Source organism: Geobacillus sp. YF-1 (assembly GCF_052692335.1).
Map to the genome: position 1 here is coordinate 1,024,893 of NZ_CP199850.1, position 55,740 is coordinate 1,080,632.

Below are 55,740 nucleotides of genomic sequence, written 5' to 3' on the forward strand. Positions count from 1 at the left end.
CGACAGTTTGTCCTGCCTTCAGTTTCAAGCTTGTTTTCATGCGCCCCTCTCCTTTCGTTCTTTACGTCGATTGTACCACATTTTTTCTGAATATTGATGAAAAAGTTTTGAAAGGAAGATGATTGTTCTAAATGTGACATACAAATTAGGGTTGACATTCTAAATGTGATATATTATTATAAAGTCAACAATGAAATTTATCATCACAAAGGGGTTTTGGGGATGGGCACGATCGTATGCCAAACATGTGAAGCGACGATTGCGTACTTCGAAGATGAAAAAGTGACTACGCTTTACGGTCAATGCGATGGTTGTGGGCATGACGATGACGGTGAAAAAGGGGAGTAAAACGGTCAAACAAAATGGGGGAAGGAATGAAGTAGCGCGCATGTGATGGGGGCACATGCGCGCTGTTTATTTAACAAAACCGCCCAAGCCGGCGAACGCGGCCTGGGCGGCTACCAAATCGGCTTATGTTCCTTAATGACGCGCAACGTTTGCAGCGTATCGTCTTCCGGGCCTTGGACAGGGAGACCGGCGGCTAAATTCGTCTCGATATAGTTCAAGTTTTCTTCCGTAATAATTTCGCCCGGAATAAAAATCGGAATGCCTGGCGGATACACCATCACAAACTCGGCGATAATCCGCCCGGCCGACTCGCGGAACGGAACGACTTCCGTCTCGGCGTAAAAGGCGTCGCGCGGCGTTAACGCGAGCGCCGGAATGTCCGGGAGAAGCACTTTCGGTTTTACCCCTTCTTCCGCCTGGTGGCTGAATTGTGCTGATAGGCGGCGGAGCGCTTCCACGAGAAGGCCGGCCTCGCGCTCGCTGTCACCGGGGGTGATGATGCACAAAATGTTGTACAAATCGGAAAGCTCGACTTCAATGTTGAACGCTTCCCGCAGCCATTGCTCGGCATCATGGCCGGTCAATCCGAGCTCTTTGACGGAAATGATCAGCTTGGTCGGGTCGTAGTCGTAGACCGCTTCCGTGCCTAAAATCTCCTCGCCGACGCAGTACAAATACGGGATTTCATTGATTTGTCGCCGCGTCCAGTCCGCGAGGCGGATGGCGTTGTCGATGAGCTCCCGGCCTTTGGTGGCCAGCTGTTTGCGGGCGACATCGAGCGAAGCAAGCAGCAAATACGACGTCGATGTGGTCGTCAACATGCTGAGAATCGCCTGTACGTGCTTCGCTGAGACGAGTCCCTCGCGCACGTTTAAAATCGAGCTTTGCGTCAGCGAGCCGCCGAGTTTGTGAACGCTTGTCGCCGCCATATCGGCACCCGCCTGCATCGCCGAAAGCGGCAAGCGCTCATGAAAATGAATATGCACGCCGTGCGCTTCGTCGACGAGCACCGGAACACCGTAGGCGTGCGCGATATCAACGATTTTTTTCAGATCGCCCGCTATGCCGAAGTACGTCGGGTTGATGACGAGCACCCCTTTGGCATCCGGGTGCTGGCGGAGCGCTTTTTCCACCGCTTGCGGCGTGATGCCGTGGGAAATGCCAAGCTCCTTGTCGATTTCCGGATGAATGAAAATCGGCGTCGCCCCGGAGAAGACAATGGCCGACATCACGGATTTATGGACGTTGCGCGGCACGATGATTTTATCGCCCGGCCCGGCGACCGACATGACCATCGTCATGATGGCGCCGCTCGTTCCTTGCACGGAGAAAAACGTGTAGTCGGCCCCGAACGCTTCGGCGGCGAGCTCTTGGGCCCGCTTGATCATTCCACGCGGATGGTGCAAATCATCGAGCGGACCGATGTTGATCAAATCCATCGCCAAGGCATTTTCTCCGATAAAAGAGCGAAATTCCGGATCCATGCCGGCCCCTTTTTTATGGCCGGGGATATGGAACTGGACCGGATTTTTTTTTATGTGTTCCAACAAGCCGGTAAACAACGGTGTTTCAAGCTGCGACAATGGGTTTTCACACCTCTTTACCTAAAAAATAAAACAAATGCATTATAGCATGGATTTTTTCGTTTGCAAAGAAAAAGAAGCGAGCGTGGAAACAGGAAAACGAAGAGGAAGTCAAGAATAGGTAGAAAGACGAGATGAAAGAAGGAGATGAGGTTTGATGGAGTGGAAGACGAGAGTGACAGAGCTGCTTGGCATCACCTATCCGATCATTCAAGGCGGGCTCGCTTATTTGGCGTACGCCGATCTGGCCGCCGCTGTCTCGAATGCCGGCGGCCTCGGGCAAATCACGGCCATGTCGCTTGAAAGCCCGGACCGGCTGCGCGAGGAGATTCGCAAGGTGAAAGCGAACACCGATCGCCCGTTTGGTGTCAATTTCGCCATCGGCCAGCACGGCCGTCCGTTCGCCCATATGCTCGAGGCTGCGCTTGAAGAGGGAGTGCCGGTCGTTTCGGTCACCGGGGGCAACCCGGCCCCGTTTTTTGAGCAATTGAAAGGCACGAAGGTGAAAAAGCTTGTTCTGGTGGCCGCTGTCCGCCAAGCGGTAAAAGCGGAAGAGCTCGGGGCGGATGCGGTGATGGTTGTCGGTCAAGAAGGGGGCGGGCATCTCGGCAAACATGACATCGGCACGTTCGTTTTGATCCCGAAAGTCGTCGATTCGGTCTCGATTCCGGTCATCGCCTCCGGCGGCATCGCCGATGGCCGCGGGCTGATGGCGGCGTTGGCGCTCGGCGCAGAGGGAATCGAAATGGGAACGCGGTTTATCGCCACGAAAGAATGCGTCCATGCCCATCCAGTTTACAAGGAAATGATTGTGAACGCGACAGAACAGGATACGATCATCATTAAGCGATCGCTCGGAGCGCCGGGGCGGGTGCTCGCCAACGCTTGGGCGGAAAAAATCGTGGAAATCGAACGTCAAGGCGGCACGTACGATGACTTGAAGGAGTATATTAGCGGAGAAGCAAACCGGCGCTTCATTTATGAAGGAAAGGTCGATGAAGGGTTCGCTTGGGCCGGACAGGCGATCGGCCTCATTCGCGACATTCCGTCTGTCGCTGAATTGTTTGCCCGCATGATCGAAGAGGCGGAACAAATTCGGAGCCGCTGGGCAAACTAACAGCGGAGGTGGGAGAATGAGCTATTCGTATCCGTTTTCCTATGAGTGGTCGACGCAAGAAATCATCGATGTCATCAAATTTTTCACGGCGATTGAAACGGCCTATGAACAGGGAATTCGGCGCGAAGAACTGATGAGCCGGTATCGCCGTTTTAAGGAGATCGTCCCGTCGAAAAGCGAGGAGAACCGGCTGTACGCCGAATTCGAGCAAGAAAGCGGCTATTCGTCCTATGCGGTGATGAAGCAGGCGAAAGAGGCGAAAGACGGCGATTGGATTCACCCCGCCCCGAACGGGCCGCAGCGCGGTAGGTAAACACACAAATTAGTTGCATACACCTCTTTTTCCACATAATATAATATAAAACAAAACGAAGCAGGCAAAGGGCGCCGGAGGTTTCGCGGATGACAGGGAAAGGGGTGCGGATGAACATGAAAAAAACCGCCAATTCGCTGAAACGCCCAGACGGGGATAAACGCATGGCGGTGCTGCGGCTCGAGCTCGATTACGAACTTGCGACGCTGTACGAAGCCATGATGGAAAATGATGAGGAAAAGAAAAAAGAATGCAAACGGCGGCTGGAAAAACTGCGCCAAGAACTGATGCGCCTTCAAGTATGATCATCATTCAAGGCGAACCATGCGGTTCGTTTTTTTCTTGACAGCGGTGATGTACATACGAAAGCGAGGAGGAATGGACATGACAGCAAAATGGGATGAAATCGACCAATGGGCCCAGCAATGGATTCGCGAAGCGGGGGAGCGCATCCGCGCCTCGTTTGCCGAAAAGCTGACGATCGAGACGAAAGCGAATGCAAACGATTTGGTGACCAACGTTGACCGCGGCATTGAGCAGTTTTTCGCCGCGCAAATCCGGCGCCGGTTTCCGGACCATCATCTGTTGGGCGAAGAAGGCTTTGGCGATCCGCTCGAGGCGCTTGATGGAATCGTTTGGATCATCGACCCGATTGACGGCACGATGAACTTTGTCCATCAACAGCGTCATTTCGCCGTTTCGATTGGCGTTTTTGCCGACGGCGTCGGCCAGCTCGGCTATGTGTATGACGTCGTCGCTGACGAATTGTATTGGGCGCGAAAGGGACAAGGGGTGTGGCTGAACGGCGCGCCGCTTAGCCGCCTGCGGCCGGTGCCGATCGCGGAATCGGTCATCGCTGTCAATGCGACATGGCTGATGGAAAATCGCCGCCTTGACCATCGCCCGCTTGTGCGGCTGGCGAAAGAGGCGCGCGGCACGCGCTCATACGGGTCGGCGGCTCTCGAGCTCGCGTATGTCGCCGCCGGGCGTTTGGACGCCTATCTTTCGCCGCGGTTGTCGCCGTGGGACTTCGCCGGCGGGATGATTTTGATTGAGGAAGCGGGCGGAGTTGTGACAAACTTGAACGGCGCGCCGCTTGATTTGCTCGGCCCTAATTCAGTGCTCGCCGCCAAACCGGGAGTGCACGAAGAGATTTTGCGGCGCTATCTTTCGCGTTGACAGCCGCCATGGTGGCGCTCATTGACCTAAAAGGTTGTCTGCTTTTTTGCCGGATATTTGCGGCCGGCTGCTGGCGGCCGGAAAGCCGGCGAATACGCCGGTGGCCATCATCGAACAAGATTGGCACAACGTATCGTGCGGCAGAAACAGTCAGAACGTATAATGCAACGAAAGAGGGGCTGACTCAAAAGGCGATCTCCCCTCAAGAAAGACATAGCATATCGTGTGGAGAGGGACGGTTAGTGTCTATATTATGATGAGTGAGGGTGCCCCACCCCTTTGGGACACCCTCCTCGTTCAGCGGCGCGTTCGTTTTTTATGGGCGAACCCAACGCCCATGACAGCGATAAAGATCAGTGTAGAAGCGGCGATGCCGATGGCGCTTTGCTCGGCAATGGAGACGCCGACCGCCATCAAGGCGGCCACCGCGACAATCGAAAGCAGCAGCGGCACAAGCTCGATTCGTTTCATCTCGCGCGGGCGATTCCTCGGCTTAGCAGCGGAAGCAACCGCCTAGAATCCCCCTTCCTCCTTTCGCTCCGTCCTCTTTCAGCCGAACCGCAAGCGGCCCAAGCAGGCCGGCGTTCAGCGGCCGTTTCAGCCTCGTGCATTGACGCGTCTTTTTTAGTTTACCGGAAAATATGCTGATTTTCTATCGTTGTGATATAATAGACAAGCAGTTTGCCAAACAGGAGTGACCGACATTGACAAACAGACGAATGGATATCCGCAATATCGCGATTATCGCCCATGTCGACCACGGAAAAACCACGCTTGTCGACCAACTGCTTCGGCAGTCAGGAACGTTCCGCGAGAACGAGCAAGTCGCCGAGCGGGTGTTGGACCGCAACGATTTGGAGCGGGAGCGCGGCATTACGATTTTAGCGAAAAATACGGCCGTTTTGTATAAAGGAACGCGCATCAACATTTTGGATACGCCCGGGCACGCCGATTTCGGCGGAGAGGTAGAGCGGATTATGCGCCTTGTCGACGGGGTGCTGCTCGTTGTCGACGCCTATGAAGGCTGCATGCCGCAAACGCGGTTCGTCTTGAAAAAGGCGTTGGAGCAGCAGCTTGTGCCTATCGTCGTCGTCAATAAAATCGACCGCGAGTTTGCCCGCCCGACGGAAGTTGTCGATGAAGTCATCGATTTGTTGATCGAACTGGGCGCCACCGAAGAGCAGCTCGACTTTCCGGTTGTGTATACATCGGCGCTGCGCGGGACATCAAGCCTTGATCCGGAGCGGCAAGACGGCGATATGACCGCCCTGTTTGAAACGATCATCGATCATATTCCGGCGCCGGTCGATAACCGCGAGGAGCCGTTGCAGTTTCAAGTGGCGCTGCTTGATTACAATGAATACGTCGGGCGCATCGGGATCGGCCGCGTGTTTCGCGGCGCGATGAAAACCGGCCAGCAAGTGGCGCTCATCAAGCGCGACGGGTCCGTGAAGCTGTTCCGCGTCACGAAACTGTTCGGGTTCATCGGTTTGAAACGAATCGAAATCGAACAAGCGCAGGCCGGTGACATCGTTGCGATCGCTGGCATGGAAGACATTAACGTCGGCGAAACGGTGTGCCCTCCGGATCACCAAGAGCCGCTGCCGCCGCTGCACATTGATGAACCGACATTGAAAATGACGTTTCTTGTCAACAACAGCCCGTTCGCTGGCCGTGAAGGCAAATACGTGACGGCGAGAAAGCTCGAGGAGCGGCTGCGCACACAGCTCGAAACCGACGTCAGCCTGCGCGTGGAGCCGACCGAGTCGCCGGATGCGTGGATCGTTTCGGGGCGCGGCGAGCTTCATTTGGCGATTTTGATTGAAAGCATGCGCCGCGAAGGGTATGAATTGCAAGTGTCGAAGCCGGAAGTGATTGTCAAAGACATCGATGGCGTTCGCTGTGAACCGATCGAGCGAGTCGTCATTGATATTCCGGAAGAATATACGGGGGCGATTATGGAATCGCTCGGCAGCCGCAAAGGCGAGCTCGTCGACATGGTGCACGGCGACAACGGACAAGTGCGTCTTGTGTTTCATGTGCCATCGCGCGGATTGATCGGTTATCGGAGCGAGTTTTTGTCATTGACGCGCGGCTACGGCATTTTGAACCATTCGTTCGATCATTATGCCCCGCTGCACCCTGGTGCGATTGGCGGCCGCCGTCAAGGCGTGCTCGTTTCAATGGAAACGGGAAAAGCGACGGCCTACAGCATCATGCAGCTGGAAGACCGCGGGACGATTTTCGTTGAACCGGGCACAGAAGTGTATGAAGGAATGATCGTTGGCGAGCATAATCGCGAAAACGACCTCGTCGTCAACATTTGTCGGGAAAAACATGTCACGAATGTGCGTTCTTCGACGAAAGAGCAGACGGTGACGATGAAAAAACCGCGTCTGTTGACGCTTGAAGAGGCGCTCGAATATTTGAGTGACGATGAGTATTGCGAGGTGACGCCCGCTTCGATTCGCTTGCGCAAAAAAATCTTAAGCAAGAGCGAGCGCGAAAAGGCGGAGAAGAAGAAAAAAGCGGCCGAACAGGCGAAATAGCCGACATCGTTCCTTGTTCTGCCAAAAAAGAGGGAAGCCGGGCGCCGCTTGGCGCCTGCGCGTCTTTGAGCGGAGCGGATCATCTGGATGAGGTAGCGTCAAAAGTTCTATGAAAACTCCACACAGACCATCCCATTGAGCATCGTGGGGCATGCAGAGAGCCGGATTCGCCCTTGACCAACACCCGCCAAAGGTGCGGAAGAGTCGTCAAGGGCGACGGGGACAAAAAAGAAGGCAATAGGAAAGCCGCCCTTGCCTTTACCGAATTTTACCTTTGGCGGTGTTCGGTTGGTCAAGGGTTCGCTTCGCCGAATCCGGCAGGAGTTCTGTTCAACGGGCTCTGGAGGACAAAAAAGTTAGGCTGCCTCGTTTTGAAGGAAGTCCTGAGCCATGGCGATCAGCTTCGTCCACCGGGCCGGCATATGCGGCAGCTCGGCGAGCTCCGGGATGACGACCGGCACCCGGCCTTCGAGCGCGCTATGCGGGCGCAGAAAGTTAAAATACGCCACAAACAGCGTCACAAAGGACACCGAGCCTTCCTCGGCGCCAAACCCATGGGTCGGGCGGTAGTTGCCTTTAAAGGTCCGGTTGAATCGCTCGATGATCTGCTTGAGAGGGCGAAATTCTTCCGAGACCGGATCTTCGTTGGTCAGGCCGATTACCTGGCGGACGTCAAACGAAATCCCGTGCTGGGCAAAGAAGTGTTGCGCCAACAGGTAAATCGGGTTGCCATCCACGACGAACGACAAGTCGTCTGGAAGGGACGGCAGCTTCCTGAGGACATCATTGATCGCCTTGATGGCCGAGAGCGTGTCCCGGTTGGGCGAGACGCGATAGGACAGCACGATCTTTTTCACCGCGTCGAACATAAAGAATAGGTAATGCCAACGGCCCTTCACACGAATATATGTCTCGTCCCCACAGAACGAACCGGACAGCTCATACGGAAATCGGTCGACAAAGGGCTTGATCCAAAGCGCGACGCTGTTGGCGTAGTTGAGCACCGTCTGATGAGAGATCGAGACGCCATGGATGTCCTTCAGGGCGGCGGCGGTTTCCCTCGAGGACATCCCAAAGTTGACGTAGTACGTCAACACGAGCCCCAACACGTGCGGCGACGCAGCCAGCCGGGACAAATCGACCTTCGGCTTGATGAGCGACGAGGAAGCCAACGGGAGAAAGTCAAACAAGAACTCCCGAAACAAATACCGCACCTTGAAGGCTTGAGGATTCTGTTGAAACTGTTGGCGCTCTTTCTTCGTCATCCGGCGAAGGTTGGCCTGGTAAAACGGGCAATCGTTGTTCTTGCACTTATAGATGTTGTATTCCTTGCGCTCCTTGATTTTTTCCAACGTCTTTTTGCAGTGCGGACAACGAAAGACCGCTTGCTTGGTGAACCGATTTCGGTGGTTGAACCGGCATTGGCACACTTTGCATTGGTATTGCCCTTTTCCGCCGTTATTGGCGTACAGGTAAGAAGAGGGAGCCTGGCAGCGAGGGCAGGTCAACGAATCCGGCACACGGTGTTTCGCATTCGCGCGGCGCTGGATGGGCCGTAAAGGACGTCTGTGCTGGGCTTCATAGTCTGCCAACAGCTTCCGGTAATCAAGGGTTTCCGGCACATCGATGATCGGAAGGTCATCGACCTGAAGTTTCCGGTACGGCTTTTGGATGGGTTCGTCCCAGTCCTCGAGATGCAAGGATTTCCCCAATATCACACCCATTAAATACACAATGATTTGATATTGGGTCTTGATAATTTCGAGCAAATAGGCTAATAATTGAGGTAACAAAGCTTGTCACTCCTTTGTTTTGGCTGTTGGGTGTCGTTACCTCAATGATGGCCGAAAACAATGGGGGTGGCAAGCTTTTTTTCGTTCAACCGTTGAAACTCAAGGGAAAACCGTGAGTGTGGAGGATAAACTTTTGACAATACCCTGGATGAAATGGGGGGAAGCGAATGAATGTGCTCGAACGGTTGAGCTTTTTTGCCTCGCTGTATGATGTGCATGATCATCCCGAGCGGGGCATGTGGTTGCTTTATATCACCGTACTGTTGCTCGCGGCGTTGGTGTATCGGCTCGGGTTTGCCCGTCGCCTGCCGCTGTTGAAAAACGTCATCATCTATGGATTGCTGGCGCTCGGCTGCACGATTTTAACTTTTTTTGCTGTTTTTTTGCCGGTGGCGGAAGGATTGGCTGTCGCCGCACTCGTATTAATCATATATAAAATTCGGCTGAGGCAGGCGAAAGAGGGAGAAGACGGGTGAGATCCGTGGAAGATGTTCTTGGCCATTGGCTGACCATCCATATTGTCTCCACCGCTCGTCCGCACGATGCCGCGGCGCGCGAAACCGCTTCCTTTTTCCGCTCGCTGCTTGCGAGCGATTTTGGCGTCACCGCGGTCGCGGCCGGCAAAGATGAACAAAGCGGGCACTATATTGTCGAATACGAGCGCGGCGGGGAGAAACGTGTCGCCCGGTTTTCGATTGAGCTGGCGGAAGCAATGTGGAGGCAAATGGAGGCCGAGCCGGAAAAATACGGATGGTAACAACGCGGCGCTGAAAAGCGAATGCTTTCAGCGCCGTGTTGGTAGTCTGGTTACCAGTCGTCCCCCGCCCGGTGGCCGCGGTAAAAACGAAATTTTCCTGTCGAAAGCCGCCGCTTCGTTTTTTCACTGATGCGGTCATGGCATTTGTGACACATGTACGTATGGATCGGACGGTTGCGCAGCCGTTTGGCGAGCGGCGATTCATCGTCAATCGTCTCGATTTGATCGCAAAGCACGCATTTGACTCTCATCGTTCACCTCAGGAAAGGGCTGATTTCCCGTTCCATTATACCATAACCGCACCGGAATCGGTTAGCGATTTAAATATTGGTTCGATTGCTTGTTTTGCTGTTCATTGAGCTGCCGCTCCTGCCGTTCGTTCAGCTGTCCATCGTTTTCTTCGGTTGGCGTTGGCGTCGTTTCAAACAAGTCGCTCGGCACTTCCGGCATCACCCGTCCGACAATGTCGGCGATTTCGTTCATGAACGCTTGCACCGGACGGCCATCGTCGATTTGCCGGCCGATGTTGCGCACGCGGGTGTAAAGGTCCGGATCGGCGACAATGATGGCGTTGGCACCGTACGGGTCTTTTTGCAGCGCCTCGGCAACCGAGTATTTGATCGTACCGACGCGCGAGGCATCGACATTGGCGCCGACATCGATGCCGACAATGGCGTATTTGCCGACGACGAGCGCGGCAGCGTCATGGACATTCGGAACGCGGTTGGCGATTTCTGCAAGCCGGCGAGCGATCGCTTGTCCCGATTTCGTTTCCACCCGCTCGTCCACTGTATTTTTCACGCGCACCAGCCTAGAATCGTCCGCTGCCTTGTCGTTTCCTCCGTTGCAGGCGCCTAAAAGCAAACAGCCCACCAACATGAGCAGCCATCCGTTTCGCTTCATCTTTTGCCACCTCGACTTTTTTTCTTTAGTTTGCAAATGTCCTTCTATCCTTATACATTTGTTCATAATGTTATACTACAGCTATTCCCATCCGGCGCCGAAGGTGAAAAACGGATATAGGGGGAAAAGAAATTTGGGAAAGAAAATTTATGTGCTGGATACAAACGTCCTTTTGCAAGACCCGTATTCGATTTTCGCGTTTGAGGATAATGAGGTCGTCATTCCCGCCGTCGTCTTAGAGGAAGTCGATTCGAAAAAACGGTACATGGATGAGATCGGCAGAAATGCTCGCCAAGTGTCAAAGCTGATCGATCGCCTGCGCGAAAACGGGAAGCTGCACGAAAAAATTCCGCTGGAAAATGGAGGAGCGCTGCGTATCGAATTGAACCATCGCTCGTTTCAACAGTTACAGGAAATTTTTGTTGAAAAAACAAACGACAACCGCATCTTGGCGGTGGCGAAAAATTTATCGCTGGAAGAGCAGGCGAAAGAAGACGGGCGCTCCGTCATTTTGGTAAGCAAAGATGCGCTCGTGCGCGTCAAGGCTGATGCGATCGGGCTGCAGGCGGAAGACTTTTTGAGCGACCGCGTCGTTGATGTCGATCACATTTACACCGGCTTTTTGGAGCTGTACATAGGAAAGGATCACTTGCAGCGGTTTTACGAGAAAGGGGAGCTTGTGCTCGCCGACCTCGCCGACCACCCGTTTTATCCGCACCAGTTCATCATCATGAAAGATGCGTTTGGCAGTTCGGCATCGGCGCTTGGCATCGTCGACCCAAACGGAAAAAAGGTGAAAAAACTCGTGTTTCAAAACGAGCACGTATGGGGAATTAGGCCTCGCAATGTGCAGCAGACGATGGCGTTCGAGCTGCTCATGCGCGATGACATTCCGTTGGTGACATTAATCGGCAAAGCGGGGACGGGAAAAACGTTGCTTGCTCTTGCGGCTGGATTGATGCAAACCGAAGATTTGCGCACGTACAAAAAATTGCTCGTCGCCCGGCCGATTGTGCCGATGGGGAAAGATCTCGGCTTCCTGCCAGGGGAAAAGGAAGAAAAGCTGCGCCCGTGGATGCAGCCAATTTTTGACAATCTCGAATATTTGTTTAACACGAAAAAGCCGGGGGAACTGGACGCGATTTTGGCCGGCATGAGCTCGATCGAGGTGGAAGCCCTCACCTATATTCGCGGCCGGAGCCTGCCCGAGCAGTTTATTATCATCGATGAAGCGCAAAATTTAACGAAGCATGAAGTGAAGACGATTTTGACACGGGTTGGCGAGAAAAGCAAAATCATTTTAATGGGCGATCCGGAACAGATCGACCATCCATATTTGGATGAATATAATAACGGGTTGACGTACGTCGTCGAAACGTTTAAAGATCAAAAAATCGCCGGCCATATCCGCCTCATCAAAGGAGAGCGCTCAGCGCTCGCCCAGCTGGCCGCTGATTTGCTGTAGAAGGTTGGTGAAAAACCGCTGATTCTGTTCATCATATGGAAGAATGAGTGAAAGATCGATGCAACAAGGTTTTTTTCAAAAAATGACATCGCAAAGCCGTATCTGCGATCAAATCACCAGTCTCCTAGCGGCGTAGGGAGCGCCGACCGCAGACGGCCGCGGCGGCGCCCCTTGACAGCCGCTGTTCCCGTCAACGGACGACAAGCCGACGCACGTGGGTGATGGGCGCTTGGCGGTTGGAGCCGTCTCCGAAATAAATGTGCACCGGCCCGTCATCGCGCAGCGGCTTCCCGTTTTGCGAAAACGCAAAAATCAACTCGTACGCCTGTTCCAGCGGGATCGCGATCTCCTCGGTTTCCGTTATGATGACTAACTCCGACGCGTCCTCATGCGGCTCGGCGTTGCGCAAAAACGGAGCGAACGGCATGCCGAACGAACCGGTGACGATTTTCTCTTTCAAAAAGCGCCGCTCCGTTTTCAACGTCGGAGGAAAGACGGCGCCCTCCTGAATTTCCCGATCCCAAAACGCGGACAGCTTTTTGATTTCCTCTTCGTCCTGCTCCGCTTGATCGACCTTTGGCTTTGGCTCTGAAAAATACGTGTCCAAGTCAATTTTCCGGTCGTCGAAAATCCAAACGCCCGGGTCGAGCGTGATCGTAAAGCGCACGTTTCCTGTCAGCACGATAATCTCACTCATCAAGCATCCTCTCCTCTGCATGTCCCGACTGTTTCTTATCATAAAATAAAACCGAGCGTTTGTCATGTTCGAAGCGAAATCGCTGTCAACGGTTTCAACTTGCAAAATGGCTTGTTTCACGTTAAGATTTAAAGAAGGATAGGGGAGAGAACGGAGGGATGGATGTGACGAACGAAGCGATGAGCCATCGTGAAAAAGCGTACGCGCTTTTGCAGGCAGATGCAGAAAAAATTATCCAGCTCATCCGCGTGCAAATGGACCATTTGACGATGCCGCAATGTCCCGTCTATGAAGAAGTGCTTGATACGCAAATGTTCGGTTTGTCGCGGGAAATCGATTTTGCGGTGCGCCTTGGGCTGGTGGAGGCGAAGGACGGAAAGGCGCTTCTTGATCGGTTGGAGCGGGAACTTTCCGCCTTGCATGAGGCGGTAGCGAAAAAGCGCGTGCGATAAGGATACATGACCACTCAAACGGTTGGCGCGTCCATCGTTTGAGTTTTTCTGTTTTTCGGCAGGAAAATGCCATGCTGCTGCGAATGATTTATGTACATACTCGTTTGCGAGGAAGAGGGAAAATGGAACAGCGATTATGGAAAAAAATCATCAAGTGCTATGACTATCCGCTCATTGCCGCCGTCGTGATGCTTTCGCTGTTCGGGCTGATCATGGTGTATAGCGCAAGCATGGTGACAGCGGTCACCATTTTTGGAGTGTCGAGCGATTACTTTTATGAGCGGCAAAAACTGTGGGTGATCGTCGGTTTGGCTGCTTTTGCGGTCATGATGATGATTCCGTACAAAGTGTGGCGGAACGACCGGCTGGTGAAATTGGTGTTTTTTGCTTCCCCGCTGCTGCTTGTCGCCGTTGCGATTTTTGGCCACACGTCAAACAATGCGACAAGCTGGTTTCGCATCGGCGGGATGTCTTTCCAGCCAGCTGAACTGGCAAAGCTTGGCTTGATTTTGTATTTGTCGGCCGCGTTTGCCAACAAGCGGAAACGGTTGGCTGAACCAGTGAAAAGCAACTTATTTCCCATTTACTATACGCTGTTGATCTGTTTTCTGATCGCCATACAGCCTGACTTCGGTACGGCGGCGATCGTGTTCGTCATCGCCTTGTGCGTTATCGTTTCCTCAGGATTGCGCCTCGGTCTGCTGCTGAAGCAAATGCTGTTTTTTTCTTTGCTCGCTTTCGCCGTTTCGCCGTTTTGGCTGCCGGCCGTCGGCAAAAAAATTTTTTCTCCTGAGCGGATGGCGCGGCTATATAGCTATTTAGATCCGTTTCAGTACGCGGAGACGGACGGCTATCAGCTCATCAGTTCATACGTGGCGATCGGGCTCGGCGGTCTGAAAGGGGTCGGGCTGGGCGAAGGGGTGCAAAAATACGGCTATTTGCCGGAAGCGCACACCGACTTCATCATGGCGGTGGTGGCCGAGGAGCTCGGGTTGATTGGCGTCACGTTTACGCTCGGATTATTGGCGTTTATCGTGCTGCGCGGACTTTGGATCGCCCGCCGTTCGAGCGATGCGTTCGGAAGTTTATTAGCCATTGGCATCTCGGTCATGATCGGCTTTCAAACGTTCATTAACATCGGCGGGGTCACCGGGCTCATCCCGATCACCGGCGTGCCGCTGCCGCTCGTCAGTTACGGTGGGACATCGCTCGTTCTCACGATGGCCTCGCTTGGCTTGCTTGTCAATATTTCAATGTTTGTCAACTATGAACAACGATACCGAAACAACGAACGGACGGTTCACAGCGAGCAGAAAAGAGGTCTGACTTTTTAGAAAGTGTATTTACAAATCGGCAAAACTTTTATACTTTTATTAAATAAAGGAGAGGAGGGGCAAAATGAGAACGAGACGAATTCGCAAAGTGCTGGTGGCCAACCGCGGTGAGATCGCCATTCGCGTGTTTCGCGCTTGCACGGAGCTCGATATTCGCACGGTGGCGATTTATTCGAAAGAAGACGCGGGATCGTATCATCGCTACAAAGCGGATGAAGCGTATTTGGTCGGCGAGGGGAAAAAGCCGATCGAAGCGTACTTGGACATCGAAGGCATCATCGAGATCGCCAAAGCTCACGATGTCGACGCCATCCACCCGGGATACGGGTTTTTGTCGGAAAACATTCAATTTGCCAAACGATGCCGCGAGGAAGGGCTCATTTTCATCGGTCCGAACGAAGAACATTTGGATATGTTCGGCGATAAAGTGAAGGCGCGCCATGCCGCCATGAAGGCGGGCATTCCCGTCATCCCGGGCAGCGACGGACCGGTCGGCAGCCTTGAGGATGTCGTTCGCTTTGCCGAGACGCACGGATACCCGATCATCATTAAAGCGGCGCTTGGCGGCGGCGGGCGCGGCATGCGCATCGTTCGCTCGAAGGCGGAGTTGAAGGAAGCGTTCGAGCGCGCCAAATCAGAGGCGAGAGCAGCGTTTGGCAGCGATGACGTCTACGTTGAAAAGCTGATCGAAAAGCCGAAGCACATTGAAGTGCAAATTTTGGGCGACCACGAAGGAAACATCGTCCATCTTTATGAACGCGACTGCTCGGTGCAGCGCCGCCATCAAAAAGTCGTTGAGGTCGCGCCGAGCGTCTCGTTGTCGGACGAGCTGCGCGAGCGCATTTGCGAGGCGGCGGTGCAGCTGATGAGAAGCGTCGGCTACGTCAACGCCGGCACGGTCGAGTTTCTCGTCTCCGGCGATGAATTTTATTTCATCGAAGTCAATCCGCGCATTCAAGTTGAGCATACGATCACCGAAATGATCACCGGGATTGACATCGTACAGTCACAACTTTTAATTGCCGACGGCTTTTCGCTCCACAGCCCGGAAGTCGGCATTCCAAAGCAGGAAGAGATCCGCGTCAACGGCTATGCCATTCAATCGCGGGTAACGACCGAAGATCCGCTCAACAACTTTATGCCGGATACGGGAAAAATTATGGCGTATCGTTCCGGCGGGGGCTTCGGCGTGCGCTTGGACGCCGGCAACGGCTTCCAAGGGGCGGTCATTACGCCGTATTACGATTCGCTGCTCGTCAAAGTGTCGACATGGGCGTTGACGTTTGAGCAGGCGGCAAGAAAAATGCTGCGCAACTTGCGCGAATTCCGCATTCGCGGCATTAAAACGAACATTCCGTTTTTGGAAAACGTCGTGCAGCATCCGAAGTTTTTGTCCGGGGAATACGATACGTCATTTATCGATACGACGCCGGAATTGTTTGTATTCCCGCGCCGAAAAGACCGCGGGACGAAAATGCTGACGTACATCGGCACGGTGACGGTCAACGGCTTCCCGGGCATCGGCAAAAAGAAAAAGCCGGTGTTTGACAAGCCGCGCGTGCCGAAGGTGAGCCAAACGGAGCCGATCCCAGCCGGGACGAAGCAAATTTTGGATGAGCGCGGACCTGAAGGGCTTGTTCGCTGGATTCAAGAGCAGCCGCGCGTATTGCTCACCGATACGACGTTCCGCGATGCGCATCAGTCGCTGCTCGCGACGCGCGTCCGCACGATCGACTTGTTGCGGATCGCCGAGCCGACGGCGCGTTTGCTGCCCCACTTATTCTCGCTTGAAATGTGGGGCGGGGCGACGTTTGACGTGGCGTATCGCTTTTTGAAAGAAGATCCGTGGGATCGGCTGCTCAAGCTGCGCGAGCGCATCCCGAACGTGCTGTTCCAAATGCTGCTCCGCTCGGCCAACGCCGTCGGGTATAAAAACTATCCGGACAACGTCATCCGCGAGTTTGTGGAAAAATCGGCGCAGGCCGGCATCGATGTGTTCCGCATTTTCGACAGCTTAAACTGGGTGAAAGGCATGACGGTGGCGATCGATGCCGTCCGGCAAAGCGGCAAAATCGCCGAGGCGACGATTTGCTATACGGGCGATATTTTGGACCCGAACCGGCCGAAGTACAATTTGGAGTATTACAAAGCGCTGGCGAAAGAGCTCGAGCAAGCCGGCGCGCACATGTTAGGCATTAAAGATATGGCCGGGCTCTTGAAGCCGCAGGCGGCGTACGTGCTCATTTCCGCGCTCAAGGAAACGGTCGACATTCCGATCCATTTGCATACGCATGACACGAGCGGCAACGGCATTTATACGTACGCGAAAGCGATCGAAGCCGGCGTCGATATCGTCGATGTCGCCGTCAGCTCGATGGCCGGCTTGACGTCACAGCCGAGCGCCAATACGCTCTACTATGCGCTTGAAGGAACGGAGCGGGCGCCGGAGGTCGATAGTTACGGTTTGGAGCAGTTGGCCCGCTATTGGGAAGACGTGCGCAAGTTTTACCAAGAGTTTGAAAGCGGCATGAACGCCCCACATACGGAAGTATACATGCATGAGATGCCAGGCGGCCAGTACAGCAACTTGCAGCAGCAGGCAAAAGCGGTCGGCCTCGGCGATCGCTGGGATGAAGTGAAAGAAATGTACCGCCGCGTCAACGACTTGTTCGGCGATATCGTCAAAGTGACGCCGTCATCGAAAGTCGTCGGCGACATGGCGCTTTACATGGTGCAAAACAACTTGACGGAGCAAGACATTTTTGAACGCGGCGAAACGCTCAATTTCCCGGACTCGGTCGTCGAGTTTTTCGAAGGCTATTTAGGCCAGCCGCACGGCGGATTCCCGAAAGAGCTGCAGCGCATTATTTTGAAAGGGCGGGAGCCGATCACCGTTCGTCCGGGCGAGCTGCTCGAGCCGGTGGATTTCGAGCAAATCAAGCGGGAGCTGTACGACAAACTCGGCCGCGAAGTGACCGACTTTGACGCCATCGCCTACGCGCTGTATCCGAAAGTGTTTTTGGAATATGCCGAAACGGTGGAAAAATACGGCGACATTTCGGTGCTCGATACGCCAACGTTCCTGTATGGCATGCGCCTTGGCGAAGAGATCGAAGTGGAGATCGAGCGCGGCAAAACGCTCATCGTCAAGCTCGTGTCGATCGGCCAGCCGCAGGCGGACGGGACGCGCGTCGTTTACTTTGAGCTGAACGGCCAGCCGCGCGAAGTCATCATCCGCGATGAAAGCATCAAGGCGGCCGTCGCTGAGCGCATCAAGGCCGATCGGACGAATCCGAACCACATCGCCGCCACCATGCCGGGCACGGTCGTGAAGGTGCTCGTGGAAAAAGGTGAAAAAGTGGATAAAGGCGACCATTTAATGGTCACGGAAGCGATGAAGATGGAAACGACGGTGCAGGCGCCGTTTGCCGGCGTTGTCAAAGACATTTACGTCAAAAGCGGCGACGCCATTCAAGCGGGGGATTTGCTGATCGAGCTGTCCAAATGAAACTGTTCATCGCGCGCAAAAAGAGGGTGTCCCAAACGGATCGGGACACCCTCTTTCGTTGCTCTCTATACGTGCTGACTGCTTCTGCCGCACGATCGGTTGTGCCGATCTTGAAGGCAGATACCTTTTCGGCCAGCCCCTTTTGGTTTGCGGACGGACGAACGTCATTTCAACGTCGCCGGCGCCGCCTCCCGCGCTGAATGGTCGGCGGCTTTTGCCGGCTTGCGGCGAGTGCGGAGCGCCAAAAGCAATAAATAGCTGAGCACGCCGAACAGGCAGGAAATGAAAAAGGCATGCGCCAAGGCAACGTATAAATTCAGCTGCGTAAACACGACAAGCGCGCCAGTCGTCATTTGCGCAAGCACGAGACAGAGGGCGATCAGCCACCCGTAGTAGATGACCGGCTGCCCGCGATAATGGCGCACAGCATGGATCGCGGCCGCGGCGATCCAAATGACGATGACGGCGGCGGCCAACCGATGGCCCATCTGCACCCATTCATGAAATTGAACCGGGAGGATGCGCGTTTTCGCGCACAGCGGCCAGCTCGGACAGGCGAGGCTGGCGTTCGTATGACGCACCAGCGCCCCGGTGTAGACGACGATGTACGAGTAAATGATGATGCCGTAAATATGAAACCGCATTTGGCCGTCAAGGGAAAGCGAAGCGGCAGAAAACATGTTGTCGATTTCAAAAATCAGCAATGTCAGCAACAGCACAGCGGCAAACGAAATGAGCGAAATGCCAAAATGCAAGGCGAGGACGAAATCGGACTGCCCCCACACGACCGCGGCGGCGCCGATCAGCCCTTGTAAAACGAGAAAGACGAACGATAGGACGGCCAAAAACTTCGTCTCCCGCACATGGCCAATGGCTCTCCACGCCCAGATGGAAAGGATGAGCACCATGATGCCGGCCAGTCCGGAGACGAGCCGATGGCTCAGCTCAATGATGAGTTCAGGCGTCACGCGGTCCGGCACCCATTGGCCGTTGCACAGCGGCCACGACCGGCCGCAGCCCATGCCGGATCCTGTTTTGGTCACAAGCGCGCCGCCGATCAAGACAAACAGCATCGCCAACGTCGTTGCCGAGGCAAACCATTTTAGTGAACGTTGCAAAATCTTCACCTTCTTGTATTGAGAAATTGGGATTTTGTCCATATTAGTAAAGTAATGGATTTTACCGCAGCCAACCGTGCTGCGAAGCCAAATCTATTTTACACGATGGCGCCCGGAAACACAAAATGACGTTTGTGTATTGAATAAGTCGAATAAGTTTGCTAGAAATATTAATGGGACAAGCGAAAGCGCCACTTGCTGCCTGCTGATTCAAAAATTTGACACAAATTATTCAAAAAAAGTTCACATGATGAAAACAAAATGTGATTTAATATAAAGAGAAGCAGCATGTGCTAATCGCTTGCTTTGGCTGTTAGGCATCGCCGGCCAAGCAGGATAACGGCGCCGTAGGGACGAGGCGGCGCGGCGAGGAGGAACCAGGAACATGGCTGATTTGAAAGCGGTACATCAAACAGTGAACGATGTCGGGCATCGTTCAGAGGCAAGTGTGAAGGCCGTTTGGAGAGAGTTGTCGTCGGTTGTCAAAATCGGGATCGTCAATTCCAATTTGATTACAACGTTCGCCGGGATGTGGCTGGCGTTTTATTTTACGGGAGAGCATTTTTTGGAAAACTTGCATCTTGTCTTTTTTGCGCTGTTTGGGGCGGCGCTTGTCATCGCCGGTTCATGCGCCATCAACAACTATATTGATCGCGATATCGACCGCTATATGGAGCGGACGAAAACGAGGCCGACCGTCACCGGGACGATGGACGCACGGCGCGTGCTTTGGGCGGGGATCGCGCTCGTTTTCATCGGCGAAATGAGTTTGCTGATGACAACGGTTACGGCGGCGGTCGTGGGATTGATCGGTATGGTGACGTACGTCTTCTTATACACGCTTTGGACGAAGCGCCATTACACGGTCAACACGATCGTCGGCAGCATTTCCGGCGCCGTTCCCCCAGTGATTGGCTGGACGGCGGTCGATCCGAATTTTCATGTCGTTCCGCTCGTCTTATTTTTCATCATGTTTTTATGGCAGCCGCCGCACTTTTTGGCCTTGGCGATGAAACGGTGCGAGGAATACCGCGCTGCCGGCATTCCGATGCTGCCGGTCGTCCACGGCTTTGCCATCACGAAGCGGCAAATTGTCGTTTGGGTAGCGTGTTTGCTGCCGCTTCCGTTCTATTTGTTTTCGCTAGGCGTCCCGTTTTTAACCGTGGCGACGCTGTTAAACATCGGTTGGCTGCTGCTTGGGCTTGCCGGCTTTAAGATGAAAGACGATCTGAAATGGGCGAAGTGGATGTTCGTCTATTCGCTCAACTATTTGACGATTTTGTTTGTGGCCATGGTGATCGCCACGCTTTGGTGAACAGGGTCAAATTCTTTCTCTTATGAAAGAATTGATATACATTTCTCCACATCAAAGATCAATGAAAGAGGGGTTTGGTGAAGCTATGAAGAAGGGGCTGCGTAACTGGCGCTTATTTTCCCTGTTCGGGATGATGGCGCTGTTGCTCGCCGGCTGTGGCAAGCCGTTTTTATCGACGCTTCAGCCTGCCGGTGAAGTGGCGGACATGCAGTATTCGCTCATGCTGTTGAGCACGTCGATCATGGTGCTCGTCATTATCGTTGTAGCGATTATCTTCGTTTATGTCGTCATCCGTTTCCGGCGTCGCAAAGGGGAAGAAAATAAAATTCCGAAGCAAGTGGAAGGAAGCCATAAGTTAGAAATTATTTGGACTGTCATTCCGATTATCCTCTTGCTCATTTTGGCGGTGCCGACGGTATCGGCGACGTTTAAGCTCGCGGACGTGAAGCCGATGAATGACAAAAACCGTGACAAAAACACGGTTGTTGTCAACGTGCGCGCCAATTTGTATTGGTGGGAATTTGAATACCCGGATTACGGCATTATTACGAGCCAAGACTTAGTCGTGCCGACGAACGAAAAAGTGTATTTCAACTTGATTGCGTCGGATGTCAAGCACTCGTTCTGGATTCCGGCAGTCGGCGGCAAAATGGACACAAACACCGACAACAAAAACCAATTTTGGCTCGTTTTTGACCAAAAAGCGACAGACAAAGCGGGCGGCGTCTTTTACGGCAAATGCGCGGAGCTTTGCGGTCCGTCCCATGCGCTGATGGATTTCAAAGTGCGTCCGCTGCCGCGCGATCAGTTTGACGCTTGGGTGAAGAAAATGCAAAACGCGAAAAAGCCGGTTGTGACTGATCCGGTCGCCAAACAAGGGGAAGCGATTTTCAATAAAAGCTGTATCGGCTGCCATGCGGTGACGCCTTTGGATAAACGTCCTGCACAAGCTCGCACAGCGCCCAACTTGGCGAACTTTGGCGATCGCGAACGGATTGCCGGCATTTTGGAACACAACGAAGAAAACTTGAAAAAATGGCTGCGAAATCCTGAACGCGTCAAGCCAGGAAACAAAATGTCAGGTACATACGGCCACTTGACGGAAGAGCAAATCGACGCATTGGCGAAATACTTGATGAGCTTAAAAGTGGAATAAAGGGGTTAAAAGGGAGGTTTCACTGTGAGCACGATCACTCGTAAAAAGGGTGTTGGCGCCGTTTTATGGGATTACCTGACGACGGTGGACCATAAGAAAATCGCCCATTTGTACTTAATAGCCGGGGGCTTCTTCTTCCTGCTCGGCGGGCTTGAGGCGTTGTTCATCCGCATTCAGCTCGCGAAGCCGAACAACGATTTTCTTGTCGGCGGGCTGTATAACGAAGTGCTGACGATGCACGGAACGACGATGATTTTCTTGGCTGCCATGCCGCTTATTTTCGCGTTTATGAACGCGGTCGTGCCGCTGCAAATCGGCGCGCGCGACGTGGCGTTCCCGTATTTGAACGCGCTTGGCTTTTGGATGTTCTTTTTCGGCGGGTTGTTCCTAAACTGTTCGTGGTTTTTAGGCGGAGCGCCTGATGCCGGCTGGACGTCGTACGCGTCGCTGTCGCTTGCTTCGAAGGCGCACCACGGCATTGATTTTTATACGCTCGGGTTGCAAATTTCCGGTTTCGGAACGATCATGGGGGGCGTGAACTTTTTGGTGACGATCATCAATATGCGCGCCCCAGGCATGACGTTTATGCGCATGCCGATGTTCACATGGGCGACGTTTGTGACGTCGGCGCTCATCTTGTTTGCGTTTCCACCGTTGACGGTCGGCTTGATCTTCATGATGATGGACCGGTTGTTTGGCGGCAACTTTTTCAATCCGGCCGCCGGCGGCAACACGATCATTTGGGAGCATTTGTTCTGGGTGTTCGGCCATCCGGAAGTATATATTCTTGTTTTGCCGGCGTTCGGCATTTTCTCTGAGATTTTCGCGACGTTCTCGCGCAAGCGGCTGTTCGGCTATTCATCGATGGTGTTCGCGACCGTGTTGATCGCTTTCTTAGGATTTATGGTGTGGGCGCACCACATGTTCACCGTCGGGATGGGGCCGATCGCGAACGCCATCTTTGCCGTCGCAACGATGACGATCGCCGTGCCGACAGGGGTGAAAATTTTCAACTGGCTGTTTACGATGTGGGGCGGAAGCATCAAGTTTACAACGCCGATGCATTACGCGGTCGCTTTCATTCCGTCGTTTGTCATGGGCGGGGTCACCGGCGTGATGCTGGCAGCGGCGGCAGCGGACTATCAGTATCATGACAGCTATTTCGTCGTTGCCCACTTCCATTACGTCATCGTTGGCGGGGTTGTGTTCGCTTTGCTTGCCGGCACGCATTATTGGTGGCCGAAAATGTTTGGCCGCATGCTCAATGAAACGCTCGGTAAAATCTCGTTCTGGTTGTTCTTTATCGGGTTCCATCTGACGTTTTTCATCCAGCATTTCCTCGGGCTGACGGGGATGCCGCGCCGCGTGTTCACGTACTTGCCGAACCAAGGCTGGGAGACAGGCAACCTTGTCAGCACGATCGGGGCGTTCTTTATGGCGGCCGCTACGGTCATTTTGCTCATTAACATCGTGATCACGACGGCCAAAGGGGAAAAAGTGGCGGGCGACGCGTGGGGCGACGGCCGCACGCTCGAATGGGCGATCGCTTCGCCGCCGCCGGTGTACAACTTCGCGCAAACCCCGCTTGTCCGCGGGTTGGATGCCTTCTGGATCGAAAAAATGGAAGGCAAAAAAGAGCTGACGCCAGCTGAACCGCTTGGCGACATCCATATGCCGAATTCGTCGTTTTTGCCGTTTGTCACGGCGTTCGGTTTGTTTGTCGCCGCCTTTGGCTTCACGTATCATAACGATGCCAAATGGGGATTGCCGGTCGGCATTCTCGGCTTGCTCATTACGTTCGGTTCGATGTTCTTGCGCTCGGTGATCGATGATCACGGCTTCCACATTCATAAAGAGGAAGTGCTCGAACTTGAGAAGAAGGGGGCGAACGCCTGATGCACGTGGAAGAAAAACTGACGGCCGAGACGTTCCCGGCCGCGCCGGAGCGGGCCACGCTTGAAGGGAAAAATAAATTTCTCGGCTTTTGGCTCTTTTTAGGCGGGGAGACGGTGCTGTTCGCCTCTCTCTTCGCCACCTATTTGGCGCTCAAAGACAAAACGAACGGCGGCCCTTCGGCGGAAGAGCTGTTTCAAATGCCGGTCGTCTTTATGGCGACGATGCTTCTGTTAACGAGCAGCTTGACGAGCGTGTATGCCATCTATCATATGAAAAATTTTGACTTTAAAAAAATGCAGCTTTGGTTTGGCATTACCGTGCTGCTTGGCGCCGGGTTTTTGGGCTTAGAGATTTATGAGTTTACGGAATACGTACATGAAGGCCATAAATTTACGACGAGCGCCTTCGCGTCCTCTTTTTACACGCTCGTCGGCACGCACGGAAGCCACGTCGCGTTCGGGTTGCTTTGGATTTTGACGCTCATGATTCGCAATGCCAAGCGTGGGCTTGATTTATACAACGCCCCGAAGTTTTACGTCGCGAGCTTGTACTGGCACTTTATCGACGTCGTCTGGGTGTTCATTTTTACCGTTGTATACTTGATGGGAATGGTGGGGTGAACGTATGGCGAACCAAACGAACTCTGGAAATGAACGCGTCGATCTCGCGTACCGTCGCCGGAAAAACGCGGAAGAGATGCGTCATCAAATGATCGCCTTTGTGTTGATGATTTTGTTGACGCTGATCGCTTTCGCTGCCGTTGGGTACGAAGAGTTTTCCCATTGGTTTGTCGTTCCGTTTATTTTGCTTTTGGCCGCCGTGCAAGTCGCTTTCCAGCTGTATTATTTCATGCATATGAGCCATAAAGGCCACGAGTTTCCGACCATGTTTATTTACGGCGGTGTGGCGGTGATGCTTTTACTTGTTTGGGCGTTTACAACTGTGATTTGGTGGTAAAAAGCAAAGGGGGATCGGGGATTGCCGATTTCCCCTTTTTTTGCAATAACACTGTCACCGCTCCGTGTAGTATAATGGGGAAGGACAGTGAGGAGGGGATTTGTATGTTTTCATCGCTGCAAATGTTTGGCCCCGTTGCTCTTTGGAGCCCGTTCTTTTTCCTTAGCTTGGCGGTGGTCGCGCTGTTGTATGCCGGAATGACCGGACGGTGGCGGAAGCGGTTGGGCTTTGACGTTCCTGTCCCTCGTAAGCAAAAAGTGTATTTTTTTACAGGGATCGCTCTCCTTTACGTATGCAAAGGCTCTCCGCTCGATTTGCTCGGTCATTTGACGTTCACCGCCCACATGGTGCAAATGGCCGTGTTGTATTTGATCGTGCCGCAATGCTTCATCTTAGGCATTCCGGGGCCGCTGTATGAGCGAGTTTTCCGCGTTGCGGCCGTGCGCCGCGTATTTGGGCTGTTGACAAAACCGATTGTGGCGCTGCTGCTGTTTAACGGCTTGTTTTCGCTTTATCACGTTCCGTTCATTTTTGACGCAGTGAAAACGAATATGTGGTTGCACGCGTTGGTGACCTCCGTGATTTTCATTGCCGCGTTTTGCATGTGGTGGCCGCTCGTCAACAAGCTGCCCGATTGGCAGACGTTATCCGGATTAAAAAAAATGGGCTACATTTTCGCTGACGGCATGCTGCTGACGCCGGCTTGTGCGCTCATTATTTTTGCCGATGCGCCGCTTTATGCGACGTATACCGATCCGAAAGCATGGATGGCGGCACTGGCTCTATGCGTTCCTCAAGGGACGTTGGCTTCGCTTGATTTGACTGGACCGCAAATGTTTTTATCGATGTCGCCGCTTCATGATCAGCAGCTTGGCGGTGTGCTGATGAAAATCATTCAAGAGATTGTGTACGGAACGATGCTGTTTTTCATCTTCAGTGACTGGTATCGGAAGGAGCGGGAGAAAGAGCCGAACTTGGATATGGAGCTTAAACCGACCCAATGATCAGAGGAAAGGGAGAGAAACGATGGCTGTTTTACCGACGATCAGTACAAGCTGCATTGTGATCAGCGCCCTTCTTGTTGCTTACGGCTGGTATTTAATCAGCCGCCGGCGGGTCGAGGCGCATAAAAAAGTGATGCTGACCGCGGCGGTGTTCGCCCTCCTGTTTTTCACGATCTACATGTCGCGGACGTTGTTTATTGGCAATACGAGTTTTGGCGGACCGGAAACGGTGAAAGTGTATTACACGGTATTTCTTGTTTTTCACATCGTTTTAGCGACCGTAGGGGCGGTGTTTGGCCTTGTGACCATTTGGACAGGGCTGAAGGATCAACGGGGTCGCCACCGTCGCTTAGGGCCGGTTACGAGCGTCATTTGGTTCGGCAGCGCCTCGACTGGGGTCGTCGTTTATTGGCTTCTTTACGTGCTTTACCCGGGCGGACAGACGACGTCGCTCCTCAAGGCGATTTTAGGTTTTTAGCCGGCCGAATGACGCCGGCCGGCCGCGCTGCATAGCATAACATAAACAGAGAATGCAGAGCGGGGGGAGAGCGGTGAATACGTTCCGATACCGGAGGCGGAGCGCCGTGGAGGCGACGCTGCTGACGATTGTGATGATGTGTGTGCAGGAGCAACGCGATGTCGTTCTTGACGACTGTGAAGCGCTTGTCATAGCAGGACAAGATGGACGGTGCCGCGTGCTTGTGAAGCTGTCTTTGCACTACGGAGCGCCGGTGATGGCCGTTTGCCGCCAGTTGCAGCGACAAATTGCCGAGGAAATCGCGGCGATGACCCCGTATGTAGCGGAGGCGGTTGATGTGGTGGTCAAACGGCTCGCCATGCCGTGAAAAAACGCATGAGCGCAAACGTCTCATGCGTTTTTTTTCTTACTCTTTGATCTTTTCGATTTCGCTTTTGACTTGGGCCAATACGTTTTGGCACTGGTTGACAAGGGAAGACGGAAAATGTTCATCTTCGCCATACTCGACGCCGTGCGGATAATAATGTTTGCCTAAAATCGGTGTGAGCAATTTGATGAGCGCATAACGCGAATCAACGTCGCCTTCGATGGCGTACCCTTGGACGCGCAAATAGTACGTCCCTTCTTTCACAACGTATTTGCGGTCGTATGTAACCCGCTCGTAGTCCCATTGCCCCGCGCGCACAAAGCCGAGGCGCTCCATAATGTCATCAAGGCGGGACAGTTCAACCGTCTGATTTTCCAGTCCGCTATTTTCAAATTTCATGCTTCTTCCTCCTAACAACGCAGTATGGAAAGCGCCAAAAAGAAATGATCCCCTCATTTATAATAGTACGAAAACGGTTTGTTTTTCAATGAATTGTTTGCCGCTGTTGCCGTTTCGTCTTGCATTTTTTCCCGCGCCGAAGCGCACAATATAGAACGGAAAAGTTCCATGGGCAATGGTTTGCCCTCCACTGGGGATGAACATCCGGCTCAGTTCGGAATTTTCATGGGGAGCGATGTAACATCGACCCGGGGATGAAAGCGACCGCTTGCTGATGGGATTTTCGCAGAGAAGTTCCATGGGCAGCGGACCCTGCCCTCGACCCGTGGATAAAAATTACGCGCTAGTGCGGCGTTTTTACGGAAAAAAAGGGGGCGTTTTGGGCCGCCCTCTTTTTTTTGCTTTCGCAAAACCGCTATAATGACAGTAAGAAGACTGTGCAGAAAGCGGGAGTTGCTGGGTGAAATGGATGTTCCTTTTTTTGCTCTTGTTCATCGGATTGTACTTTTTCACGCCGAGTCCGCCGCCCCCAAGCCCCCCGGGGCAGCCGGAAATCAATGGGCATATGTTGAAAGAACCGAAGGCGACAGCCGGCTTAGTGACATTGATCGGCCAGCCAGTACAGGCGGTGAACCAACAGCTTGGTCGGCCTGATCGCGTCGATCCATCCGCCTATGGATATGAATGGTGGGTGTACAGGCGTCATCTCGACTCCTATGTACAGGTCGGTGTTGCTCGCGGAAAAGTCGTCACCATCTTGGCCGGTGGGGAACGAGTGAACGTTGAGCCGTTTGCGGTCGGCCAGCGTCTGCAGACGATTTTTCAAACGATGCCGGTTCTATCCAATATTAAAATTCAGCTCCCGAGCGGAACGTATCGATTCGAACTGTCGGAGCAAGATTATTCGACAAGGCCGGTGGTGAAAGTCGGTGCCGTCTATGCCCAGCTGTACGTAGACCGCTTCACTGGCCAAGTGGCGGCTGTCCGTTTAATGGACGCGGAAACGTTTGTCAAGTTGCGGCCGTACGAGCTCGTTTATCGCGGGCATCTACCTGATGTTCCTACCCTTTCGGAAGAACAGCAGCGGATGGTTGATGCCGGCAATGCGAAGCAAATTTTTGACTGGACGAATCTCTTTCGCCGCCGCCATCAGCTGTCTGTTCTCGCTTGGGATGACGACGCGGCGACGGCCGCAGCGAAGCACAGCCGCGATATGCATGATCATCAGTTTTTTTCCCATAAATCGCCGCGGTACGGTGATTTATCGGAGCGGTTGCAGGCGCTTCACATTCCGTTTCGGGTGGCTGGAGAAAATATCGCCGCTCACCAAGTGGACGGCGTTGAGGCGGCCATCGGTTGGTTGAATAGCGAAAAACATCGGGAAATAATGATGAATCGGGAGTTTACGCATCTCGGCGTCGGCGTTTACGGCGATTATTACACGCAAAATTTCTTTACGCCGCGTTGAAAATTGGGCGCACCCTCGCCTGCTAGGCACGATATGATATGGCAGATAGGCAAGAGTGGAGGAAAGGGATGAGAGCGACCATGGCCAAGCCTTTGCACCCATCCGTTGAACAGTTTAAGCAGTTTGTAAAAAAACATCCGAAACTCATCCAAGAGGTGCGCAGCGGCAAAAAAACGTGGAAGCAAGTGTATGAGGACTGGTACTTGTTCGGCGAGGACGATGAGATATGGGAGCCTTACCGGGAAAGGGACGGCAAACGGAACGAAGGGGAAAAAGGGGCGAGCAAGTGGCTCGACAAGCTGGCTGCCATGCTTGGACAGATGGACGCCGCTGAAGTGCAGAAACATTTAGCGAACGTCCAGCAGGCGATTGGGGCCATTCAAAGCATTCTTTCCGAATTCCAAGGGGCCAGCCAGCAGCGCCCAAACAAAGATGAACATCCGTTTTCCTTTCGGAAGGATTGAAGGATGGTGGCGATGAGAAAAGACGTATGGCAATATGTGCAAGGACAGCCGATGTTGCGAGCATTTTTGCGTGAACAGCCGCGCTGGTACCGGATTCTTGCCCGCCGTCCGCATGAGCTGTCCGCGTTCCAGCTGGCGGCGTTGCGTCATTATGAATTGACGATCCCGGACAAGGTCGAAAAATTTTCCCAGTCGCTGCAAATGGCTTCGCTGATGTGGCAAGTGTTTAAAGCTATGCGCGACTAATGGCTTCTTCCGACTCACAGCCAACATGATGAGAAACAGGTTGGATGCCATACGCGACTAATTGGGCCGTCGGCGGCAAAGACTATGAGTCAGAAAGGGAGTGATATCTTTGCCGAAACGGCTCAAATCGTTGGCTGGAGCCATGCTGTTCGTTGTCTTCGCCTTCTGGGCGCTGGCGCCTGCTCATGCCGAACGGGCGGATGCGCCGCTGCACGTCAACCATGAGGTGAAAGGAAGCGACGTGTTCATCGAATGTTTCGCTCCCCGCTTTCCGTTTCGCCAAGGGAGCGGCGGCGGGCATGTCGATGTGTATGTCAATGGGCAAAAAGTAACCCAAGTGTATACAGCCGCCTTTGTTGTACGCGGCTTGCCGAGCGGAACCCATCATATTCGTCTGGAGTTTGTCTATAACGATGGGAGAACGGCCGGCGTGGGGCACGAATTTGACGTTTCGATTCCGTAAGGATTGAAGAAACCGGCTGTTACGGTCGAGCGCAGGCTGAGCCGCTTCTGCCATGCGCGCATGATCACCTAGAAGGCCGGCGAAAAACCGTTGTCGCACACCAATCGGTGGCATGTTCATTCAAAAAAGAAAGCTGGTTCTGCAAAGTTTCTCTCATTGGGAAATGGATGGAACCAGCAGCATTTTGCACGAAATCACCAGCCTCCTAGTGAAAAGGGCATTCCACAGCGCGGGACGCCCTTTTTCGTTTTCCCTCCTTCTCTTTCCTTTTCCTTTTCGTTTTATTCATGGTATGATGAACGTATGGAGGTGCCATGTTGGTGAGAATTGCGACTCTCGAGCGCATCGAGATTCTAGATAAAGCAGAAGGGTTAGCGAAAATGATTGTCGAGTCCGAACTGGCCGAGGAATACCGCCGCGCATTTTGGCGGCTGAAGCAGGACCGCCGCGCCCAGGAGCTGATTTCCCGATTTGTTCAGCTCAAAGAGCAGTATGAGGACGTGCAGCGCTTCGGCAAATACCACCCTGATTATCGCCCAATCATGAAAGCAGTGCGCGAAGCGAAACGGGAGCTGGATTTGCACGAAACCGTCGCCGCTTTTAAACAGGCGGAGAAGGCGCTGCAACAGCTGCTTGATGAAATCAGCGTGCTGATCGGCAAAGCGGTATCGGAGCATGTGAAAGTGCCGACCGGAAATCCGTACTTTTTGTCGGCAGGTTGTTCCGGCGGCTGCCGAAGCGGTGGAGGCTGCGGCTGCCGCACATAGAAAAAAGGGGAAGGGACTATGTTTCCACAACGGCAAGGCATTATTGTTTGGCTTCATTCGCTGAAACACGGAAAACAGCTGCGCAAGTTTGGTAACATTCATTACATCTCCAAGCGGCTGAAGTATGCCGTCTTATACTGCGACATGGAGCAAGCGGACTATGTCATGAAAAAGCTCGCCGCGCTTCCGTTTGTCAAACGGGTAGAGCCATCGTACCGCCCGTTTTTAAAGCTAGAATTCGAATCAAAAGGAGAGAAAGAGAAAGATTCCCCCTATCCGCTTGGCTGAACGAAAAGAGGGCACGTAACGCGCCCGGGTGGGGAAATCGCGGCGGAATGAGGACGAAAACGGTCGAAATGTTCGCTGACTTGCAAAATGAGGACGACAGCGGGAAAAGCCGCCGGTTTTCAATCACTTCGATTACAGGCGGTCGAATGCCAGTACGTATCGAAAAGAGGGAGTTCCGGCTTTTTTGGGGGGAACTCCCTCCTCTTTTTTGCCATGGCCGATCGCGCTGCGGCGGGGGCGGAAAGCTTGTTTCCCCTCAAGCGCTGACGGTGGAAAGAAACCGGCTGTTTGCCAGCACCATTTCTCCAATCAAAAAATTGGTCGCACCGGTGCCGCTCACCGCACGTGCACTGATCGAGCAAGCGGAACCGCTCGTTTTCGCTCTCGTTCGTTCCCGTTATTGAAGCGGGGGAATAAAGCGGTTTAGGCGCATGATGCCGATCAAATGTTGATAATACAAATCGCGTTCGGCAAACCATGTCGATGGCTTGACGTCGAGATGAATCACGTTCATACCGAGCGCTTGGGCCGTTTCGGCAAACAGCTCATACCGTTTGTTTGGCTTGACAGCCGGGTCGGGAATGCCTTCGCGGCAAATGTAAAGCGGCTGGAAGTCGCCAGGGTCGGTCGGATGCAGGACAACGGCCAAGGAAACGACGGCCCGTCCTTGTTTCACCGTATGGAAAGCGAAAAAGCCGGAGACGCGATGACGGTTCGCGCGCGCCAGCTCGATCAGTTCATATATATCGGAATACCCTTCACCAAGTTCAATGAATCGTTGGATCATTGCTTGTTCCCCCTTGCAACCATCGTCCATTCTTAACTTTACCGGCTCTTGGCCGCGATTGCAATAAAAAAAACCTTGCGGAACCGTTCCGCAAGGTCCTTTCCAGTTTCTTGCCTCCGCGCAGGGCGGAACAAGAAACGGAAAGAATAAAGAAAAGGGAGAGGAGAAACCGGAGGAAGAACTTATGGGGAAACGTAAGTCTTCTCCGTCACTGGCAACGATGATGTTGCCATTACTCATTATGGCCCGTTCGCTCGTTTCTATACATTCGCGGGCGAAAAAATTCTTCAGTTTGACGTTTCTCAACTTTATGGTAAGATTACAACGAATCGATTTTGCGTGCGATGAGATGGAAACGACCAAGAATGGGTGAAGGCGATGAGAGTCATTTCCGGAACGTGCAAAGGAAGGAAACTGCAAGCGGTTCCAGGAATGTCGACACGGCCGACGACAGATAAAGTGAAAGAGGCCATCTTTAACATCATCGGCCCGTATTTTTCCGGCGGCATCGGTCTCGATTTGTTCGCTGGCAGCGGCGGTTTGGGCATCGAGGCGCTCAGCCGCGGGCTCGATCGCGTCATTTTCGTTGATCACGATCGGAAAGCGGTGCAGACGGTGCGAAAAAACATCGCGGCCTGCGGGCTTGAGAAGCAGGCGGAAATTTACTGCAACGATGCCGAGCGAGCGCTGAAGGCGGTGGCGAAACGCGGCCTCCGGTTTTCCGTCATTTTTCTCGACCCGCCGTATAAAGAGAACCAGTGGCCAGCGCTTCTGTCCGCGCTTGCCGGTTGCCGGTTGTTGGAGCCTGGCGGCGTCGTCGTTGCTGAGCATTCGGCAAAAGCGCGCTTGCCGGAAACAGCCGACGGCTTGGTGCAATGGAAGCGGGAAACATACGGCATCACCGGTGTGACGATTTACAGGTGGAAAGGAGACGAAACCGATGGCGAGCATTGCCGTTTGTCCAGGGAGTTTTGATCCGGTGACTTACGGACATTTGGATATTATTAAACGCGGGGCGAGAGTGTTTGACCAAGTGTACGTCGCGGTGCTGAACAACTCGGCGAAAAAGCCGCTGTTTACCGTTGAGGAGCGGATCGAACTGTTGCGCGCGGTGACGCAGTCGCTCCCAAACGTCCATGTCGAATCGTTTCATGGCTTGCTGATTGATTACGCCCGCAGCAAAAAAGCGAATGCCATCTTGCGCGGTTTGCGCGCGGTATCTGATTTTGAGTACGAAATGCAGATCACGTCCATGAACCGCGTTCTTGACGAAAACATTGAAACGTTTTTTATGATGACTAACAGCCAGTACGCGTTTTTAAGTTCCAGCATCGTCAAGGAAGTGGCCAAATACAACGGCGATATTTCCGAACTGGTGCCGCCGGTTGTCGAGCAGGCGCTCAAAAAGAAATTTGCTTCGCTGGCTGCCGACGGGCCACAGCGATGACGGCCAGCGATCACGTCCCAAATCAACACAGCCTGTTTTCTTGCCGATGGACCACAGCGATGACGGACAGCCCCGCCCCTCGCCCGGCCGGGCCGGCAGCGGGCGAGGGAGGCGGTCAAGAGCAGCGCGGGCGTCTCGCGGATTTAGGAACGGCGGGGCCGTTCGCTGGCCGCTTTGGCCGTCAGCCATATATACAGGCAAAGGAACAGCATGGTGATCAGCGGCCCGTATGGCATCAGCCCTAAGTGTTCCTCTGGGCGGGCGTAGGTCAACATATGGAAAAACGCTGGAATGTGGCCCGACTCGCCAGTCGCCGTCTCGACATACAGCGGCTGCCAAAGCGCATATGTAAAGATAGCAGCAAAGAATCCGTGCAGCAGGCGGGCGACCAAAAACGGCTGAAAGCGAATGTTCGCTTCGGCTAAAATGCTCGCGACCTGCGCTTGAACGGAAAATCCGCCGAACGCGAGAATGAAGCTGACCGCCACCGCTTTTTCCAACAATGTCGCCCCGTCGGTTTCGCTGATCATCTGGCTGCCGAGCGTAATTTCAAACAGGCCGGAAAACACCGGGATATCGAGCTTTTCCGGCAGCTGGGCGAGGTGAAGCAGACGGCGGACGAGCGGAGCGAGCTGCTCGGTGAAATGCATAACGTTCAACAGTTGATTGACAACGGAAAAGAGAATAATAAAACCGCCGATCATCAACAGCGTTTGCACAGACGAGCGCACCGCATCACCAAGCAGTTTGCCAAGCGGCTGTTCGTTTTTCACCCGCGTGCGGTGCAGCGTCCGCAAGGCATACGGCAGCGAGAACGGCCGGCGTCTGCTTTTTGGCTGCCCCCGCTCCTTTCGGATGCCGTGAAAACGCATGATCAGCCCGACGGTGATGTTTCCTAAGTAATGCGAGGCGGCCAGCACGAAGCCAAGCTGCGGGTTGTGGAAAAATCCGGCTGACACTGCGCCGAAAATGAACAGCGGATTCGATGAGTTGGTAAACGAAGAGAGCCGCTCCGCCTCAATGGTGGACAGCTGCTTTTCTTGGTATAACCGCGCCGTCAGCTTGGCCCCCGATGGGTAACCGGACGCCATGCCCATCGCCCAAGCGAATCCGCCGACTCCCGGGACGCGGAACAGCGGGCGCATGAGCGGCTCCAGCAAGACGCCGAGAAAGTTGACGACGCCAAAGCTGATGAGCAGCTCTGAGACGATAAAAAACGGCAAAAGCGATGGAAACACGACTTCCCACCACATCGTGAGGCCGCGGATGGACGCCTCAAGCGACTGTTTCGGGTAGCTAATGAGCGCAAACGCGAACAAGGTGGCAGCGGAAGCGAGCAGCGCCGTTTTCCCTTTTGTTCCCCAGTTTCGTTTCAATGGTCTCCCCCCTTTTTTGCCGTGCAGCTTGGCGCGGTACAACCTCATATACCCTAATATACGAGCATAGGGGGACGTTTTAGACCATAAGATGGGAGCGGAGAACGCTGCGGCAGCAAAGGGGGGAGGAGGTATGCCGCCGAAAATAGGCGTAGCGCTTGGGTCAGGGGGAGCGCGCGGGTTTGCGCACCTTGGGGTTTTGAACGTGTTGGAAGATGAACAAATTCCGATTTCCTATCTGGCCGGCAGCAGCATCGGGGCGCTTGTCGCTGTGTTGTACGCGAGCGGCCACGGCCTTCATCGCCTTTATCGGCTCGCCCAATCGTTTCGGCGCAACGATTTTCTTGATTGGACAGTGCCGAAAATGGGGTTGATCGCCGGGGAACGAATTACGCAGTTCATTCGGTTGCTGACGAAAGGGAAGCGGCTTGAGGAGCTCTCGCCGCCTGTGGCGGTGGTCGCCACCGACTTGCGGACGGGGGAAAAGGTCGTGTTTCGGGAAGGAGAAGCGGCGCGTGCGGTGCGGGCGAGCATTTCGATCCCCGGCATTTTTGTGCCGGCGGAAATGAACGGTCGGCTGCTGGTCGATGGCGGCGTTGTCGACCGCGTGCCGGTGTCGGTCGTCCGTGCGATGGGCGCCGACCTTGTGATCGCCGTTGATGTCGCTCCGCTGAACACGAACGCCGAAATCACGTCGATCGCGGATGTGATTTGGCAAAGTTTAGATATTTTACAAGCGGAACTCGTCGTCCATCGCCAGCTTGCCTCGGACGTGATGATTCGTCCGCGTGTTGAATCGTACAGTTCCCAAGCGTTTACGGACATCAAAGAAATCATCGCCCGCGGAGAAGAGGAAGCGCGCAAGCAAATCGCTGCGATCCGCCGAGCGATGGAACAGTGGAAGGAGCCATCGTCACGATGAAAAGACGAACGTATATCGTTGCTTTTGTTCTTGGCGTCGTCCTTACTTTTCTCCTCATTTTTATCAAATTGCCGTACTATGTGACGATGCCGGGAAGCGCGCAAAGTTTACGGCCGCTCGTGCACGTTGAGCACGGTGACCGCGATGCCGGCACGTTGATGTTGACGACGGTGCGGATGGGGCGGGCGAATGTGGCATCGTATTTGCTCGCCCATATCCGCCCGTTTTATGAGCTGTATCCGGCGGAGGAAATCAAGCAGGAAGGGGAGAGCGACAAAGACTATACGCTGCGCCAGCTTGAGCTCATGGAACAGGCGAAAGAAGCGGCGATCATCGTCGCCTATCGGCAGGCTGGGAAACCGGTGTCGTATCAACCGCGCGGCGCTTATGTCATGAGCGTTCTTTCCGATATGCCGGCCGCCGGGCGCTTGAAAACCGGCGACCTCATCGTTGCTTTGGACGGAAAACCGCTCGCCACATCGGAGCAAATGGTCAGCTATCTCCGCGGAAAGAAGGCGGGCGACCGCGTTCGTGTCGCGTTCATCCGCGGCGGGAAGCGGCGGGAAGCCGAGATTGCTTTGCGGCCGTTTCCAGATCATCCCGATCAAGCCGGCCTTGGGGTGATGCCGGTGACCGAGTATGACATCCGTACCGATCCGCCCGTTCAGATCGATTCCGAACAAATCGGCGGCCCGTCGGCCGGGCTCATGTTTTCGTTGGAAATTTACAATCAGCTCGTTTCCGAAGACATCACGAAAGGTCATAAAATCGCCGGCACCGGAACGATCGATCTGAACGGAAACGTCGGCCCGATCGGCGGCGTTTCGCAAAAAGTGGTGGCCGCTGACCGCGAAGGGGCTGAAGTGTTTTTCGCGCCCAACGAACATGGGGCACCGGCATCCAATTACCGCGAGGCGCTGCGGACGGCGAAGCAAATCGGGACGAAAATGAAAATCGTCCCGGTCGATACGTTTGATGATGCGATCCGTTATTTGCGCTCCATGCCGGAAAAATAAATGGGCGCTGTGGCGTATTCTTCCCGAAAAGCACGGCTCGCAAGCGGCTCGGGAAAAGCGGCGGCGTACGCGGCCGCCGCTCGTTTTTCCTGCTCGTAAAGCGGATCGCCGTTGAGCTTCGCGGCTTTGGCAACGAGCGGCAGCGCCAGCTGTTTTTTCACCTGCTGCAAGTAGCGGCGACCGATTTCGCTCATGCCTAGCAGCCGAATGTACGTCGGGTCGGCCGCTTCGCTTTGCGCTTCTTTGGTGAAGTGGGTCAGCACATGGGTGCACAGACGCTGCAACCTTGTCCACGTGTAGCGCTTCGTTTTCACCGCAGCGATGAAAGCGGCAAACGTTTCTGCCGCGGCGATGTGCTGTTTCAGCCGATGTTCAATTCCTTCTTCGACTCCGGCGATGCGGCGCAAGTCGGCTTCTGTGGCCGTCAGCAGCCGGTATTTTAACAGCGGAAAGTACATTTCCCAATCATGCAAGCGGCCGTACGTCTCTTGATATTGGCGAAGCTGGTCGAGCGCGGCGGCCGGTACGTACGCAGCGACCGCTTCGAGCTGCCCGGTTTGCCGCAAAATTTTTCGCACGCTAGTGGCGCTGGCGATCGATGGGTGGGAAACCGATTCATCATGGTAGCCGGCCGCGCGCCTTGGGATCGTGTGAGGCGTCATCGGCAATGCGTGTTGCCGGATGGCTTTCACGTAGGCAAAGCCAAGCACGTTGTTCGGCTTCGATAAATCGAGCGGAGCGGCGCCAAGCGCTTGCCACGCCGCGGCCGCGGCTCTCGGAAAGCTTTGTCCGCGCGCCAGCTCAGCGCGGACGAGGGAATCGAATGGCTCCTGCTGCTCGCTCCATGTGTCGGCCGCCGATAAAAACGCGGCAATGTCCCCGGATTCGCTGCCGAAGCAAAGTTCCCGGCAGCCGATGGCGGCGAGCAGTCGAACGGCGCCTGAGGCGAACCGTTCCGCCGCTTGGACAGCGAAGGCGTACGGCAGCTCAATGACGATATCGATGCCGGAAGCGAGCGCCATTTTCGTCCGCGCCCATTTGGAGATGATGGCCGGTTCGCCTCGCTGCAGGAAATTTCCGCTCATGACCGCAATCAAGCAATCCGCGTTCGTTTTTCGTCTCGTTTCTTGCAAATGGTGAAGATGACCGTTATGAAAAGGGTTGTATTCCACAATCACGCCAACGGCTTTCACGGTTTTCGCTCCTTTTCGTCAAGGCGATAGTTTCTTTCGCGAACATGAAACAAATGCGAGCCATCTGTATTCATTTGTCCCCTTTTTTCTGTCGCGAACATAAAACAAATGCAAGGCCGAACGTGTCCGGTCAGACCGCATCATGGGGTTCCATGCATTTAGTATAAAGCATGCAAGCGACTTCCAACGCCCGTCCTCCCCTTTCGCAAGAGGCGCTCCATGCATTTAGTATGAATCATGCAAGGGCATCGGTTCAACGGTTTTGTCCTTTTGCCTCCGTGGAAAAACAGCCGTTTTTTCGCCGGGCTTTTAGGGCGCATGGGGAGGGCGCCGTTTGGAAATGATGGAACTATGCGCCTCTGATTGGCGGACGTCAAGAAAGAGGAGGGAAGCGTCCCGGTTCCGCCGCCGATGTTCGTTGGCGAACGAAAAGGGCAGGATGGTCAAGAGGTGTCGAGCGGAGAGAGTTCGCGTCCGCTGTTGCCTTCGCTATCGGCTTTCAACACCGATGGTTGTAAAGAAAAAACATTGACAAAAATAGAAACGAAACGTATAATTTTATTCGTTGCCTTGAGGTGATAGTTGATGAAATGGACGGTCCAACAACTTCGCCGTTTCCAACATAAGGAAATGGTGATTGATGAGACGATCGATGTGTCTGATTTGAAACAAATCGACACATTGATTCGCGACATTTCGCCGGTGCGCGTCCAAGGGAAAGCGGATGTTGCTTCGACAAAGTTTACGTTTCATTTGACGCTGTCCGGGACGATGGTGCTGCCGTGCTCGCGGACGCTTGTTGATGTCCATTATCCGTTTTCCATTGAGACGACGGAGACGTTTTTTGCCGAGGGGGCCGGTTTGGCGGAAACGGATGACGATACCCATGTGTTGACCGGAGATACGGTGGACTTACATCCGATTATCCGTGAACTCATTTTACTGGAAATCCCATTGCAGCTCATCGCCGACAGCCCAGCGGCTGATGGAGCGCCGCAGCACGGAGAGGGCTGGGATGTCCTCACAGAGGACGAATGGGAGAAAGTCGTGCAAGAGCGCGAGGCCAACAAAGTGGATCCCCGCTTGGCGGGGCTGGCGAAATTTTTTGAGGAAAAACGGGAGAAATGATTAGGAGCGGCCTTGCCGGCTGAAGGCGCCGGAAGCGAGCGCTTCGGTCCGGCAGCTGCCTTGTTTGCCGGCAGGCGGTGTCCGGAAAGGGCGGCCGCCCGCTGGCATCGATATGCTGAATGCGCTCGACAAGGAGGTGGGAACGATGGCAGTACCTTTTCGAAGAACATCGAAAACGAGAAAACGGCTGCGCCGTACACACTTCAAGCTGCAAGTGCCGGGCATGGTGCAATGCCCAAACTGCGGTGAGTGGAAATTGGCGCACCGCGTCTGCAAAGCATGCGGAACGTACAAAGGAAGAGATGTCGTTAACAAATAATGGCCGACATCTGACGACAAGCTGTCCGATTATCGGACAGCTTTTTTTATTTCCGCCAAGCAGGAAATCGGTCGATGGCTGCCCAATTCATCAAGCGAAAAGGAAGAAAAGCAGCGAGGGATGCAAGCGAAAGGAGAGAAGCACCGATGGAAGCGAAAATGGAATATGAGGCTGGCGTTGGCCTGTTTACGATTTGCCGGCCGGAAAAGCGCAATGCCATCAACTTTGCGGTGATGGAGGCGTTGGAAGAAGCGATGAAACGGGCGGCGGCCGATGAACACGTCAAAGTGTTCGCCATAACGGGCGCCGGCGGCGAGGCGTTTTGCTCCGGCGGCGATTTACACGAGTTTGGGCATTTGCGTGGCGCGGAAGCAAAACAAATGCTTACGCGCATGGGGGAGCTGCTGTACAAGTTGTTGACGTTTCCGAAACCGACGGTCGCCCTCGTCAACGGAACGGCGATCGGCGGCGGCTGCGAGCTGGCGACCGCTTGCGATATCCGTTTGGTCAAGGAAGGGAGCCGGATTGGATTTGTGCAAGGGCGGCTTGGCATCACTACCGGCTGGGGAGGGGCGTCGATGTTGTTCGCCAAGCTTCCGTACGGACAGGCGCTCGATGTATTGCTGCGCGCGGAGCTGATGACGGCTGAGGAGATGAAAGCGCGCGGTTGGACAGATGCCATTGTGCCGGCCGAGTCGTGGCGCGAACAATGGCGTCAGCGGCTTGCGGTCTACACGGAGCGGCCGCTTGCTGTTTTACAGGCGTACAAAGCGACGGCCGGCGAAAAATGGCGAACGGCTTGGTTTCGTGAGCAGTTTTCCGCCGAGATCGACCGCTGTGCCGAACTGTGGGGATCTCGCGAACATGAACAGGCGCTGCGCGCTTTTTTGCACAAGAAGTAATTTTTCCTTCTACCGTTTCTAGTAGCCGCATACATATAATGACAAAGCGGTGATCAGGGGGAGGGGGAAGGAGATGACAGGCATCCGCCAAGACGCATGGACGAAGGAAGAAGATGAGCTGTTGGCCAGCGTCGTTCTTCAGTATATTCGCGAAGGCAACACCCAGCTGGAAGCGTTTGCTGAAGTGGGACGACGTTTGTCGCGGACGGCGGCGGCGTGCGGATTTCGGTGGAACTCGTGCGTCCGCAAGCAGTATAAAGAGGACATTGAACTGGCGAAGCAAGAGCGGAAAAGGCGAAAAAAAGAGGTGGCAGCGATCAAGGAAAGCGGGGGACGGGCGAAGGTGGAAGCGGAAGGGAAACAGCACTTGTCATGGCCGGACGTGCTGGCGTTTTTGCAGGCGGAGGAACAAAAGGCGCGCGAGGCCCGGCGGGCAGCGGACGAAAATCGGGCGCTGAAAAATGATATGGAGCAGCTCCAGCAAATGGTAACCAAGCTGCAAATGGAGAAAGAGGCGCTCGAAAAACAGTTGGCCGCTGTTCAAGAAGAGTACAAGACGTTGCTGGCGATTATGGAACGGGCGCGTCAAATGGTGGCCGATCATGAGAAGCCGGAGCCGAACGAGGCGGATGGCGCCGGTGAAAGCTGAAAAGCTGGCTGTTAGCCGGCTTTTTTTTCTTAACGGAACCAACAGATGTTTGCTACAATAAGGCTAACGTCATATGCCAAGAAAGCGGGGGAGAGGAAGCTTGAAAATCGGGATTGTCGGCGGTGGGGCGGTCGGTCTGCTGCTCGCGGCTTACCTTGGACGCCACCATGAAGTGACGATATACACAAGACGCTTGGCGCAGGCCAAACAGCTGGCTGAGCAAGGAGTGGCGCTCGAAAAAGACGGGGAAACGACAACGGTGGCGGTCAGGGCGCGGCCGTTTGCCGACGCGGAACTGGACGAGCCGCTCGTGTTCGTAGCGGTCAAACAGTATGACCTTGATGCCATCTGGGCACGAGCGGACGCGTTTCGCCGCGTGCGCACCCTCGTGTTCGTGCAAAACGGCATGGGCCATCTTGATTCGCTTCCGTTGTTGGCCGGCCAAACGATTCTGGCTGGCGTCGTTGAACACGGGGCGTGGAAACGGGATGATCGCACAGTCGTACATACAGGCGTCGGCAAGTTGACGTTGGCAGTCCGCTTCGGCTCGATTGGCGATGCTCGCGAACTTCAGAGCGACGATCCTCATTTTCCGATCGAGTGGGCCGATGATTGGAAGCGCATGCTTGTCGACAAGCTTGTCGTCAATGCGGTTATCAACCCGCTCACGGCGCTTTTGCAAGTGAACAACGGTGCGCTCCTGGAGGTGGCTCCGTATCGCGAAATGATGGTGCAGCTGTTTGATGAAGTGCGGCAGGCGCTGGCGCTTGCCGATGAGCAGCGGGCGTGGGAACGCATCGTTCACATCTGCCGAAAAACGGCGGACAACTATTCGTCGATGTATATGGATTTGGCGCATGGACGTCGAACGGAAATTGACGCCATTTTAGGCTATGTGCTTCAACAAGGTGAAGCGCGCGGGGTGGCGCTGCCGCTTATTCGCTTTTTGCTTTGCGCTATCAAAGGGAAGGAAGGGAGGGAGGAGGATGGATGAGTGGCTTGCTTCAGCGTTGGCAACGTTTATTACCGCGCCGCTTTTGTTGTTTTTGCTCGTCTACGTTGGCGCGCGCCTGTTTGGCCGGCGCAAGCGGTCATCGTTTTACGCCGCCGTCAACGCGGCAACGGTGTTTTTCATCGCCGCTGTTTATTTTTTGCTGGCGGTCGTGTTTCATCGGTCGTACCTCGTTCCCCTTCTTCTCTTTTTGTTCGTTTTGCATGGATTGATCGCGCTCGGCTATTGGCGGAAACAAGGGGACTTCCGCCTGCGCGCGGTGTTTCGCTTATTTTGGCGGGCGAGCTTTCTTATTTTTGCCTCTCTTTACGCGGGGCTAATGGTTTATGGCATTGTCGTGCGCATTGCGGCCAGCCTTTAAAAGAGGAAGGGGCGGCGCGCAGCTCGATCCGGATCTCCGGTGGCCGGCTAGCGAAGAGGCGGTTTCCGTCGTTCAGCGGGTTGGTGAAAAACTAGAATGGCGACGCAGGCGGATATAGACGTCTCTTTCCGTCTTCTAGGAGGACGGTGAAAAACGGTCGTTTCTCTTGAGCAATGGGGAAACGTTTGAAAGGCGCTCTTGACGCGACAAGGCTTATCTGTTTGAGAAACGGGCTTGATCAGCGGCTTGCTCCCTTAAATCACCAGCCTTCTAGTGGATTGGTGAAAAACCGCTGTTTGCCCTGATTGGCGATGGAACGGGTGAACGTCGCTGTTTCCCCCGATCGATCAGGAGATGCGCGACATCCGAACGGCTGAGCATGGCTTTTTTCTCTTGGCGCCAAACGTGCTATACTCAGGAAAGAATACATAGAAAGGGAGTTTTGGGCCATGGAAGTTCGCGATATTTCGCTGCCGGCAGCGACGAAGTTGGCCGCTGATTACATAACAGGTGCGTTTCCAGCTGAGCGGGGATTCGCCTATGCGCGGGTGGACGATGAGGCGTTCCGCCGGCGGTTGTCTTATTTGCAAGAAAAAACGTATGCTCGACGCCCGCTCGCCGATTATTTGCGCGCCTACCATCGCCGGCTTGGGGCGGGAGCCAAGACGATGGGCAACATTGAACGATTGAGCGACGAGCGGAGCGTTGTCGTCGTCGGCGGGCAGCAAGCCGGGCTGTTGACCGGTCCGCTTTATACGATTTATAAAATCATCACGATCATCCGTCTGGCCAAAGAGCAAGAGGAAAAACTAGGTGTGCCGGTCGTCCCGCTGTTTTGGATCGCCGGCGAAGACCACGATATCGCCGAGATCAATCACGTTTACGTGGTGGAAGGGGGAGAAGTGAAAAAAGCCGTTTATCCGCACAAGGTTAATGACAGGCGGATGGCGGCCGATCTCCCGCTTGATCGGCGGCTGGCCGAAGAGTGGGTGGAGCGCGTCGTCAAAACGTACGGGGAAACAGACGTCACGAATGAACTGCTCTCCTTCCTTTTTTCCTGTCTCGATGGGGCGGCTACGTTTGTCGACTTTTTTGCCGCCATCGTGCTGCGTTTGTTCGCCGATGAGGGACTGGTCGTTTTGAACGCCGGCGATGCCGCCGTGCGTCCGCTCGAACGCCGTTTTTTCGCCGAGCTTATCAACCGTCACCGGGACGTAACGTCCGCTGTGTTGGCTCAGCAAGAAGCGCTGCGCGCGCTCGGGTATGCGCCGCTCATTGAAATAGGGCCTGATGCGGCCAATTTGTTTTATTACGACGGCCATGAGCGCTCGCTGTTGCACTACGATGAACAAACCGGACGGTTTCGCACTAAAGCGGGGAATGTCGTCTGGACGAAGGAAGAGCTGCTCGTGCTCGCTGAAACGAAGCCGGCCTGTTTCAGCAACAACGTCGTCACCCGCCCGCTCATGCAAGAATATTTGTTGCCGACGCTCGCGTTTGTCGCCGGGCCCGGCGAGATCGCTTATTGGGCGGAATTGAAGGAGGCGTTTCCGCTGTTCGGGATGGAAATGCCGCCGGTTGTGCCCCGGCTGCAAGCGACGATCGTCAGCCGTTCGCTGCAAACGGACTTGGCCGATCTCGGCTTGGAAGCGGCTGACGTATTGCGCGGGCAGCTTGATGTGGTGAAGCAACAGTGGTTGAAACAAACGGCGGAAGCCCCGCTTTCGAGCGCGTTTGCCAAAGCGAAAGCGGAAGTGGAGGCGGCGCATCGGCCGTTGCGGGAGCTCGGGATGGCCATTGATCGCGGATTGGAGGGATTGATGGCGAAAAATGCCGCCATCATCCAGGCGCAAATCGAGTTTCTTCAACAGGCGCTAGAGCGGGCGCTTTTGCGTAAACACGAAACCCAATGGCGGAAATTTTGGCGCGTGGAAACGGCGCTTCGGCCGCACGGCGCGCCGCAGGAGCGGATTTGGAACGTGTTTTACTATGTGAACCGTTACGGATTTGATTTTGTAGAAAAACTTTTGTCCATTCCTGCTCCGGAAAACGGAATGCATAAAATTGTATATATATAAGGCTTTTTCAAAGAAAAAGTCGAAAAGAAAAATCCTGTTTCAAGCAGGATTTTTTTTTTGTAAAAGGAATTGTAAAAAAACAACGTTTGTGTTTTGGAAATAAAAGTAAAGTTTATCAGAACGGATAGCGCACTGCTCGTTTCGCCATCCGACAAAAAGAAACAAAAAGGGACGGTTTTTTACAAAAAAAGCTAAAATTTTGCTTCTGTTTGCGATATAATAAGGGAGCGGCCCTTGGTGACGCCAAGGAGCCGGCAAGCAGCAAAGGTGGTGGACATGTGTTTCGACATACAACAGTGTTGCTGAAAGAGGCGGTGGATGGGCTGAACGTTCGCCCGGACGGCGTTTATGTCGATTGTACGTTGGGCGGCGGCGGCCATAGCGAATATTTGCTCTCTCTTCTTTCAGAACGCGGCAAACTGTTTGCGTTTGACCAAGACGAAGCCGCCATTGCTCATGCGCGGAAACGGCTGGCCCGCTACGGCGAGCGAGTGCAGTTCGTGCACCGCAATTTCCGATTTTTGCGGGAAGAGCTTTCAGCGTTTGGCGTTCACTGTGTTGACGGCGTCCTTTTTGATTTAGGGGTTTCTTCGCCGCAGCTCGACGAACCGGAGCGCGGCTTCAGCTATCAGCATGATGCGCCGCTGGATATGCGGATGGATCGTACGCAGTCGCTGACGGCGGCGGAAATTGTCAATCGTTGGCCATATGAGGAACTCGTGCGCATTTTTTTTCGCTACGGCGAGGAAAAGTTTTCAAAGCAAGTCGCGCGCAAAATTGAAGAGGTGCGCCGCCAAAAGCCGATTGAAACAACCGGTGAACTCGTCGAGGTGATCAAGGCGGCCATCCCAGCACCGGCGCGCCGCAGCGGCGGGCATCCCGCCAAGCGCATTTTCCAGGCGCTTCGCATCGCGGTCAACGATGAACTCGAAGCGTTTCGCGAGGCGCTCGAGCAGGCGATTGAATTGCTAGCGCCGGGCGGCCGCGTGAGCGTCATTACGTTTCATTCCCTTGAAGACCGCATTTGCAAAGAAACGTTCAAAAAGGCGAGCGAGCGTCCGCCGCTTCCCCCGGGGCTTCCGGTTCTTCCCGAGGAAGGGCGGCCCGTGCTGAAAATCATTACGAAAAAGCCGATCGTTCCTTCGGAAAACGAGTTGGAGCAAAACCATCGCGCCCGCTCGGCCAAGCTTCGCATCGCTGAAAAACGATGACCGATGCAAAGGCGCAGCGCCCAGTAGGGCAACGGCCGGCAAGGGCAAAAGAAGGGACATCACATCGAACGGCCATGACCGCATGGCGGTTGGCCATACCGAACAAAACGAGTGGAGAAACAGGAGGGGAACAATGGTGAACGATGCAGCTGTCAAAGTCGTGCGTGAACAAGGACGTCCGGCCGCGTCGCCGAGCCGGGCGCCGCAGCGGAAGCGGCGCTTTCGCCTGTCGCTTGCTGAAAAGCTGTTGTTTGTTTCGTTTTGCTTGTTTGTCGTTTATGCGGCTGTTCACATCGTGGCCAACCAAGTGCGCCTTTATGAGCTGAACCGGCATGTCCAGCAGCTTGAAGCGACGATTGGCGAGCAGAAAAAAGCGAACAACGACTTGTACGTCGAGGTGCAGCGGCTGAGCGCGTACGAGCGCATTTTGCAAAAGGCGAAAGAGCTCGGTTTGTCGCTTGACGAAAACCGCGTGAAAGTTGTGCAGGAATGATGGCCGATGGAAACAAAGAAGCATCGCAACACCCATCGGGGGGCATGGCTGTTGTTTTGCCTGTTCGGCTTGGCTTTCTCGCTCTTGTTTGCCCGCTTTATCCAGCTCGGATGGACCGGAAAAGCGGAAGGGCACCCGGTGGCGGAAATCGCCGAACAGCAGCGCAAGCAAACGCGGACGCTTGAGGCGAAGCGCGGCACGATTTTCGACCACAACGGCGGCATTTTGGCCCAAGACGTGCCTTCCTACACGCTTGTCGCGGTGTTGGATCCGAACATGACGACCGACCCGAACCATCCGCGCCATGTCGTTGATCCGGAAAAAACGGCGAAAAAGCTCGCTCCGTTGCTCGGCATGGACGTCGAAAAGATGGAGCGCATTTTAACGAAAAAGGCGAAGCAGGTAGAGTTCGGATCGTATGGCCGCAACATCAGCTTTGAGCTGAAGCGGAAAATTGAAGCGCTCGACCTGCCGGGCATCGCTTTCATCCGCGATACGACCCGGTTTTATCCGAACGGCACGTTCGCTTCGTATGTGGTCGGCTACGCGCAAAAAAACGAGCATAACGAAACGGTCGGCCAAATGGGCATCGAAAAACAGCTTGACCGCTATTTGCGCGAAAAAGACGGCTATGTATCTTTCGACGGCGATGCGAACGGGTTTCGCCTTCCGGGGGGAAAGGAGCATATCGTCAAGCCGAACAACGGCGCGAATGTGTATTTGACGATCGATGAAAAAATTCAAACGTTTTTGGAAGACGCCATGAACGGCGTTGAAAAACAATATAGGCCGAAAAAGATGATCGCCATTGTCGCCGATCCGAAAACGGGGAAAATTTTGGCTATGGCGACTCGCCCGAGCTTTGACCCTAACAAGCGCAACATCACCAACTTTTTCAATGACGCCATCTCCTATCCGTACGAACCGGGCTCGACGATGAAAGTGTTCACGCTCGCCGCAGCGATTAACGAAGGGGTGTACAACGGCAATGAAACGTACCGCTCGGGCTCTTACAAAGTCGGGCCGAATACGATCCGCGACCATAACGATGTCGGTTGGGGAACGATTACGTTCAATGAAGGAGTGCAGCGCTCCTCGAACGTCGCTTTCTCGATTTTGGTGAAAGAGAAGCTGGGAGAAGACCGGTTTTTGCAATACTTGCACCGCTTCCATTTCGATCAGAAAACCGGCATTGACTTGCCGAACGAGGCGGTCGGACAAATTCGCTACCGCTATCCGATCGAACGGATCACGACGGGATTCGGCCAAGGGACATCGGTGACGCCGATTCAGCAAATCCAGGCGGCAACAGCGATCGCGAACGATGGGAAAATGATGAAGCCGTACGTCATTGAAAAAGTCGTCGATCCGGACAGCGGCAAAGTCCTCCTTGATCATGAGCCGACGGTGGTCGGCGAACCGATCACGGCGGAAACGGCGCGAAAAGTGCGGGACATTTTAGAGACGGTCGTCACGTCGGAACACGGCACCGGCCGTCCTTATCAAATCGAAGGCTACCGCGTCGCCGGCAAAACCGGGACGGCGCAAATTCCGTCCGCCGCCGGCGGCTATTTGACCGGACGGGAAAACTACATTTTTTCCTTTTTAGGCATGGCACCGGCCGATGACCCGAAGCTGCTCATGTATGTCGCCGTTCAACAGCCGCACCTCGATGTGACCGAAACCGGGGCGGCGCCGGTGTCGCAAATTTTTACAACGGTGATGAAAAGCAGCCTGCAATATTTGCACATTCAACCGGTCGAAGAGAAGCGCACCGAAGAAAAGGCGGCGCAGCGGCCGCTCGATTCCTTCATCGGCCAGCCGGCGGAACTGGCCGCCAAACAGGTGAAAGAAAGCGGCTATGTCCCGGTCGTGATCGGTCGCGGCCGCTCCGTTGAAGACCAGCTGCCACAAGCCGGCGAGGACGTGCTCGTGGGCGAGCGAGTCGTGCTCAAGACGGATGGGACCGCCGCGATGCCGGATTTGCGTGGCTTTTCGCTTCGCAACGCTATGAAAGTGGCCCGCGTTCTCGGATTGCGGCCAAGCACCAAAGGAAGCGGCTACGTCATCAGCCAAAATATTCGCCCGGGGGCGGAAGTGCGCAAAGGAGATTACTTGATCGTCGAGCTCGCTCCGCCGCGCCAGTGGGAGGAAGCGGCGGCGAGAAAGGCGAAGGAGGCAGCGGAACGAAAAGACGACGGCCCGCATGAATGATTTTTTGCCGTTCTACAACGGGGCGTACAAGCATATAGTGGAACGAGCCCACGATAAAGGAGGTTCCGCCATATGCGCGTATCGTACGTGACCGTGCGCAAGCGGTTGACGATCGTCTTTTTGATCGGAATTTTGATTTTTGCGATTATCGATCTTCGTCTTGGCTACGTCCAATTTTGGCTCGGCGATCTGCTAGCGGAACGGGCGAAAGGGCTGTGGGGCAGGAACATTCCGTTTGAGCCGAAACGCGGCGAAATTTTGGATCGCAATGGCGTCCCGTTGGCGACCAACATGAGCGCGCCGACGGTGTATGTCATTCCCCGACAAGTGAAAAACCCAGCGCAGGCAGCGGAAAAATTGGCGCAGGCATTGGGAGGCTCCGTCGAATCGATCTATAAACAAATCACGCAACCAACATCGATCGTCCGTCTCAAAGAGGGGCGGAAAATTTCCGATGAAAAGGCGGCGGATGTGCGCGCACTCGATCTCGACGGCGTGTATATTGCCGAAGACACGAAGCGCTATTACCCGTTTGGCAGCTATTTGTCACATGTGCTCGGCTTCACCGGCATCGACAATCAAGGGCTCACCGGGCTTGAGCTGTATTATGATAAGGAGCTGAGCGGCGAGCGCGGATCGGTGCAGTTTTACTCCGATGCCAAAGGCCGGCGCATGCCCGACATGGCGGATGATTATACGCCGCCGACCGACGGCTTGAATTTGGTGTTGACGATCGATTCGCGCATTCAGACGATCGTCGAACGGGAGCTCGATATTGCGGAGGCGAAATACAATCCCGATGGCATCATTGCTATTGCCATGAACCCGAACACCGGCGAAATTTTGGCGATGGCGAGCCGCCCGACTTTCGACCCGTCCAACTACCGCAACGTTCCGCCGGAAATTTATAACCGCAACTTGCCGATTTGGAGTACATATGAACCGGGATCCACGTTCAAAATCATTACGCTGGCCGCGGCGCTGGAAGAGCACAAAGTGAACTTGCTGAAAGACCATTTCTTTGATCCGGGGTATGCGAAAGTCGCCGGCGCTACGCTCCGTTGTTGGAAAAAAGGCGGCCACGGGGAGCAGACGTTTTTGGAAGTCGTGCAAAATTCGTGCAACCCAGGATTTGTCGAGTTGGGGGAACGGTTAGGGAAAGAGACGTTGTTTAAGTATATTAAGCAATTCGGGTTTGGCGAGAAAACCGGCATTGATTTGCAAGGGGAAGGAACGGGCATTTTATTTGATTTAAAACGAGTCGGGCCGGTGGAGCTGGCGACGACGGCGTTCGGCCAAGGGGTGTCGGTGACGCCGATTCAGCAGGTGGCCGCTGTATCGGCGGCGATCAACGGCGGCATTTTGTACACGCCATACGTCGCCAAGCAATGGGTTGACCCGGAGACGGGAGAAATCGTGCGCCGCAATACCCCGAAGGCGAAACGGCGCGTCATTTCCGAGGAAACATCCAAACAAGTTCGGTACGCGCTTGAGAGCGTCGTCGCGCAAGGAACAGGGAAAAAGGCGTATGTCGAAGGCTACCGCGTCGGCGGAAAAACCGGAACGGCGCAGAAGGCGCAAGGCGGCCGCTATTTGCAAAACAATCATATCGTATCGTTCATCGGCTTTGCTCCGGCGGACGATCCGCAGCTCGTCGTCTACGTGGCGGTTGACAATCCGAAAGGGACCGTTCAGTTCGGCGGCACGGTGGCGGCGCCGATCGTAGGGAAAATCATGGAAGATAGCTTGCGCACGATCGGAGTGAAGCCGCGTCCGAATCAATTGGAAAAAGAGCGTGATTGGAACGAGCCGAAAGTGATTGAAGTGCCGAACTTGATCGGGTTGACAAAAAAAGATTTGCAAGAACAGCTTTTTGACTTAAAATTAGATGTTAGTGGCGAAGGGGATGTCGTGGTCGAACAATCTCCAGAGCCGGGAGCGAGAGTAAAAGAAGGCTCGACCATCCGCATTTATTTCGCAAAAGAACGGTAAAGGGATCGGACAAGGGGCGGCCGATGCGATGACACGTCGGGTTGGCTGTGCCCCTTTTTCCGCTGTCCGCATCGTTCGGCAGACGATTTCGAAAGGAAAGGAATGGGCCAACATGAAGCTGCTGACATTATTGTCCCGTTTGCCTAGTTTTTGGACGCATTGCGGGGGAAACCCGGATATCGTTGCGCTCGAAATGGATTCGCGCCGCGTCCAGCCTGGCTCTCTCTTTTTTTGCCTGAAGGGATTTACGGTTGACGGCCACGATTTTGCCGCTGAGGCGGCGGCGCGCGGCGCGGCGGCTATGGTCGCTGAGCGGCCGCTTCCGGTTGACGTTCCGGTCGTGGTCGTGCCGGATAGCCGGCGGGCGATGGCCATATTGGCGGATGCGTTTTATGGGCAGCCGACCCATCGCCTTCATTTGGTGGGCGTGACGGGCACAAACGGCAAAACGACGACGACTTCGATCATTGAACAGATTGCCAGATACAACGGCAAAAAGACGGGGCTGATCGGCACGGTGCAGATCAAAATCGACGACCGCTCTTATCCGTCGGTGAATACGACGCCGGAGTCGCTTATGCTGCAGCGCACGTTCAAACAAATGGTGGATGAAGGGGTCGAGTTCGCCGCGATGGAAGTATCGTCCCACGCGCTGCACCAAGGACGGGTGCACGGCTGCGACTATGATGTGGCCGTCTTTACGAATTTGACGCAAGACCATCTCGATTATCATGGGACGATGGAAGAGTATCGAAATGCCAAAGGGCTGTTGTTTGCCCAGCTCGGCAACCGCTATGACGAACAGCGCCCCAAATTTGCCGTTTTGAATCATGACGATCCGGTTTCGCAATATTATAAACATATGACGGCAGCGCCGATCATCACTTACGGGATAAACGAAAAAAGCGATGTGACGGCGGAAGACATTCGCATGACCCCAAGCGGAATGGCGTTTCGGCTTTGCACGCCGCATGGGGCGGCCGCGGTCGAAACGAAGCTCGTCGGGGCGTTCAATGTATATAATATTCTTGCCGCCGCTTCCGCTTGCCTCGCTTCCGGTTTTCCGCTGGAAGCGATCGCCGCTGCGCTCGCTGCTGTCGAGCCGGTACCGGGACGCTTTGAAACAGTTGATGAAGGGCAACCCTTTACGGTCATCGTCGATTACGCCCATACGCCGGACAGTCTAGAAAACGCCTTGAAAACGGTGCGCCAGTTTGCGAAGCGGAACGTCTATGTCGTCATCGGCTGCGGCGGTGATCGCGACCGGTCGAAGCGGCCGCTGATGGCGCGGGCGGCGGTGCAATTCGCCGATCTGGCCATTTTCACTTCCGACAATCCGCGTTCGGAAGACCCGAAGCAAATTTTGCGCGATATGGAAGCGGGAGTCGAGCCTAGCATGGGAGCGTATGTGACGATCCCCGACCGGAAAGAGGCGATTCGCTATGCGGTGCACAACGCCCAGGAAGGGGACGTTGTCCTGATCGCCGGCAAAGGGCATGAAACGTACCAAATCATCGGCGATGACGTGATTGAGTTTGACGATCGCGCCGTCGCCCGAATGGCGCTGAAGGAGAGAGGATGACGATGATCGCGTATACGATGGTGAAATCGGTGGCAACGGAGGCGCGCGGAATTGTCGATGAAACGATTCGCTTCCATGCCGTATTTGTCGATCCGACAAGACAAGTGAAAAAAGGATTGTTTGTGCCGCTCGAAAACGGGGCGGAAACGTTGAAACTGGCGATTGAACATGGCGCGATCGGCGCGTTTTGGCGGCTTGGCGACCCGCTGCCGCGCTACATTCCGAACCAGTTTCCGCTCTTTTTCGTCCCATCGCCGCTGGAAGCGGCGGCCGCCCTGTTTGCGCGCTATGTGGAGCAGTCCGGCGCCGCCGGGGAAGCGGAGTTTTTCTTCACCCTTCCCGATGGCGCCTCAGTGGATGAGGACGTTCGCCGCCGGCTCGCCGACTTGCAGAAGCGGTGGCTGAACGTGCGGCCGGCTAAAGGATGTGAAGACGTATGCGAGAGCCAATGATCATCATGGCCATGGCGGTTTCCTTTTTCGTCACCGTCATTTTGTCGCCGCTCGTAATCCCGTTTTTGCGCCGGTTGAAGTTTGGACAAAGCATTCGCGAAGAAGGGCCGAAGTCGCATCAAAAAAAATCAGGTACCCCAACGATGGGGGGAATCATGATTTTGGCGGCGATTGCGGTGACGACCGTATGGGTGGCGCCCCATTTCACCTCCGTATCCACAGGGACGTACTTATTGTTGTTCGTCACCATCGGCTATGGGGCGCTCGGTTTGCTCGATGATTTGATCAAAGTGGTGATGAAGCGGAACCTTGGCTTGACGAGCTGGCAAAAATTTATCGGCCAGCTCGTCATTGCGGCGGTCTTTTTTGCCGTTTACCGTCAAAGCGGATTTTCCACCGCGCTACATATTCCTGGCACCGATCGGTCGGTCGAGCTAGGTGTGGCTTATGGGGTGCTGCTGTTGTTCATGCTTGTCGGCAGCTCCAACGCCGTCAATTTGACGGACGGGCTTGACGGACTGCTCGCAGGGACGGCGGCGATCGCTTTCGGGGCTTACGCGGTGCTGGCTTGGAATCAGGGGCAGTACGACATCGCTGTCTTTTGCGTGGCCGTTGTCGGGGCGGTGCTCGGCTTTTTGGTGTTTAATGCCCATCCCGCGAAAGTGTTCATGGGCGATACCGGTTCGCTGGCGCTTGGCGGCGCGATTGCGGCCGTTGCCGCTTTGACGAAACTGGAGCTATTGCTTGTCGTCATCGGCGGGGTGTTTGTCATTGAGACGCTGTCGGTCATCATTCAAGTCGCTTCGTTCAAAATGACCGGCAAGCGCGTGTTCCGCATGAGCCCGCTTCATCACCATTATGAGCTTGTCGGTTGGTCGGAATGGCGCATTGTCGTCACATTTTGGACGGTCGGGCTGTTATTCGCCATGTTAGGAATTTATATCGAGGTGTGGATGTAATTGAAACCGACTCTGTCTTATCAACATCGTCGTGTGCTGGTCATTGGATTAGCGAAAAGCGGAGTGGCGGCGGCGCGGCTGCTTGTGGAGCTGGGCGCCGATGTGGTTGTCAATGACCAAAAGTCGCTTTCCGAAAATGCCGAGGCTCAAAAGTTGAAAGAGCTTGGCGTCCGCGTCGTTTGCGGCGGACACCCGCTCGAGCTGCTCGATGAGCCGTTTGATCTTGTCGTGAAAAACCCGGGCATTCCGTATACGAACCCGATGGTGAAACGGGCGCTGGAAAAAGGGCTGCCGGTTGTCACCGAAGTGGAGCTTGCCTACCACATTTCCGAAGGGCCGTTTATCGGCATCACCGGCTCGAACGGAAAAACGACGACGACGACGCTCATTTATGAAATGTTAAAAGCGGACGGAAAAGATCCGCTGCTTGCTGGCAACATCGGCCTTGTCGCCTGTGAAGTGGCGAGAGAGGCAAAGCCGGGACAATGGCTCGTCACCGAGCTGTCTTCGTTTCAGCTCGCCGGCATTGATCAGTTCCGGCCGGCCATTGCGGTATTGCTCAACATTTTTGACGCGCATTTGGATTATCATGGAACGAAAGAGGCGTACGTGGCGGCGAAGGCCAACATTTTCCGCAACCAGACGGAGCGCGATTACGCCGTCGTCAATGCCGATGATCCGATTGTGATGGCCGCCGCTTCGTCGATTCGGGCGCAAAAAGTGCTGTTTTCGGCGACGAAACCTCTCGGCGAAGGAGCGTACGTTCAAGACGGCGCCGTCTATTGGAATGGCGAGCCTGTCATTCCAATCGCCGACATCGTCCTTCCAGGTCAGCACAATTTGGAGAATATCACCGCGGCGGTGGCGGCCGCCAAGTTGGCTGGCGCCAGCCATGAGGCGATCCGCCGGGTGCTGGCGACGTTTTCCGGCGTCAAACACCGCCTTCAGTATGTGGCCGAAGTCGCCGGCCGACGGTTTTACAACGACTCGAAGGCGACGAACATCTTGGCGATGCAAAAGGCGCTCTCGGCGTTCGCTGGCGAGCCGGTCGTTTTGCTCGCTGGCGGGCTTGACCGCGGCAATGAGTTTGATGATCTTCTTCCGTATTTGCAACGGGTGAAGGCCGTTGTACTGTTCGGCCAGACGGCGGCCAAAATCGGTCGCATCGCCCAACAAGCGGGAATAGAAACGATCCGATATGTCGATAATGTGGAAAAAGCCGTCCCGGTTGCTTTCGAGCTTTCCGAACCGGGCGACGTCATTTTGCTCTCTCCGGCCTGCGCCAGCTGGGATCAATACAAAACTTTCGAGGAGAGAGGGGACATTTTTATCAACGCCGTGCATAAGTTGAAATAGAGGGAAAGGGACAGCCCTTTCCCTCTAGTTTACAAAAATAGAGGTGTTGGGCATTGCCGCGGAAAAGGTCTGCGCCGGATATTTTGCTCATTCTTTTAACGTTTTCGCTTCTGGCCATCGGGCTGATCATGGTGTACAGCGCGAGCGCCATTTGGGCGGAATACAAGTTCAATGATTCGTTTTTCTTTGCCAAGCGCCAGCTGTTGTTCGCAGGTATTGGCGTCATCGCGATGTTTTTTGTCATGAACATCGATTATTGGGTATGGCGCGACTGGTCGAAAGTGCTGCTTGGCGTTTGTTTTGTGCTGCTCGTTTTGGTGCTCATTCCCGGCATCGGCATGGTGCGCAACGGATCGCGCAGCTGGATCGGCGTCGGGGCGTTTTCCATTCAGCCGTCTGAGTTTACGAAGCTCGCCATGATCGCCTTTTTGGCCAAATATTTATCGGAAAACCAAAAAAAGATTCCTTCGTTCAAACAGGGACTGCTGCCGGCGCTGTTGCTCGTGTTTGCCGCGTTCGGCATGATTATGCTGCAGCCGGACTTGGGGACGGGAACGGTCATGGTCGGCACTTGTGTGACGATGATTTTCGTCGCCGGCGCCCGCCTCAGCCATTTTGCCGGGCTCGGCATCTTGGGGCTCGCCGGGTTTGCCGCCCTTATTTTATCCGCGCCGTATCGGATCAAACGAATTACGTCCTTTTTAAACCCGTGGGAGGACCCGCTCGGAAGCGGGTTTCAGATCATTCAGTCGCTGTATGCCATCGGGCCGGGCGGTTTGTTTGGTCTCGGGCTCGGGCAAAGCCGGCAAAAGTTTTTTTACTTGCCGGAGCCGCAAACGGATTTTATTTTCGCCATTTTGGCCGAGGAGCTCGGCTTTATCGGCGGCTCGCTCGTCCTATTGCTTTTTGCCCTTCTCCTCTGGCGCGGGGTGCGCATCGCTCTTGGTGCACCCGATTTGTACGGCAGCTTTTTGGCGCTTGGCATCGTTTCGATGATCGCCATTCAAGTGATGATCAACATTGGCGTTGTGACCGGATTAATGCCCGTCACCGGCATCACCCTTCCGTTTTTGAGCTACGGCGGATCATCGCTGACGCTCATGCTTATGGCCATCGGCGTGCTGCTGAACATCAGCCGGCATGCCCGCTATTAGGCAGGCGGCGAAGATCCGCCGCCTTTTTTGTTCGCCCGCGCGTCGAACAGTGCCGGCAAATGCGGCAAAAACAGGCTCTCGCTCGCTTTTTGTTTGTGATATAATGAAAACAAATGCAAAAAAACGGCATCGGCCTCATGGGGTGGGCCAACAGACCAACGGCGGAAAGCAGGGCGTTGGAGAAAGAAAGCGGGGAATGCGATGGAAAAAGGAAAGGTCGTCGTCCTAGAGGATCGCGTGCCAAAGTTGAAAGAGCGGCGTCGTCAAAAAGCGAACCGCCGGCTGATTGCGTATTTGTTCTTCTTTTTTCTGGCCATCTTGTGCGTTCTTTATTTCCAATCGCCGTTTAGCGCGGTCAGGCACATTGAAGTGAGCGGCAACCGCCATTTGTCAGATGAGCGCATCATCAGCCTAAGCGGTGTGACGAAGCGGACAAGCTTTTGGAAAGTGAAGGAACAACAGGTGGAAGCGAACATCGCCCGCCATCCGGAAGTGAAAGAGGTAACGGTCAAAAAGCGGCTGCCGCATACGCTTGTCATTCATGTCCGCGAATGGCGGCGGATCGCCTATGTATACGATCAGCAAACGTTTTTCCCCCTGCTCGAAAACGGGCGGCTGCTGAAGAAGGAAGGCGTCAAAACGGCGCCGACCGATGCGCCTGTTTTGGTCGGCTGGAAAAACGGCGACGCCATTGCCGAGATGACGGGACAACTGGCCGAACTGCCGGCCGCCGTGCTTGGCGCCATGTCGGAA

Annotated in this window: 61 protein-coding genes (2 of these 61 running past the window's edge); 48 read left to right on the plus strand and 13 right to left on the minus strand. The window is 54.5% G+C overall.

The genetic code is table 11. From position 1 onward, the window contains the following. Window positions 1-40, minus strand: partial view of a DUF1885 family protein gene (locus ACTVIM_RS05160; protein ID WP_033022115.1) — the 5' portion only. Its footprint begins 338 nt before the window's first position; 40 of the gene's 378 nt are visible here — the first part of the coding sequence; its start codon is at window positions 38-40; the stop codon falls past the left edge of the window. A gap of 182 nt (window positions 41-222) precedes the next feature. Here ACTVIM_RS05160 and ACTVIM_RS05165 point away from each other — a divergent pair, with 182 nt between their 5' ends. After that, a complete protein-coding gene (locus ACTVIM_RS05165; RefSeq protein ID WP_033022116.1) occupies window positions 223-348 on the plus strand; it encodes a GapA-binding peptide SR1P in 126 nt (41 codons plus the stop codon). A 110-nt stretch (window positions 349-458) separates the two neighbouring features. On the opposite strand, the gene ACTVIM_RS05170 is transcribed toward ACTVIM_RS05165, so the two are convergent. Beyond that, window positions 459-1,931, minus strand: coding sequence for an aminotransferase class I/II-fold pyridoxal phosphate-dependent enzyme (locus ACTVIM_RS05170; RefSeq protein ID WP_445613887.1), 1,473 nt, complete (start codon window positions 1,929-1,931; stop codon window positions 459-461). Between the two features lie 157 nt (window positions 1,932-2,088). Here ACTVIM_RS05170 and ACTVIM_RS05175 point away from each other — a divergent pair, with 157 nt between their 5' ends. From ACTVIM_RS05175 to ACTVIM_RS05190, 4 genes are all read left to right on the plus strand, one after another. Next, the gene (locus ACTVIM_RS05175) at window positions 2,089-3,048 is read left to right on the plus strand and encodes an NAD(P)H-dependent flavin oxidoreductase (protein WP_445613888.1); all 960 of its coding nucleotides are present in this window, start codon (window positions 2,089-2,091) and stop codon (window positions 3,046-3,048) included. Window positions 3,049-3,064: 16 nt separating this feature from the next. Continuing rightward, on the plus strand, window positions 3,065-3,361 hold the full coding sequence (locus tag ACTVIM_RS05180; protein WP_033022123.1) for a UPF0223 family protein: 297 nt from the start codon (window positions 3,065-3,067) through the stop codon (window positions 3,359-3,361). Window positions 3,362-3,450: 89 nt separating this feature from the next. After that, entirely contained in the window at window positions 3,451-3,666 is a 216-nt protein-coding gene (locus tag ACTVIM_RS05185) for a hypothetical protein (RefSeq protein WP_172418592.1), read from the plus strand. 79 nt (window positions 3,667-3,745) lie between these two features. Then, complete coding sequence (locus ACTVIM_RS05190; protein ID WP_033022125.1) at window positions 3,746-4,540, plus strand: inositol monophosphatase family protein; 795 nt, start codon at window positions 3,746-3,748, stop codon at window positions 4,538-4,540. Between the two features lie 297 nt (window positions 4,541-4,837). Here ACTVIM_RS05190 and ACTVIM_RS05195 read toward each other — a convergent pair whose 3' ends face one another. Then, on the minus strand, window positions 4,838-5,011 hold the full coding sequence (locus tag ACTVIM_RS05195; RefSeq protein WP_165570947.1) for a DUF5325 family protein: 174 nt from the start codon (window positions 5,009-5,011) through the stop codon (window positions 4,838-4,840). 248 nt (window positions 5,012-5,259) lie between these two features. On the opposite strand from ACTVIM_RS05195, the gene typA reads away from it, so the two are divergent. Beyond that, window positions 5,260-7,089, plus strand: coding sequence for a translational GTPase TypA (typA, locus tag ACTVIM_RS05200; RefSeq protein WP_156102758.1), 1,830 nt, complete (start codon window positions 5,260-5,262; stop codon window positions 7,087-7,089). A gap of 356 nt (window positions 7,090-7,445) precedes the next feature. Here the strand turns inward: typA and ACTVIM_RS05205 are convergent, their stop codons facing one another. Further along, a complete protein-coding gene (locus tag ACTVIM_RS05205; protein ID WP_445612449.1) occupies window positions 7,446-8,882 on the minus strand; it encodes a DDE-type integrase/transposase/recombinase in 1,437 nt (478 codons plus the stop codon). A gap of 167 nt (window positions 8,883-9,049) precedes the next feature. Between ACTVIM_RS05205 and ACTVIM_RS05210 the strand changes: the two genes are divergently transcribed. Together ACTVIM_RS05210 and ACTVIM_RS05215 are read left to right on the plus strand one after the other, a co-directional pair. Beyond that, entirely contained in the window at window positions 9,050-9,358 is a 309-nt protein-coding gene (locus tag ACTVIM_RS05210; RefSeq protein ID WP_033022129.1) for a YlaH-like family protein, read from the plus strand. After that, a complete protein-coding gene (locus ACTVIM_RS05215) occupies window positions 9,355-9,639 on the plus strand; it encodes a hypothetical protein (RefSeq protein WP_445613890.1) in 285 nt (94 codons plus the stop codon). The genes ACTVIM_RS05210 and ACTVIM_RS05215 overlap by 4 nt, the downstream gene beginning before the upstream one ends. A 50-nt stretch (window positions 9,640-9,689) precedes the next feature. Here the strand turns inward: ACTVIM_RS05215 and ACTVIM_RS05220 are convergent, their stop codons facing one another. Then, the gene (locus ACTVIM_RS05220; RefSeq protein ID WP_033022131.1) at window positions 9,690-9,890 is read right to left on the minus strand and encodes a YlaI family protein; all 201 of its coding nucleotides are present in this window, start codon (window positions 9,888-9,890) and stop codon (window positions 9,690-9,692) included. A 61-nt stretch (window positions 9,891-9,951) separates the two neighbouring features. Continuing rightward, window positions 9,952-10,542: a YhcN/YlaJ family sporulation lipoprotein gene (locus tag ACTVIM_RS05225; protein ID WP_033022132.1), complete on the minus strand. Its 591-nt coding sequence runs from the start codon at window positions 10,540-10,542 to the stop codon at window positions 9,952-9,954. Window positions 10,543-10,675: 133 nt separating this feature from the next. On the opposite strand from ACTVIM_RS05225, the gene ACTVIM_RS05230 reads away from it, so the two are divergent. Next, the gene (locus ACTVIM_RS05230) at window positions 10,676-12,007 is read left to right on the plus strand and encodes a PhoH family protein (protein ID WP_445613891.1); all 1,332 of its coding nucleotides are present in this window, start codon (window positions 10,676-10,678) and stop codon (window positions 12,005-12,007) included. Between the two features lie 190 nt (window positions 12,008-12,197). Here the strand turns inward: ACTVIM_RS05230 and ACTVIM_RS05235 are convergent, their stop codons facing one another. Then, window positions 12,198-12,704, minus strand: coding sequence for a peptidyl-prolyl cis-trans isomerase (locus ACTVIM_RS05235; protein ID WP_445613892.1), 507 nt, complete (start codon window positions 12,702-12,704; stop codon window positions 12,198-12,200). Window positions 12,705-12,868: 164 nt separating this feature from the next. Here ACTVIM_RS05235 and ACTVIM_RS05240 point away from each other — a divergent pair, with 164 nt between their 5' ends. From ACTVIM_RS05240 to pyc, 3 genes are all read left to right on the plus strand, one after another. Then, window positions 12,869-13,156, plus strand: a complete 288-nt coding sequence (locus ACTVIM_RS05240) for a YlaN family protein (protein ID WP_033022310.1) — start codon at window positions 12,869-12,871, stop codon at window positions 13,154-13,156. Between the two features lie 122 nt (window positions 13,157-13,278). Continuing rightward, window positions 13,279-14,490 (plus strand): putative lipid II flippase FtsW, encoded by a 1,212-nt coding sequence (ftsW, locus tag ACTVIM_RS05245; RefSeq protein WP_445613893.1) that lies wholly within the window; start codon window positions 13,279-13,281, stop codon window positions 14,488-14,490. Between the two features lie 64 nt (window positions 14,491-14,554). Beyond that, window positions 14,555-17,998, plus strand: a complete 3,444-nt coding sequence (pyc, locus tag ACTVIM_RS05250) for a pyruvate carboxylase (protein WP_445613894.1) — start codon at window positions 14,555-14,557, stop codon at window positions 17,996-17,998. Window positions 17,999-18,162: 164 nt separating this feature from the next. On the opposite strand, the gene ACTVIM_RS05255 is transcribed toward pyc, so the two are convergent. After that, a complete protein-coding gene (locus ACTVIM_RS05255; RefSeq protein WP_445613895.1) occupies window positions 18,163-19,116 on the minus strand; it encodes a COX15/CtaA family protein in 954 nt (317 codons plus the stop codon). 385 nt (window positions 19,117-19,501) lie between these two features. Here ACTVIM_RS05255 and cyoE point away from each other — a divergent pair, with 385 nt between their 5' ends. From cyoE to ACTVIM_RS05295, 8 genes are all read left to right on the plus strand, one after another. Beyond that, on the plus strand, window positions 19,502-20,431 hold the full coding sequence (cyoE, locus tag ACTVIM_RS05260) for a heme o synthase (protein WP_445613896.1): 930 nt from the start codon (window positions 19,502-19,504) through the stop codon (window positions 20,429-20,431). Window positions 20,432-20,516: 85 nt separating this feature from the next. Continuing rightward, on the plus strand, window positions 20,517-21,587 hold the full coding sequence (gene coxB / locus ACTVIM_RS05265) for a cytochrome c oxidase subunit II (protein WP_445613897.1): 1,071 nt from the start codon (window positions 20,517-20,519) through the stop codon (window positions 21,585-21,587). Between the two features lie 24 nt (window positions 21,588-21,611). After that, window positions 21,612-23,483 carry a cytochrome c oxidase subunit I gene (gene ctaD / locus ACTVIM_RS05270; RefSeq protein WP_445613898.1) on the plus strand — a complete coding sequence of 624 codons (1,872 nt, stop codon included), beginning with the start codon at window positions 21,612-21,614 and terminating at the stop codon, window positions 23,481-23,483. Further along, entirely contained in the window at window positions 23,483-24,103 is a 621-nt protein-coding gene (gene ctaE / locus ACTVIM_RS05275; RefSeq protein WP_033022147.1) for a cytochrome c oxidase subunit III, read from the plus strand. The genes ctaD and ctaE overlap by 1 nt, the downstream gene beginning before the upstream one ends. Before the next feature lie 4 nt (window positions 24,104-24,107). After that, window positions 24,108-24,440: a cytochrome c oxidase subunit IVB gene (ctaF, locus tag ACTVIM_RS05280; RefSeq protein ID WP_025949708.1), complete on the plus strand. Its 333-nt coding sequence runs from the start codon at window positions 24,108-24,110 to the stop codon at window positions 24,438-24,440. A 104-nt stretch (window positions 24,441-24,544) separates the two neighbouring features. After that, window positions 24,545-25,444 (plus strand): cytochrome c oxidase assembly factor CtaG, encoded by a 900-nt coding sequence (ctaG, locus tag ACTVIM_RS05285; protein ID WP_445613899.1) that lies wholly within the window; start codon window positions 24,545-24,547, stop codon window positions 25,442-25,444. Window positions 25,445-25,466: 22 nt separating this feature from the next. Next, on the plus strand, window positions 25,467-25,922 hold the full coding sequence (locus tag ACTVIM_RS05290) for a DUF420 domain-containing protein (protein WP_033843458.1): 456 nt from the start codon (window positions 25,467-25,469) through the stop codon (window positions 25,920-25,922). Between the two features lie 73 nt (window positions 25,923-25,995). After that, window positions 25,996-26,289, plus strand: a complete 294-nt coding sequence (locus ACTVIM_RS05295; protein ID WP_445613900.1) for an Asp23/Gls24 family envelope stress response protein — start codon at window positions 25,996-25,998, stop codon at window positions 26,287-26,289. Window positions 26,290-26,328: 39 nt separating this feature from the next. Here the strand turns inward: ACTVIM_RS05295 and ACTVIM_RS05300 are convergent, their stop codons facing one another. Next, a complete protein-coding gene (locus ACTVIM_RS05300) occupies window positions 26,329-26,688 on the minus strand; it encodes a YugN family protein (protein ID WP_033843460.1) in 360 nt (119 codons plus the stop codon). A 53-nt stretch (window positions 26,689-26,741) separates the two neighbouring features. Then, window positions 26,742-26,864 (minus strand): hypothetical protein, encoded by a 123-nt coding sequence (locus tag ACTVIM_RS05305; RefSeq protein WP_268746099.1) that lies wholly within the window; start codon window positions 26,862-26,864, stop codon window positions 26,742-26,744. A 284-nt stretch (window positions 26,865-27,148) separates the two neighbouring features. On the opposite strand from ACTVIM_RS05305, the gene ACTVIM_RS05310 reads away from it, so the two are divergent. The 7 genes from ACTVIM_RS05310 to ACTVIM_RS05340 all read left to right on the plus strand — a co-directional run bounded on the left by ACTVIM_RS05310 (window position 27,149) and on the right by ACTVIM_RS05340 (window position 30,788). Next, complete coding sequence (locus tag ACTVIM_RS05310) at window positions 27,149-28,156, plus strand: CAP domain-containing protein (protein WP_445613901.1); 1,008 nt, start codon at window positions 27,149-27,151, stop codon at window positions 28,154-28,156. Between the two features lie 80 nt (window positions 28,157-28,236). Further along, on the plus strand, window positions 28,237-28,620 hold the full coding sequence (locus ACTVIM_RS05315) for a YlbD family protein (RefSeq protein WP_445614309.1): 384 nt from the start codon (window positions 28,237-28,239) through the stop codon (window positions 28,618-28,620). 12 nt (window positions 28,621-28,632) lie between these two features. Beyond that, entirely contained in the window at window positions 28,633-28,866 is a 234-nt protein-coding gene (locus ACTVIM_RS05320) for a YlbE-like family protein (protein WP_144973563.1), read from the plus strand. A gap of 103 nt (window positions 28,867-28,969) precedes the next feature. Next, on the plus strand, window positions 28,970-29,329 hold the full coding sequence (locus tag ACTVIM_RS05325; RefSeq protein ID WP_445614310.1) for a hypothetical protein: 360 nt from the start codon (window positions 28,970-28,972) through the stop codon (window positions 29,327-29,329). 320 nt (window positions 29,330-29,649) lie between these two features. Further along, window positions 29,650-30,096: a YlbF family regulator gene (locus tag ACTVIM_RS05330; RefSeq protein WP_033022313.1), complete on the plus strand. Its 447-nt coding sequence runs from the start codon at window positions 29,650-29,652 to the stop codon at window positions 30,094-30,096. A gap of 18 nt (window positions 30,097-30,114) precedes the next feature. Beyond that, complete coding sequence (locus tag ACTVIM_RS05335; protein ID WP_033022165.1) at window positions 30,115-30,384, plus strand: YlbG family protein; 270 nt, start codon at window positions 30,115-30,117, stop codon at window positions 30,382-30,384. Between the two features lie 47 nt (window positions 30,385-30,431). Continuing rightward, the gene (locus ACTVIM_RS05340; protein ID WP_445613902.1) at window positions 30,432-30,788 is read left to right on the plus strand and encodes a hypothetical protein; all 357 of its coding nucleotides are present in this window, start codon (window positions 30,432-30,434) and stop codon (window positions 30,786-30,788) included. On the opposite strand, the gene ACTVIM_RS05345 is transcribed toward ACTVIM_RS05340, so the two are convergent. After that, a complete protein-coding gene (locus ACTVIM_RS05345) occupies window positions 30,782-31,171 on the minus strand; it encodes a DUF7147 family protein (RefSeq protein WP_033022170.1) in 390 nt (129 codons plus the stop codon). The genes ACTVIM_RS05340 and ACTVIM_RS05345 overlap by 7 nt on opposite strands. 378 nt (window positions 31,172-31,549) lie before the next feature. On the opposite strand from ACTVIM_RS05345, the gene rsmD reads away from it, so the two are divergent. Next, a complete protein-coding gene (gene rsmD / locus ACTVIM_RS05350) occupies window positions 31,550-32,146 on the plus strand; it encodes a 16S rRNA (guanine(966)-N(2))-methyltransferase RsmD (protein ID WP_445613903.1) in 597 nt (198 codons plus the stop codon). After that, window positions 32,112-32,618 (plus strand): pantetheine-phosphate adenylyltransferase, encoded by a 507-nt coding sequence (gene coaD / locus ACTVIM_RS05355; protein WP_033843467.1) that lies wholly within the window; start codon window positions 32,112-32,114, stop codon window positions 32,616-32,618. The genes rsmD and coaD overlap by 35 nt, the downstream gene beginning before the upstream one ends. Window positions 32,619-32,761: 143 nt before the next feature. Here coaD and ylbJ read toward each other — a convergent pair whose 3' ends face one another. Then, entirely contained in the window at window positions 32,762-33,994 is a 1,233-nt protein-coding gene (gene ylbJ / locus ACTVIM_RS05360; protein ID WP_445613904.1) for a sporulation integral membrane protein YlbJ, read from the minus strand. A gap of 133 nt (window positions 33,995-34,127) precedes the next feature. Here ylbJ and ACTVIM_RS05365 point away from each other — a divergent pair, with 133 nt between their 5' ends. Beyond that, window positions 34,128-34,916: a patatin-like phospholipase family protein gene (locus tag ACTVIM_RS05365; protein ID WP_445613905.1), complete on the plus strand. Its 789-nt coding sequence runs from the start codon at window positions 34,128-34,130 to the stop codon at window positions 34,914-34,916. Then, the gene (locus ACTVIM_RS05370; protein ID WP_033022183.1) at window positions 34,913-35,932 is read left to right on the plus strand and encodes a SepM family pheromone-processing serine protease; all 1,020 of its coding nucleotides are present in this window, start codon (window positions 34,913-34,915) and stop codon (window positions 35,930-35,932) included. The genes ACTVIM_RS05365 and ACTVIM_RS05370 overlap by 4 nt, the downstream gene beginning before the upstream one ends. Here ACTVIM_RS05370 and ACTVIM_RS05375 read toward each other — a convergent pair. Continuing rightward, entirely contained in the window at window positions 35,905-37,125 is a 1,221-nt protein-coding gene (locus tag ACTVIM_RS05375; RefSeq protein WP_445613906.1) for a nucleotidyltransferase, read from the minus strand. The genes ACTVIM_RS05370 and ACTVIM_RS05375 overlap by 28 nt on opposite strands. Window positions 37,126-37,710: 585 nt before the next feature. On the opposite strand from ACTVIM_RS05375, the gene ACTVIM_RS05380 reads away from it, so the two are divergent. The 17 genes from ACTVIM_RS05380 to divIB form a co-directional block, all read left to right on the plus strand. Next, window positions 37,711-38,253 carry a YceD family protein gene (locus ACTVIM_RS05380; protein ID WP_144973581.1) on the plus strand — a complete coding sequence of 181 codons (543 nt, stop codon included), beginning with the start codon at window positions 37,711-37,713 and terminating at the stop codon, window positions 38,251-38,253. Window positions 38,254-38,398: 145 nt separating this feature from the next. Further along, complete coding sequence (gene rpmF, locus ACTVIM_RS05385; RefSeq protein ID WP_011230605.1) at window positions 38,399-38,572, plus strand: 50S ribosomal protein L32; 174 nt, start codon at window positions 38,399-38,401, stop codon at window positions 38,570-38,572. A gap of 146 nt (window positions 38,573-38,718) precedes the next feature. Beyond that, window positions 38,719-39,474 carry an enoyl-CoA hydratase/isomerase family protein gene (locus ACTVIM_RS05390; protein ID WP_445613908.1) on the plus strand — a complete coding sequence of 252 codons (756 nt, stop codon included), beginning with the start codon at window positions 38,719-38,721 and terminating at the stop codon, window positions 39,472-39,474. Between the two features lie 73 nt (window positions 39,475-39,547). Next, entirely contained in the window at window positions 39,548-40,123 is a 576-nt protein-coding gene (locus ACTVIM_RS05395) for an RsfA family transcriptional regulator (RefSeq protein ID WP_445613909.1), read from the plus strand. Between the two features lie 100 nt (window positions 40,124-40,223). Further along, window positions 40,224-41,117, plus strand: a complete 894-nt coding sequence (locus ACTVIM_RS05400; protein WP_445613910.1) for a 2-dehydropantoate 2-reductase — start codon at window positions 40,224-40,226, stop codon at window positions 41,115-41,117. Next, a complete protein-coding gene (locus ACTVIM_RS05405; protein ID WP_033022194.1) occupies window positions 41,110-41,496 on the plus strand; it encodes a DUF3397 domain-containing protein in 387 nt (128 codons plus the stop codon). Before ACTVIM_RS05400 ends, ACTVIM_RS05405 begins: the two co-directional genes overlap by 8 nt. 449 nt (window positions 41,497-41,945) lie before the next feature. Then, the gene (bshC, locus tag ACTVIM_RS05410) at window positions 41,946-43,574 is read left to right on the plus strand and encodes a bacillithiol biosynthesis cysteine-adding enzyme BshC (protein ID WP_445613911.1); all 1,629 of its coding nucleotides are present in this window, start codon (window positions 41,946-41,948) and stop codon (window positions 43,572-43,574) included. 278 nt (window positions 43,575-43,852) lie between these two features. Then, window positions 43,853-44,785, plus strand: coding sequence for a 16S rRNA (cytosine(1402)-N(4))-methyltransferase RsmH (gene rsmH, locus ACTVIM_RS05415; RefSeq protein WP_033022197.1), 933 nt, complete (start codon window positions 43,853-43,855; stop codon window positions 44,783-44,785). Window positions 44,786-44,921: 136 nt separating this feature from the next. Then, window positions 44,922-45,278: a cell division protein FtsL gene (gene ftsL, locus ACTVIM_RS05420; protein WP_445614311.1), complete on the plus strand. Its 357-nt coding sequence runs from the start codon at window positions 44,922-44,924 to the stop codon at window positions 45,276-45,278. A gap of 6 nt (window positions 45,279-45,284) precedes the next feature. Then, window positions 45,285-47,492, plus strand: a complete 2,208-nt coding sequence (locus ACTVIM_RS05425) for a penicillin-binding protein (protein ID WP_445613912.1) — start codon at window positions 45,285-45,287, stop codon at window positions 47,490-47,492. 72 nt (window positions 47,493-47,564) lie between these two features. Then, on the plus strand, window positions 47,565-49,484 hold the full coding sequence (locus tag ACTVIM_RS05430; RefSeq protein ID WP_445613914.1) for a stage V sporulation protein D: 1,920 nt from the start codon (window positions 47,565-47,567) through the stop codon (window positions 49,482-49,484). A gap of 112 nt (window positions 49,485-49,596) precedes the next feature. Continuing rightward, on the plus strand, window positions 49,597-51,066 hold the full coding sequence (locus ACTVIM_RS05435) for a UDP-N-acetylmuramoyl-L-alanyl-D-glutamate--2,6-diaminopimelate ligase (RefSeq protein WP_445614312.1): 1,470 nt from the start codon (window positions 49,597-49,599) through the stop codon (window positions 51,064-51,066). Beyond that, a complete protein-coding gene (locus ACTVIM_RS05440) occupies window positions 51,063-51,518 on the plus strand; it encodes a hypothetical protein (RefSeq protein WP_033843481.1) in 456 nt (151 codons plus the stop codon). The genes ACTVIM_RS05435 and ACTVIM_RS05440 overlap by 4 nt, the downstream gene beginning before the upstream one ends. After that, the gene (gene mraY, locus ACTVIM_RS05445) at window positions 51,503-52,477 is read left to right on the plus strand and encodes a phospho-N-acetylmuramoyl-pentapeptide-transferase (protein ID WP_445613916.1); all 975 of its coding nucleotides are present in this window, start codon (window positions 51,503-51,505) and stop codon (window positions 52,475-52,477) included. Before ACTVIM_RS05440 ends, mraY begins: the two co-directional genes overlap by 16 nt. Then, the gene (murD, locus tag ACTVIM_RS05450; protein WP_445613917.1) at window positions 52,478-53,833 is read left to right on the plus strand and encodes a UDP-N-acetylmuramoyl-L-alanine--D-glutamate ligase; all 1,356 of its coding nucleotides are present in this window, start codon (window positions 52,478-52,480) and stop codon (window positions 53,831-53,833) included. It abuts the gene before it with no gap. A gap of 53 nt (window positions 53,834-53,886) precedes the next feature. Next, window positions 53,887-54,987, plus strand: a complete 1,101-nt coding sequence (gene spoVE / locus ACTVIM_RS05455) for a stage V sporulation protein E (protein WP_033022209.1) — start codon at window positions 53,887-53,889, stop codon at window positions 54,985-54,987. 201 nt (window positions 54,988-55,188) lie between these two features. Further along, window positions 55,189-55,740, plus strand: the 5' portion of a protein-coding gene (divIB, locus tag ACTVIM_RS05460) for a cell division protein DivIB (protein ID WP_033022211.1). The gene runs 234 nt beyond the window's last position; the window shows 552 of its 786 coding nt (coding positions 1-552); the start codon lies at window positions 55,189-55,191; its stop codon lies off the right edge, out of view.

What these genes read in the sequence shown, in the direction of transcription:
- ACTVIM_RS05235 (WP_445613892.1), bottom strand. Translation starts at nt 12,704, where the DNA reads ATGAGTGAGATTATCGTGCTGACAGGAAACGTGCGCTTTACGATCACG.
- ACTVIM_RS05165 (WP_033022116.1), top strand. Translation starts at nt 223, where the DNA reads ATGGGCACGATCGTATGCCAAACATGTGAAGCGACGATTGCGTACTTC.
- cyoE (WP_445613896.1), top strand. Translation starts at nt 19,502, where the DNA reads ATGGCTGATTTGAAAGCGGTACATCAAACAGTGAACGATGTCGGGCAT.
- ACTVIM_RS05220 (WP_033022131.1), bottom strand. Translation starts at nt 9,890, where the DNA reads ATGAGAGTCAAATGCGTGCTTTGCGATCAAATCGAGACGATTGACGAT.
- ACTVIM_RS05315 (WP_445614309.1), top strand. Translation starts at nt 28,237, where the DNA reads ATGGCCAAGCCTTTGCACCCATCCGTTGAACAGTTTAAGCAGTTTGTA.
- ctaE (WP_033022147.1), top strand. Translation starts at nt 23,483, where the DNA reads ATGCACGTGGAAGAAAAACTGACGGCCGAGACGTTCCCGGCCGCGCCG.
- ACTVIM_RS05300 (WP_033843460.1), bottom strand. Translation starts at nt 26,688, where the DNA reads ATGAAATTTGAAAATAGCGGACTGGAAAATCAGACGGTTGAACTGTCC.
- ACTVIM_RS05395 (WP_445613909.1), top strand. Translation starts at nt 39,548, where the DNA reads ATGACAGGCATCCGCCAAGACGCATGGACGAAGGAAGAAGATGAGCTG.
- ACTVIM_RS05195 (WP_165570947.1), bottom strand. Translation starts at nt 5,011, where the DNA reads ATGAAACGAATCGAGCTTGTGCCGCTGCTGCTTTCGATTGTCGCGGTG.
- ACTVIM_RS05185 (WP_172418592.1), top strand. Translation starts at nt 3,451, where the DNA reads ATGACAGGGAAAGGGGTGCGGATGAACATGAAAAAAACCGCCAATTCG.
- rsmD (WP_445613903.1), top strand. Translation starts at nt 31,550, where the DNA reads ATGAGAGTCATTTCCGGAACGTGCAAAGGAAGGAAACTGCAAGCGGTT.
- ACTVIM_RS05320 (WP_144973563.1), top strand. Translation starts at nt 28,633, where the DNA reads ATGAGAAAAGACGTATGGCAATATGTGCAAGGACAGCCGATGTTGCGA.
- ACTVIM_RS05430 (WP_445613914.1), top strand. Translation starts at nt 47,565, where the DNA reads ATGCGCGTATCGTACGTGACCGTGCGCAAGCGGTTGACGATCGTCTTT.
- ACTVIM_RS05290 (WP_033843458.1), top strand. Translation starts at nt 25,467, where the DNA reads ATGGCTGTTTTACCGACGATCAGTACAAGCTGCATTGTGATCAGCGCC.
- rpmF (WP_011230605.1), top strand. Translation starts at nt 38,399, where the DNA reads ATGGCAGTACCTTTTCGAAGAACATCGAAAACGAGAAAACGGCTGCGC.
- ACTVIM_RS05345 (WP_033022170.1), bottom strand. Translation starts at nt 31,171, where the DNA reads ATGATCCAACGATTCATTGAACTTGGTGAAGGGTATTCCGATATATAT.
- mraY (WP_445613916.1), top strand. Translation starts at nt 51,503, where the DNA reads ATGCGAGAGCCAATGATCATCATGGCCATGGCGGTTTCCTTTTTCGTC.
- ctaF (WP_025949708.1), top strand. Translation starts at nt 24,108, where the DNA reads ATGGCGAACCAAACGAACTCTGGAAATGAACGCGTCGATCTCGCGTAC.
- ACTVIM_RS05210 (WP_033022129.1), top strand. Translation starts at nt 9,050, where the DNA reads ATGAATGTGCTCGAACGGTTGAGCTTTTTTGCCTCGCTGTATGATGTG.
- pyc (WP_445613894.1), top strand. Translation starts at nt 14,555, where the DNA reads ATGAGAACGAGACGAATTCGCAAAGTGCTGGTGGCCAACCGCGGTGAG.
- ACTVIM_RS05180 (WP_033022123.1), top strand. Translation starts at nt 3,065, where the DNA reads ATGAGCTATTCGTATCCGTTTTCCTATGAGTGGTCGACGCAAGAAATC.
- ACTVIM_RS05440 (WP_033843481.1), top strand. Translation starts at nt 51,063, where the DNA reads ATGACGATGATCGCGTATACGATGGTGAAATCGGTGGCAACGGAGGCG.
- ftsW (WP_445613893.1), top strand. Translation starts at nt 13,279, where the DNA reads ATGGAACAGCGATTATGGAAAAAAATCATCAAGTGCTATGACTATCCG.
- ACTVIM_RS05225 (WP_033022132.1), bottom strand. Translation starts at nt 10,542, where the DNA reads ATGAAGCGAAACGGATGGCTGCTCATGTTGGTGGGCTGTTTGCTTTTA.
- ACTVIM_RS05425 (WP_445613912.1), top strand. Translation starts at nt 45,285, where the DNA reads ATGGAAACAAAGAAGCATCGCAACACCCATCGGGGGGCATGGCTGTTG.
- ACTVIM_RS05340 (WP_445613902.1), top strand. Translation starts at nt 30,432, where the DNA reads ATGAGGACGAAAACGGTCGAAATGTTCGCTGACTTGCAAAATGAGGAC.
- ACTVIM_RS05190 (WP_033022125.1), top strand. Translation starts at nt 3,746, where the DNA reads ATGACAGCAAAATGGGATGAAATCGACCAATGGGCCCAGCAATGGATT.
- ACTVIM_RS05365 (WP_445613905.1), top strand. Translation starts at nt 34,128, where the DNA reads ATGCCGCCGAAAATAGGCGTAGCGCTTGGGTCAGGGGGAGCGCGCGGG.
- ACTVIM_RS05380 (WP_144973581.1), top strand. Translation starts at nt 37,711, where the DNA reads ATGAAATGGACGGTCCAACAACTTCGCCGTTTCCAACATAAGGAAATG.
- coaD (WP_033843467.1), top strand. Translation starts at nt 32,112, where the DNA reads ATGGCGAGCATTGCCGTTTGTCCAGGGAGTTTTGATCCGGTGACTTAC.
- ACTVIM_RS05370 (WP_033022183.1), top strand. Translation starts at nt 34,913, where the DNA reads ATGAAAAGACGAACGTATATCGTTGCTTTTGTTCTTGGCGTCGTCCTT.
- ACTVIM_RS05405 (WP_033022194.1), top strand. Translation starts at nt 41,110, where the DNA reads ATGGATGAGTGGCTTGCTTCAGCGTTGGCAACGTTTATTACCGCGCCG.
- coxB (WP_445613897.1), top strand. Translation starts at nt 20,517, where the DNA reads ATGAAGAAGGGGCTGCGTAACTGGCGCTTATTTTCCCTGTTCGGGATG.
- typA (WP_156102758.1), top strand. Translation starts at nt 5,260, where the DNA reads ATGGATATCCGCAATATCGCGATTATCGCCCATGTCGACCACGGAAAA.
- ACTVIM_RS05335 (WP_033022165.1), top strand. Translation starts at nt 30,115, where the DNA reads ATGTTTCCACAACGGCAAGGCATTATTGTTTGGCTTCATTCGCTGAAA.
- ACTVIM_RS05435 (WP_445614312.1), top strand. Translation starts at nt 49,597, where the DNA reads ATGAAGCTGCTGACATTATTGTCCCGTTTGCCTAGTTTTTGGACGCAT.
- bshC (WP_445613911.1), top strand. Translation starts at nt 41,946, where the DNA reads ATGGAAGTTCGCGATATTTCGCTGCCGGCAGCGACGAAGTTGGCCGCT.
- ACTVIM_RS05175 (WP_445613888.1), top strand. Translation starts at nt 2,089, where the DNA reads ATGGAGTGGAAGACGAGAGTGACAGAGCTGCTTGGCATCACCTATCCG.
- ACTVIM_RS05390 (WP_445613908.1), top strand. Translation starts at nt 38,719, where the DNA reads ATGGAAGCGAAAATGGAATATGAGGCTGGCGTTGGCCTGTTTACGATT.
- ctaG (WP_445613899.1), top strand. Translation starts at nt 24,545, where the DNA reads ATGTTTTCATCGCTGCAAATGTTTGGCCCCGTTGCTCTTTGGAGCCCG.